The organism is Roseateles sp. P5_E8 (assembly GCF_054177665.1).
In genome coordinates this window covers 1-55,608 of record NZ_JBGCUM010000035.1, presented here as the reverse complement: position 1 = coordinate 55,608, position 55,608 = coordinate 1, and the positions used below count along the sequence as shown (strand labels likewise).

At 68.7% G+C, this 55,608-nt stretch carries 43 protein-coding genes; 24 read left to right on the top strand and 19 right to left on the bottom strand.

Annotated elements, in window-relative coordinates:
• From ACXRVZ_RS18860 to ACXRVZ_RS18800, 13 genes are all read left to right on the top strand, one after another.
• A partial coding sequence (locus ACXRVZ_RS18860) for a HAMP domain-containing protein (protein WP_458232683.1) occupies window positions 1-5,223 on the top strand: 5,223 nt, incomplete at its 5' end.
• The gene (locus ACXRVZ_RS18855; RefSeq protein ID WP_457420765.1) at window positions 5,223-7,667 is read left to right on the top strand and encodes a response regulator; all 2,445 of its coding nucleotides are present in this window, start codon (window positions 5,223-5,225) and stop codon (window positions 7,665-7,667) included. The genes ACXRVZ_RS18860 and ACXRVZ_RS18855, both read left to right, overlap by 1 nt.
• Window positions 7,668-8,020: 353 nt before the next feature.
• Complete coding sequence (dgoD, locus tag ACXRVZ_RS18850) at window positions 8,021-9,169, top strand: galactonate dehydratase (RefSeq protein WP_457420763.1); 1,149 nt, start codon at window positions 8,021-8,023, stop codon at window positions 9,167-9,169.
• Window positions 9,169-10,077, top strand: a complete 909-nt coding sequence (locus ACXRVZ_RS18845; RefSeq protein WP_457420761.1) for a 2-dehydro-3-deoxygalactonokinase — start codon at window positions 9,169-9,171, stop codon at window positions 10,075-10,077. Before dgoD ends, ACXRVZ_RS18845 begins: the two co-directional genes overlap by 1 nt.
• Before the next feature lie 2 nt (window positions 10,078-10,079).
• Complete coding sequence (locus tag ACXRVZ_RS18840; protein ID WP_457420759.1) at window positions 10,080-10,697, top strand: 2-dehydro-3-deoxy-6-phosphogalactonate aldolase; 618 nt, start codon at window positions 10,080-10,082, stop codon at window positions 10,695-10,697.
• Between the two features lie 34 nt (window positions 10,698-10,731).
• Window positions 10,732-13,134, top strand: a complete 2,403-nt coding sequence (locus ACXRVZ_RS18835; RefSeq protein WP_457420757.1) for a beta-galactosidase — start codon at window positions 10,732-10,734, stop codon at window positions 13,132-13,134.
• A gap of 76 nt (window positions 13,135-13,210) precedes the next feature.
• Entirely contained in the window at window positions 13,211-14,107 is an 897-nt protein-coding gene (locus tag ACXRVZ_RS18830; RefSeq protein ID WP_457420755.1) for an SMP-30/gluconolactonase/LRE family protein, read from the top strand.
• 15 nt (window positions 14,108-14,122) lie between these two features.
• Complete coding sequence (locus ACXRVZ_RS18825) at window positions 14,123-15,100, top strand: arabinose ABC transporter substrate-binding protein (RefSeq protein WP_457420753.1); 978 nt, start codon at window positions 14,123-14,125, stop codon at window positions 15,098-15,100.
• Window positions 15,101-16,612, top strand: coding sequence for an L-arabinose ABC transporter ATP-binding protein AraG (gene araG / locus ACXRVZ_RS18820; RefSeq protein WP_457420751.1), 1,512 nt, complete (start codon window positions 15,101-15,103; stop codon window positions 16,610-16,612).
• A gap of 2 nt (window positions 16,613-16,614) precedes the next feature.
• Window positions 16,615-17,607 carry an L-arabinose ABC transporter permease AraH gene (gene araH, locus ACXRVZ_RS18815; RefSeq protein WP_457420749.1) on the top strand — a complete coding sequence of 331 codons (993 nt, stop codon included), beginning with the start codon at window positions 16,615-16,617 and terminating at the stop codon, window positions 17,605-17,607.
• Entirely contained in the window at window positions 17,600-18,760 is a 1,161-nt protein-coding gene (locus ACXRVZ_RS18810; RefSeq protein WP_457420747.1) for a glycoside hydrolase family 53 protein, read from the top strand. The genes araH and ACXRVZ_RS18810 overlap by 8 nt, the downstream gene beginning before the upstream one ends.
• Window positions 18,757-19,530: an SDR family oxidoreductase gene (locus ACXRVZ_RS18805; protein WP_457420745.1), complete on the top strand. Its 774-nt coding sequence runs from the start codon at window positions 18,757-18,759 to the stop codon at window positions 19,528-19,530. The genes ACXRVZ_RS18810 and ACXRVZ_RS18805 overlap by 4 nt, the downstream gene beginning before the upstream one ends.
• Window positions 19,527-20,492 carry a LysR family transcriptional regulator gene (locus ACXRVZ_RS18800; protein ID WP_457420743.1) on the top strand — a complete coding sequence of 322 codons (966 nt, stop codon included), beginning with the start codon at window positions 19,527-19,529 and terminating at the stop codon, window positions 20,490-20,492. Before ACXRVZ_RS18805 ends, ACXRVZ_RS18800 begins: the two co-directional genes overlap by 4 nt.
• 115 nt (window positions 20,493-20,607) lie before the next feature.
• Here ACXRVZ_RS18800 and ACXRVZ_RS18795 read toward each other — a convergent pair whose 3' ends face one another.
• From ACXRVZ_RS18795 to ACXRVZ_RS18755, 9 genes are all read right to left on the bottom strand, one after another.
• Window positions 20,608-22,551 carry an ATP-binding protein gene (locus ACXRVZ_RS18795; RefSeq protein ID WP_457420741.1) on the bottom strand — a complete coding sequence of 648 codons (1,944 nt, stop codon included), beginning with the start codon at window positions 22,549-22,551 and terminating at the stop codon, window positions 20,608-20,610.
• Window positions 22,552-22,555: 4 nt separating this feature from the next.
• Window positions 22,556-23,119, bottom strand: coding sequence for a YfiR family protein (locus ACXRVZ_RS18790; protein WP_457420739.1), 564 nt, complete (start codon window positions 23,117-23,119; stop codon window positions 22,556-22,558).
• A complete protein-coding gene (locus tag ACXRVZ_RS18785; RefSeq protein ID WP_457420737.1) occupies window positions 23,119-25,056 on the bottom strand; it encodes a TonB-dependent receptor plug domain-containing protein in 1,938 nt (645 codons plus the stop codon). Before ACXRVZ_RS18785 ends, ACXRVZ_RS18790 begins: the two co-directional genes overlap by 1 nt.
• A 65-nt stretch (window positions 25,057-25,121) precedes the next feature.
• Window positions 25,122-26,192 carry a MurR/RpiR family transcriptional regulator gene (locus tag ACXRVZ_RS18780; protein WP_458232682.1) on the bottom strand — a complete coding sequence of 357 codons (1,071 nt, stop codon included), beginning with the start codon at window positions 26,190-26,192 and terminating at the stop codon, window positions 25,122-25,124.
• Window positions 26,189-27,382 carry a sugar MFS transporter gene (locus ACXRVZ_RS18775; protein ID WP_457420733.1) on the bottom strand — a complete coding sequence of 398 codons (1,194 nt, stop codon included), beginning with the start codon at window positions 27,380-27,382 and terminating at the stop codon, window positions 26,189-26,191. Before ACXRVZ_RS18775 ends, ACXRVZ_RS18780 begins: the two co-directional genes overlap by 4 nt.
• A 4-nt stretch (window positions 27,383-27,386) precedes the next feature.
• Window positions 27,387-29,426, bottom strand: a complete 2,040-nt coding sequence (locus ACXRVZ_RS18770) for a glycoside hydrolase family 97 protein (RefSeq protein WP_457420731.1) — start codon at window positions 29,424-29,426, stop codon at window positions 27,387-27,389.
• The gene (locus ACXRVZ_RS18765) at window positions 29,420-30,934 is read right to left on the bottom strand and encodes a tryptophan halogenase family protein (RefSeq protein WP_457420729.1); all 1,515 of its coding nucleotides are present in this window, start codon (window positions 30,932-30,934) and stop codon (window positions 29,420-29,422) included. Before ACXRVZ_RS18765 ends, ACXRVZ_RS18770 begins: the two co-directional genes overlap by 7 nt.
• 282 nt (window positions 30,935-31,216) lie before the next feature.
• A complete protein-coding gene (locus tag ACXRVZ_RS18760) occupies window positions 31,217-32,590 on the bottom strand; it encodes an alpha-amylase family glycosyl hydrolase (RefSeq protein ID WP_457420727.1) in 1,374 nt (457 codons plus the stop codon).
• 79 nt (window positions 32,591-32,669) lie between these two features.
• Entirely contained in the window at window positions 32,670-35,513 is a 2,844-nt protein-coding gene (locus ACXRVZ_RS18755; protein ID WP_457420725.1) for a TonB-dependent receptor, read from the bottom strand.
• A gap of 304 nt (window positions 35,514-35,817) precedes the next feature.
• On the opposite strand from ACXRVZ_RS18755, the gene ACXRVZ_RS18750 reads away from it, so the two are divergent.
• Together ACXRVZ_RS18750 and ACXRVZ_RS18745 are read left to right on the top strand one after the other, a co-directional pair.
• Complete coding sequence (locus tag ACXRVZ_RS18750) at window positions 35,818-36,483, top strand: response regulator transcription factor (protein WP_457420723.1); 666 nt, start codon at window positions 35,818-35,820, stop codon at window positions 36,481-36,483.
• On the top strand, window positions 36,473-37,840 hold the full coding sequence (locus ACXRVZ_RS18745) for an ATP-binding protein (RefSeq protein ID WP_457420721.1): 1,368 nt from the start codon (window positions 36,473-36,475) through the stop codon (window positions 37,838-37,840). Before ACXRVZ_RS18750 ends, ACXRVZ_RS18745 begins: the two co-directional genes overlap by 11 nt.
• Here the strand turns inward: ACXRVZ_RS18745 and ACXRVZ_RS18740 are convergent.
• Window positions 37,821-39,044 (bottom strand): MFS transporter, encoded by a 1,224-nt coding sequence (locus ACXRVZ_RS18740; RefSeq protein ID WP_457420719.1) that lies wholly within the window; start codon window positions 39,042-39,044, stop codon window positions 37,821-37,823. The two genes, ACXRVZ_RS18745 and ACXRVZ_RS18740, sit on opposite strands and share 20 nt — an antisense overlap.
• Before the next feature lie 199 nt (window positions 39,045-39,243).
• Between ACXRVZ_RS18740 and ACXRVZ_RS18735 the strand changes: the two genes are divergently transcribed.
• A complete protein-coding gene (locus tag ACXRVZ_RS18735) occupies window positions 39,244-39,669 on the top strand; it encodes a hypothetical protein (protein WP_457420717.1) in 426 nt (141 codons plus the stop codon).
• Window positions 39,670-39,727: 58 nt separating this feature from the next.
• Here ACXRVZ_RS18735 and ACXRVZ_RS18730 read toward each other — a convergent pair whose 3' ends face one another.
• On the bottom strand, window positions 39,728-41,671 hold the full coding sequence (locus ACXRVZ_RS18730) for an AsmA family protein (protein ID WP_457420715.1): 1,944 nt from the start codon (window positions 41,669-41,671) through the stop codon (window positions 39,728-39,730).
• Window positions 41,672-41,877: 206 nt separating this feature from the next.
• On the opposite strand from ACXRVZ_RS18730, the gene ACXRVZ_RS18725 reads away from it, so the two are divergent.
• From ACXRVZ_RS18725 to ACXRVZ_RS18705, 5 genes are all read left to right on the top strand, one after another.
• The gene (locus ACXRVZ_RS18725; RefSeq protein ID WP_457420713.1) at window positions 41,878-42,330 is read left to right on the top strand and encodes a BON domain-containing protein; all 453 of its coding nucleotides are present in this window, start codon (window positions 41,878-41,880) and stop codon (window positions 42,328-42,330) included.
• A gap of 134 nt (window positions 42,331-42,464) precedes the next feature.
• Window positions 42,465-43,502 (top strand): branched-chain amino acid ABC transporter permease, encoded by a 1,038-nt coding sequence (locus ACXRVZ_RS18720; protein ID WP_457420711.1) that lies wholly within the window; start codon window positions 42,465-42,467, stop codon window positions 43,500-43,502.
• Between the two features lie 4 nt (window positions 43,503-43,506).
• Entirely contained in the window at window positions 43,507-45,282 is a 1,776-nt protein-coding gene (locus ACXRVZ_RS18715) for a branched-chain amino acid ABC transporter ATP-binding protein/permease (protein WP_457420709.1), read from the top strand.
• The gene (locus ACXRVZ_RS18710; protein ID WP_457420707.1) at window positions 45,279-46,010 is read left to right on the top strand and encodes an ABC transporter ATP-binding protein; all 732 of its coding nucleotides are present in this window, start codon (window positions 45,279-45,281) and stop codon (window positions 46,008-46,010) included. The genes ACXRVZ_RS18715 and ACXRVZ_RS18710 overlap by 4 nt, the downstream gene beginning before the upstream one ends.
• 4 nt (window positions 46,011-46,014) lie before the next feature.
• Window positions 46,015-46,527, top strand: a complete 513-nt coding sequence (locus ACXRVZ_RS18705) for an O-acetyl-ADP-ribose deacetylase (RefSeq protein ID WP_457420705.1) — start codon at window positions 46,015-46,017, stop codon at window positions 46,525-46,527.
• Window positions 46,528-46,540: 13 nt separating this feature from the next.
• Here the strand turns inward: ACXRVZ_RS18705 and ACXRVZ_RS18700 are convergent, their stop codons facing one another.
• The 4 genes from ACXRVZ_RS18700 to ACXRVZ_RS18685 form a co-directional block, all read right to left on the bottom strand.
• Window positions 46,541-47,323, bottom strand: coding sequence for a 3-hydroxybutyrate dehydrogenase (locus tag ACXRVZ_RS18700; protein WP_457420703.1), 783 nt, complete (start codon window positions 47,321-47,323; stop codon window positions 46,541-46,543).
• Window positions 47,324-47,357: 34 nt separating this feature from the next.
• Complete coding sequence (locus tag ACXRVZ_RS18695) at window positions 47,358-48,095, bottom strand: acetoacetate decarboxylase (RefSeq protein WP_457420701.1); 738 nt, start codon at window positions 48,093-48,095, stop codon at window positions 47,358-47,360.
• Entirely contained in the window at window positions 48,092-49,291 is a 1,200-nt protein-coding gene (locus ACXRVZ_RS18690; RefSeq protein WP_457420699.1) for a DUF3734 domain-containing protein, read from the bottom strand. Before ACXRVZ_RS18690 ends, ACXRVZ_RS18695 begins: the two co-directional genes overlap by 4 nt.
• Before the next feature lie 84 nt (window positions 49,292-49,375).
• Window positions 49,376-49,984 carry a DUF938 domain-containing protein gene (locus tag ACXRVZ_RS18685; protein ID WP_457420697.1) on the bottom strand — a complete coding sequence of 203 codons (609 nt, stop codon included), beginning with the start codon at window positions 49,982-49,984 and terminating at the stop codon, window positions 49,376-49,378.
• Window positions 49,985-50,107: 123 nt separating this feature from the next.
• Between ACXRVZ_RS18685 and ACXRVZ_RS18680 the strand changes: the two genes are divergently transcribed.
• Window positions 50,108-50,734 carry a glutathione S-transferase family protein gene (locus ACXRVZ_RS18680; RefSeq protein ID WP_457420695.1) on the top strand — a complete coding sequence of 209 codons (627 nt, stop codon included), beginning with the start codon at window positions 50,108-50,110 and terminating at the stop codon, window positions 50,732-50,734.
• 10 nt (window positions 50,735-50,744) lie between these two features.
• Complete coding sequence (locus ACXRVZ_RS18675; protein ID WP_457420693.1) at window positions 50,745-51,653, top strand: pyridoxamine 5'-phosphate oxidase family protein; 909 nt, start codon at window positions 50,745-50,747, stop codon at window positions 51,651-51,653.
• Here the strand turns inward: ACXRVZ_RS18675 and ACXRVZ_RS18670 are convergent.
• Genes ACXRVZ_RS18670 through ACXRVZ_RS18660 form a run of 3 tightly spaced genes read right to left on the bottom strand, consistent with a single transcriptional unit; the run spans window position 51,650 to window position 54,087 of the window.
• Window positions 51,650-52,552 carry a LysR family transcriptional regulator gene (locus ACXRVZ_RS18670; RefSeq protein WP_457420691.1) on the bottom strand — a complete coding sequence of 301 codons (903 nt, stop codon included), beginning with the start codon at window positions 52,550-52,552 and terminating at the stop codon, window positions 51,650-51,652. The genes ACXRVZ_RS18675 and ACXRVZ_RS18670 overlap by 4 nt on opposite strands.
• Window positions 52,553-52,601: 49 nt before the next feature.
• Window positions 52,602-53,471 (bottom strand): pirin family protein, encoded by an 870-nt coding sequence (locus ACXRVZ_RS18665; protein ID WP_457420689.1) that lies wholly within the window; start codon window positions 53,469-53,471, stop codon window positions 52,602-52,604.
• Window positions 53,472-53,481: 10 nt separating this feature from the next.
• Window positions 53,482-54,087, bottom strand: a complete 606-nt coding sequence (locus ACXRVZ_RS18660) for an FMN-dependent NADH-azoreductase (protein WP_457420687.1) — start codon at window positions 54,085-54,087, stop codon at window positions 53,482-53,484.
• Window positions 54,088-54,205: 118 nt separating this feature from the next.
• On the opposite strand from ACXRVZ_RS18660, the gene ACXRVZ_RS18655 reads away from it, so the two are divergent.
• A complete protein-coding gene (locus tag ACXRVZ_RS18655) occupies window positions 54,206-55,120 on the top strand; it encodes a LysR family transcriptional regulator (protein ID WP_457420685.1) in 915 nt (304 codons plus the stop codon).
• 14 nt (window positions 55,121-55,134) lie between these two features.
• Here ACXRVZ_RS18655 and ACXRVZ_RS18650 read toward each other — a convergent pair.
• The coding region (locus tag ACXRVZ_RS18650) for an energy transducer TonB (protein ID WP_458232681.1) at window positions 55,135-55,608 on the bottom strand (474 nt) is incomplete at its 5' end.

Below are 55,608 nucleotides of genomic sequence, written 5' to 3'. Positions count from 1 at the left end.
AGCCGCGTGGCGCGCGAGGTGGGCACGGACGGCAAGCTCGGCGGCCAGGCCCAGGTGCCGGGCGTGGCCGGCACGTGGAAGGACTTGACCGACAACGTCAACTTCATGGCCTCCAACCTGACCGGCCAGGTGCGCAACATTGCCGAGGTGACCACTGCGGTGGCCAACGGCGACCTGTCCAAGAAGATCACCGTCGACGTGCGCGGCGAGATCTCGGAGCTGAAGAACACCATCAACACGATGGTCGACCAGCTGAGCGGCTTCGCGTCCGAAGTGACGCGCGTGGCCCGCGAGGTGGGCACGGACGGCAAGCTCGGCGGCCAGGCGCAGGGCCGCGGCGTGGCCGGCATCTGGAAGGACCTGACCGACTCCGTCAACGCGATGGCGACCAACCTGACGGCCCAGGTGCGCAACATCGCCGAAGTGACGACGGCCGTGGCCAACGGCGACCTGTCCAAGAAGATCACCGTGGACGTGCGCGGCGAAATCCTGGAGCTGAAGAACACCATCAACACGATGGTCGACCAGCTCAACGGCTTTGCCGGCGAGGTGAGCCGCGTGGCGCGCGAGGTGGGCACGGACGGCAAGCTCGGCGGCCAGGCCCAGGTGCCCGGCGTGGCCGGCACGTGGAAGGATTTGACCGACAACGTCAACTCGATGGCGTCCAACCTCACGGGCCAGGTGCGCAACATCGCCGACGTGGCCACGGCCGTGGCCAATGGCGACCTGTCCAAGAAGATCACGGTCGACGTGAAGGGCGAGATCCTGGAGCTAAAGAACACGCTCAACACGATGGTGGACCAGCTCAACGGCTTCGCGTCCGAGGTGAGCCGCGTCGCCCGCGAGGTGGGCACGGAAGGCAAGCTGGGCGGCCAGGCGGCCGTGCCGGGCGTGGCCGGCGTGTGGAAGGACCTGACCGACAACGTCAACTTCATGGCGTCCAACCTGACGGGCCAGGTGCGCAACATCGCTGACGTGGCGACGGCCATCGCGCGGGGCGACCTCTCAAGCAAGATCACCGTCGAGGTGAAGGGCGAGATCCTGGCGTTGAAGAATACGCTGAACACCATGGTCGACCAGCTCAACGGCTTCGCTTCCGAGGTGACGCGCGTGGCCCGCGAGGTGGGCACGGACGGCAAGCTCGGCGGCCAGGCCGTTGTGCCCGGCGTGGCCGGTACGTGGAAGGACCTGACCGACAACGTCAACTCCATGGCGTCCAACCTGACCGGCCAGGTCCGCAACATCGCCGACGTGGCGACGGCCATCGCCCGCGGCGACCTCAGCCGCAAGATCACCGTGGACGTGCAGGGCGAGATCCTGGAGCTCAAGCAGACCATGAACACCATGGTCGAGCAGCTCGGCGCGTTCGCGTCGGAAGTGAGCCGCGTGGCGCGCGAGGTGGGCACCGAGGGCAAGCTCGGCGGCCAGGCCCAGGTGCCAGGTGTTGCCGGCACGTGGAAGGACCTGACCGACAACGTCAACTCGATGGCGTCCAACCTGACCAACCAAGTGCGCAACATTGCCGAGGTGACCATCGCGGTGGCCAACGGCGACCTGTCCAAGAAGATCACCGTGGACGTGCGCGGCGAGATTCTTCAGCTGAAGGAAACCATCAACACGATGGTGGAGCAGCTGCGCTCGTTCGCGTCTGAAGTGACGCGCGTGGCTCGTGAGGTGGGCACGGAAGGGCGCCTGGGCGTGCAGGCCGTGGTGCCTGGCGTGGGCGGTACGTGGAAGGACCTGACCGACTCGGTCAACACCATGGGCGCCAACCTGACGGCCCAGGTGCGCAACATCGCCGAGGTGACGACCGCCGTCGCGCGTGGTGACTTGAACCGCAAGATCACGGTGGACGTGAAGGGCGAGATCCTGGAGCTGAAGGACACCATCAACACCATGGTCGACCAACTCAACGCTTTCGCCGGCGAAGTCACGCGCGTGGCCCGTGAGGTGGGCACCGAGGGCAAGCTGGGCGGCCAGGCCAAGGTGGCCGGCGTGGGCGGCACCTGGAAGGACCTGACCGACAACGTCAACTTCATGGCCTCGAACCTGACCGAGCAGGTGCGCGGCATCGTCAAGGTCGTGACGGCCGTGGCCAACGGCAACCTGACGCAGCGCCTCACCGTGCAGGCCAAGGGCGAGGTGGCGGCGCTGGCCGACACCATCAACAACATGACCGACACGCTGGCCACTTTTGCCGAGCAGGTGACCAACGTGGCCCGCGAGGTGGGCGTGGACGGCCGCCTGGGCGGCCAGGCGCATGTGCCTGGCGCGGCCGGCACCTGGAAGGACCTGACCGGCAACGTCAACCTGCTGGCGGCCAACCTGACGACCCAGGTGCGCGCCATCGCCGAGGTGGCCACCGCCGTGACCCAGGGCGACCTGACGCGCGCCATCCAGGTGGACGCCAAGGGCGAGGTGTCCGAGCTCAAGGACAACATCAACACGATGATCTCCAACCTGCGCGAGACGACCGAGCGCAACCGCGAGCAGGACTGGCTGAAGACCAACCTCGCCAGGTTCACCGGCATGCTGCAGGGCCAGCGCGAGCTGCAGACCGTCAGCCAGATGCTGCTGACCGAGCTGGCGCCGCTGGTGCAGGCCCACCAGGGCACCATCTATCACCTGGCCGGCGCTCAAGGGCTCGAGCAGCCGCAGCTGCGCCTGCTGGCAAGCTACGCACAGTCGGGCAGCGTCGAGCTGATGCCCGCCATCAAGCTGGGCGAAGGCCTCGTCGGCCAATGCGCGCTGGAAAAGCGCAGCGTGCTGCTGGCGGACATCGCCTCCGACTTCGTCGCCATCTCCTCCAGCCTGGGCCGTGCGGCGCGCGTCAGCGTCATCGTGTTGCCGGTGCTGTTCGAGGGCGAGACCAAGGCCGTCATTGAGCTGGCCACGCTGCAGTCCTTCAGCAGTGGCTCGCTGGCCTTCCTGGAGCTGCTGACGCAGAGCATCGGCGCGGTGTTCAACACCATCGAGGCGACGATGCGCACCGAGTCGCTGCTGTCGCAGTCGCAGCAGCTGACGGTGGAGCTGCAGTCCCGCCAGAGCGAGCTGCAGGAAACCAACGAGCAGCTCGGCACCAAGGCACGCCTGCTGGCCGAGCAGAACGAGGAGGTCGAGCGCAAGAACGCTGAGGTGGAGCAGGCCCGCCACGCGCTGGAAGACCAGGCCGCCGAGCTGGCGCTGACGTCCAAGTACAAGAGCGAGTTCCTGGCCAACATGAGCCACGAGTTGCGCACGCCGCTGAACTCCATCCTCATCCTCAGCCAGCAGCTCGCCGTCAACAACGACGGCAACCTCAGCACCAAGCAGACCGAGTTCGCGCGCAACATCAACTCGTCGGGCTCGGACCTGCTGCACCTGATCAACGACATCCTGGACCTGTCCAAGATCGAGTCCGGCACGGTCACCGTCGAGATCGAGGACATCCCCTTCGCGTCTCTGCGCGACAGCATCGACCGCAACTTCAGCCAGGTCGCCGAGGCCAAGAACCTGCCGCTGCGCCTGCTGTTCGCCGATGACCTGCCGCGCAGCATGGAGAGCGACGCCAAGCGCCTGCAGCAGATCCTGAAGAACCTGCTGTCCAACGCCGTGAAGTTCACGGCACATGGCCATGTGGAGCTGCGCGTCAGCATTGCCCGCGAGGGCTGGAGCGTCGACCACCCGCTGCTGTCGACCGCGCCCCAGGTGCTGGCCTTCGCGGTGGAGGACACCGGCATCGGCGTCGCGCCCGACAAGCAGCGCCTCATCTTCGAGGCCTTCCAGCAGGCCGACGCCGGCACCTCGCGCAAGTACGGCGGCACGGGCCTGGGCCTGGCCATCAGCCGCGAGCTGGCGACGCTGCTGGGCGGTGAGATCAAGCTCGTCAGCCGCCACGGCGAGGGCAGCACCTTCACGCTGTTCCTGCCGCTGCAGTTCATGGGCGCCGACAGCGCCCGCGCGCCGCGCCCGCAGGTCACCCCCGACACGACGCTGCACATGCGCGCCACCGTGCCGCTGGTGCGCGAGACCCAGGTGCCCGACGACCGCGACAGCATCGTCGACGGCGACTCGGTGCTGCTCATCATCGAGGACGACCCGCACTACGCCCGCATCGTGCTGGGCCTGGCGCGTGACCGCGGCTTCAAGGGCCTCGTCGCGCTCAAGGGCGGCGCGGGCCTGGAGCTGGCGCGGCGCTTCCGGCCGACGGCCATTTCGCTGGACATCTTCCTGCCCGACATGCTGGGCTGGACGGTGCTCAATCAGCTCAAGCTCGACCCGTCGACCCGCCACATCCCGGTGCAGATCTTCAGCGTCGCCGAAGAGGACCGCAACCACGGCCTCGCCCACGGGGCGTTCTCCTACCTCGTCAAGTCGTCCACCAGCGAAGGCATGGAGGCGGCGCTGGACCGCATCCGCGACTTCACCGTGCCGCGCACGCGCCGCCTGCTGGTGGTGGAAGACAACGAGATCGAACGCAGCGCCATCATCGAGCTGCTGGGCCACCAGGACATCGAGCTCGTCGCCGTTGGCACCGGCGCCGAGGCGTTGCAACTGCTGCAGGAGCAGCGCTTCGACTGCATGGTGCTGGACCTGCGCCTGCCCGACGTCAGCGGCTTCGGCCTGCTGCAGCAACTGCACGCCGACCCGGCGCTGGCCACCGTGCCGGTCGTCGTCTTCACCGGCAAGGACCTGTCCGACGCCGAGCGCAAGCAGCTGCGCACGCTGGCCAAGAGCGTCGTGCTGAAGGACGTGCAGAGCCCCGAGCGGCTGCTGGACGAGACGGCGCTGTTCCTGCACCGCGTGGTGACGGAACTGCCGCAGGACAAGCAGGACGTGCTGCAGAAGCTGCACGGCGCCGCCGAGATGCTGCGCGGCCGCCGCGTGCTGGTCGTCGACGACGATGCGCGCAACATCTTTGCGCTGACGACGCTGCTGGAGAACCAGGACATGCAGGTCATGACCGCCACCAGCGGCCGCACCGCCATCGACATCGTGCAGCAGACGCCCGACCTCGACCTCGTGCTGATGGACATCATGATGCCCGACATGGATGGCTACGAAACCATGCGCGAGATCCGCTCCAACCCCGACTTCCGCAACCTGCCCATGCTCGCCCTGACCGCCAAGGCCATGAAGGGCGACCGCGAGAAATGCCTGGAGGCCGGCGCCAGTGACTACATCTCCAAACCCGTCAACACCGCGCAACTGCTGTCGCTGATGCGCGTGTGGTTGCATCGTTGATGACCGTGTCTACCGATCCGTTCACGCCGGCCGGCGGCGAGCTGCCGCCGACGAACATCCTGATCGTCGACGACGAGCCGGCCAACCTGCTCGTGCTGGAGAGCGTGCTCGACGACCCGGGCTACCGCGTCATCCGCGCGCAGTCGGCCGACCAGGCACTGCGCGCGCTGATGGCCTACGAGTTCGCCGTCATGGTGCTGGACATCCAGCTGCCCGACATGAACGGCATCGAGCTGGCGCAGATGATCAAGGAGCGCAAGAAGACGGCGCACCTGCCCATCATCTTCCTGACGGCCTATTTCGATCAGGACCAGCACCGCCTGCAGGGCTATGGCACCGGCGCGGTGGACTACCTCAGCAAGCCGGTGAACCCGGCCATCCTGCGCTCCAAGGTGGCGGTGTTCGCGGAACTGCACCGCAAGACGCTGGAGGTCCAGCGCGCCAACATCGCGCTGCTGGCCGAGGTGGAAGAGCGCCGCCGCGCCGAGGAGCGCCTGCGCGAGCTCAACGAGACGCTGGAGCGCCGCGTGCGCGAACGCTCCGAGGCGCTGCTGCTGGCCGACCGCAAGCTGCAGGCCATGATGAGCAGCATCACCGACGGCCTGCTCCTCATCGAGCACGACGGCTGCATCGGCTACGCCAACGAGCAGGGTGCGCTGCTGCTGGGGCGGCACGCGGAGGAGCTGATCGGGCAGCGCTTCGAGGGCGTCGTCGGCGATGGTTTCCTCGACACCGAGTTCGGCCGTGCGACGACCGGGCGCCAGGCCGTGTCCTTCGAGGCGCTTATCGGCGGGGGCGCGGAGCGCTGGCTGCAGTTCCACTGCTACCCGTCCGACGACGGCCTGTCGGTCTACTTCCACGACATCACCGACCGCCGCGAGCTGCAACTGCGCCGCGAGCGGCTGCTCGCCGCCGAGCAGGCGGCGCGCAGTGCCTCCGAGCACGCCGCGCATGCCAAGGAGCAGTTCATTGCCGCCGTCAGCCATGAGCTGCGCACGCCGCTGGCGGCAATCGTCGGCTGGGCCAATGTGCTGAGCCAGCCCGGCGTCGAGGCGACCACGTTGCAGCGCGGTGTGCAGGCCATTGCGCGCAACGCGCAGGCGCAGTCCTTCCTGGTGTCCGACCTGCTGGAGATGAGCCGCATCATTGCCGGCAAGCTGCGCCTGGACCTGCAGCTGGTCGACCTCAACGAGATCGTCAACGGCGCCGCAGAGACGGCCCGGCCCACCGCGCAGTCGCGCCGGCACGCCGTCGTGCTGGAGACTGCCGCCAAGCCCGCCGAGGTGCTGGGCGACGCAAGCCGGCTCATGCAGATCGTCATGAACCTCGTCACCAACGCGATGAAGTTCACGCCGGCCGGCGGCACCGTCACGCTCGCCACCGCGGTGCATGAGGCGACGGTCGAGGTCAGCGTCAGCGACACCGGCCAGGGCATCGCCCAGGAGTTCATGCCGCGCCTGTTCGACCGCTTCAGCCAGGCCGACGACAGCGCCGCGCGCGTGCATGGCGGCCTGGGGCTGGGCCTGTCCATCGTCAAGAACCTGACCGAACTGCATGGTGGCGAGGTGCTGGCGCGCAGCGAAGGCCCGGGCCAGGGCGCCGCCTTCGTCGTGCGCTTCCCGCGCGCCAGCCACTCGGCCATGCCTCGCGACAACCTTTCCAGCCATGAGCCGGCCGCAGACGACGGCAGCGGCGGCGACGCCTCGGTCGTCGGGCTGCGCGTCTTGTTGGTGGATGACCATGCCGACGTGCTGGAGGCGCACGCGCGCCTGCTGTCGGAGCAGGGCGCCGTCGTCACGACCGCGCAGTCCGCGCAGGCGGCGCTGGCGCTGCTGGCCGTGCACCGCTTCGATGTGCTGCTGAGCGACCTGGGCATGCCCGAGCTGGACGGCTACGGCCTGATCCGCCGCGTCCGCCAGGACCTTGGCCTGGACGCCGACACGCTGCCGGCCCTGGCCGTCACCGCCTTCGTCCGCATGGAGGACCGCGACGCCGCCCTTGACGCCGGCTACCAGCGCTGCATGCAGAAGCCCGTGTCGCCTGTCGAGTTCGTGCGCACGGTGGCGAAGCTCGGGCGGCGCGCGGACCGGCCGCTGCGCGCCCTCTTCGTGGAGGACAACGACGACCTGCGCGAGCAGATCACCTGGATGCTGGAGGAGGAGGGGCTGAAGGTGCAGTCCTTCGCGGGCGCCGAGGAGGCGCTGGCCTGCTATGTGCCGGAGGACGTCGACCTCGTCATCACCGACGTGAGCCTGTGCGGCATGTCGGGCGTCGAGTTTGCGCGCGCCATCCTGAAGCGCGCGCCGGATGCCTGGCTGGTGTTTTCATCGGGCTACCCGATGGGCAACGACCTGAGCGATTTCGGCCCGCATGTGCGCGCCCTGCTCAAGCCGTTTGATTTTGCTGACGTCCGTCGCCTGATCGACGAGATACGTCCGGACTAGGTGTCGGCGCCGTGGCGCCGGAAAACCTGCTTAAGCGCCGATGGCGTTGGCGGCAGCGCGGCGGCTCATGAAGTCAGCGAACTGGGCCACGACGGCGACGACCGAGAAGGCCAGAGTGATGATGATCAGTTCCATCTTTTTCCCTTTGTTGATTGTTGATACAGGTCCAGTATAAGGGTTTTCACCAGTTATACACGGGTTAACCCTGTAGCTGGAAGGGGTGACATGGCACTGTCATGGTGAGCTGGGCCGCTGTTCTATATCAACTGGATATAGCGCAAGCGAAAGAAACAATATTTCAGAACTAGATGCCCCTCCTAAGCTCGTGGCGTTCCTGAACGAGCCATGAGCCCATGCGAATCACGAAGCTGACGACCTACCGAGTGCCTCCGCGGTGGATGTTCCTGAAGATTGAGACCGACGAGGGCGTCGTCGGTTGGGGCGAGCCGGTCATCGAAGGGCGCGCGCGCACCGTCGAGGCTGCCGTGCACGAGCTGTCGGAGTACCTCGTCGGCCAGGACCCGTCCCGCATCAACGACCTCTGGCAGGTCATGTACCGCGCCGGCTTCTACCGCGGCGGGCCCATCCTGATGAGCGCCATCGCCGGCATCGACCAGGCGCTGTGGGACATCAAGGGCAAGGTCATGGGCCAGCCGGTCTACGAGCTGCTGGGCGGCCTGGTGCGCGACAAGATGAAGGTCTATTCCTGGGTCGGCGGTGACCGCCCGGCCGACGTCATCCGCGACATCAAGCGCCTGCGCGAAGGCGGCTTCGACACCTTCAAGATGAATGGCACCGAAGAGCTGGCCATCGTCGACAGCGCCCGCAAGGTGGACGAAGCCGTGGCCCGCATCGCCGAGATCCGCGAGGCCTTCGGCCACGACATCGAGTTCGGCATCGACTTCCATGGCCGCGTGGCCGCACCGATGGCCAAGCCGCTGTTGCGCGCGCTGGAGCCCTACCGCCCGCTGTTCGTCGAGGAGCCTGTGCTGGCCGAGCAGGCCGAGCAGTACCCGCGCCTGGCCGAATACACCAGCATTCCGCTGGCGGCCGGCGAGCGCATGTTCTCGCGCTTCGACTTCAAGCGCGTCTTCCAGGCCGGTGGCATCTCCATCGTGCAGCCCGACCTGTCGCATGCCGGTGGCATCACCGAGTGCTTCAAGATCGCGTCCATGGCCGAGGCCTACGACGTCGCCTTCGCGCCGCACTGCCCGCTGGGCCCGGTGGCGCTGGCGTCCTGCCTGGCAGTGGACTTCGTCTCCCACAACGCCGTGCTGCAGGAGCAGAGCATGGGCATCCACTACAACAAGGGCGCCGAGCTGCTGGATTTCGTGACGAACAAGGACGACTTCCGCATCGAGAACGGCTTCATCAACCCGCTGCGCAAGCCGGGCCTGGGCGTCGAGATCGACGAGGAGCGCGTCATCGAGGCCAGCAAGACCGCGTCCGACTGGCGCAACCCGGTCTGGCGCCACGCCGACGGCTCTGTGGCCGAGTGGTGATGGCGCAAGCACGCCTGATCGCGCTGGACTGGGGCAGTACGCGGCTGCGTGCCTTCCTGCTCGGGGACGGCGGCGAGGTGCTGGAGACGCGCCAGTCCAACGACGGCGCGGCCACGTTGAGCGGTGCCGACGCCTACGCCGGCGCGCTGTCCGCTCTGGTGGGCGACTGGCGCGCCGATCACCCGGGCGTCGAGCTGCTGGCCTGCGGCATGGTCGGCAGCCAGTACGGCTGGCGCGAGGCGGCCTATGTGCGTTGCCCGGCGGACGCCGCCGCGCTGGCCAGCCAGGTGCTGCAGCTTGATGAAAGCCTGAGCATCATCCCGGGCCTGGTCGACGACGCGGCCCAGCCCGACGTCATGCGTGGCGAGGAGACGCAGATCGTCGGCGCGCTGGCGCTGCACCCGGAGCTGGCCGACGAGGCCTGCCTGGTGCTGCCGGGCACGCATTCCAAATGGGCGCGCGTCGGCGGCGGCAAGGTCACGGGTTTCGCAACCCACATGACCGGTGAGCTGTTTGCGCTGCTGCGCCAGCATTCCGTGCTGTCCCGGCTGATGCCGGCGGATGGCAGCTCGCCGGCCTCGCCCGAGGCCTTCCTGAAAGGCGTGGACGCCGCGCGGGAAGAGGGCGGTCTCGCCCACCAGCTGTTCGCCGTGCGCACGCTGGGCCTGTTCAAGCAGCTGGGTGCCGAGCAGCTGCCCGACTACCTCTCCGGCCTGCTGATCGGCCACGAGATCGCCAGCGAGTTGCGTGCGGTTACGCCGGGGCGCATAGCTCTTGTCGGCGATCCGGCCCTGTGCGCACGTTATGCCCAGGCGCTGACCCGCTTCGGTCATGCAGCGCCGCTGCAGCTCGACAACACCGCGCCTGCCGGCCTGTGGCAGCTGGCGCAAACGATGAATCTCACTTGAACATGCTCGACGCAGCCCTGAAACACCTCCCCCTCGTCGCCATCCTGCGCGCCGTCAAGCCCGAGGAGGTCGAAGCGATTGCCGACGCCCTCTATGCCGAAGGCTTTCGCGTCATCGAGGTGCCGCTGAACTCGCCGAACGCGCTGGACTCCATCGCCCGCCTCGCGCGCCGCATGCCGGCGGACGCCGTCGTCGGCGCCGGCACGGTGCTGAGCGTGCAGGCCGTGGCCGACGTCGAGGCGGCGGGCGGCAAGGTCATCGTCATGCCGCATGCCGACGTGGAAGTCATCCGTGCGGCCAAGGCGCGTGGTCTGTTCTGTGTGCCCGGTGCGGCCACGCCGACGGAGGCCTTCGCGGCCGTCAACGCCGGGGCCGACGCGGTCAAGCTCTTCCCGGCCGAGCTGGTGACGCCCTCCATCGTCAAGGCCATGCGCGCCGTGCTGCCCAAGGAGCTGCGCTTGCTGCCGGTCGGTGGCATCACGCCCGACAACATGACGCCTTACGTCAAGGCCGGCGCCGCCGGCTTTGGTCTGGGCTCGGCGCTGTACAGCCCGGGCCTGTCGGCGGCGGAAGTCACGCAGCGCGCACGAGCCTTCGTGCAAGCCTGGCGCGCGCTCTGATTCGATAAAAAAACAAAACACCCCGGAGACAAGCATGAACCGCATCCGCTCGCTGACCGCGGCGCTGCTGGTGGGAGCGCTCGCCCCCACGGCAGGCGCCGACACCCTCAAGCTCGACGCCCGCGCCGCCGTCGCCGCGCCGCTGACCGGGCACCTGAAGTTGGGCACGGCAACCTCGCCCAAGGGTGAGACGCTGGCGGCCAACAGCCAATACCTGCTGAAGGACGGCAAGCCCTGGCTGCCGGTCATGGGCGAGTACCACTACACCCGTGCGCCGGCTTCGCAATGGGCCGATCAGCTGCGCCTGATGAAGGCCGCCGGCATCGACATCGTCGCCAGCTACGTGTTCTGGAACCACCACGAGGAGCAGCAGGGTCGCTTCGACTGGAAGGGCAACCACGACCTGCGCCGCTTCGTGCAACTGGCCCAGGCGGCCGGGCTGAAGGTGGTGGTTCGGCTGGGCCCCTGGGCGCACGGCGAGGCACGCTACGGCGGCATCCCGGACTGGGTCGTCGACAAGATGCCTGTGCGCAGCAACGACGCCGAGTACATGGGCCATGTCGAGAGGCTCTATGCCGAGATCGGCGCGCAGATCAAGGGTCTGCTGTGGAAGGACGGCGGCGCCGTCGTTGGCGTGCAGCTGGAGAACGAATACAACATCCGCGGCCCCGGTCGTGGTGAGGAACACATCAGCGCCTTGAAGGTGCTGGCGCTGAAGGCCGGCATGGATGTGCCGCTCTACACCGTCACCGGCTGGGACGGCACGGTCTACCCGTCCGGCGAGGTCACGCCGGTCTTCGGCGGCTATCCCGACGAGCCCTGGGCCGCCAGCGCCAAGGAGCTGCCACCCAAGGAAACACACGCCTTCCGCTTCAACACCCGCGTCAGCGGCGACCTGGGCGCGCAGACCAAGTCACACGCACCCGGCACCGCCGAGACCGACAAGGACAAGGTGCCCTTCCTCGGCGCCGAATACGGCCCGGGCCTGCCGGCCATGTACCGCCGCCGCACGCTGGTCTCGCCCGACGACATCGCCGCCATGCTGCCGGTGCAGATCGGCTCGGGCGTGAACCTGTTCGGCTATTACATGTTCCACGGCGGCCGCAACCCGGTCGGTGTGGGCGGCACCGGCCTGGAGGAAAGCACCCTGAGCGGCGGCTACAACGACACGCCGCGCATCAGCTACGACTTCCAGGCGCCGCTGGGCCCGGACGGCCAGCAGCGACCGGTGCTCGCCAAGCTGCGCCCCTTCCACTATTTCCTGCGCGACTACGGTGCCCAGCTTGCGACGATGACCGTGCGCCAGCCCGAACGCTCGCCCGCCAACCCGGACGATCTGCAGACGCCGCGCTGGTCCGTGCGCAGCAATGGCGACAGCGGCTTCCTGTTCTTCAACAACCATGTGCGCCAGTACGCCATGCCCGCCCAGGTCGGTGTGCGCTTCGAGGTGCAGCTGCCGGGCGGCACGGTGACGCTGCCGAGCGCCCCGGTCGACATCCCCAACGGCGCCTATTTCATCTGGCCCATCAACCTGGACCTCGACGGCGTGAAGCTGCGCCATGCGACGGCCCAGCTGGTCACGCGGGTCGATGCGGGCGCGCAGGGCATCGTCCACGTCTTCGCGACGACGGCCGGCATTCCTGCCGAGTTCGCGTTGCCGGATGGCATCAAGACGCTCAAGCCCGACGCCAGCCTGCAACGCATCGGCACCACGGATGGCACTAACAAGGGCCGCGCCGTCAGCGTGCTGTTGCTGGCCCCCGAGCAGGTCGAACGCTTGAGCGTGCTGGACATTGCCGGCCAGCGCCGCCTCGTCTTCAGCGAGCAGCAGGCCTGGGTGGCCGACGGCAAGCTGCAGCTGCGCGGCGTCGGCCCGCAGCCGCTGCGCGCCGCCGTCTTCCCGGCCCTGCCCAAGCCGAGCGCGGCTGGCCTGCAGGTCAAGCAGGACGGCCTGCTGCAGCGCCTGGAGCTGGCGGGCGATTCCGCCCAGCCGACGCTGCACATCGCCGCCACCCGCAAGGCCGGCAATGCGCCGCGCATCATGAAGGGCGGCAATGCCAACGCGGCCGTGCAGCCCATCCCCGAGGCCTTCGCCACGGCCGCGACCTGGTCGCTGAAGCTGCCCGCCGAGCTGGCGCCCAAGGCCGAGGACGTGCTGCTGGAGCTGGACTTCGTCGGCGACATCGGCCGCGTCTTCGCCGGCACCAAGATGCTGGACGACTGGTACTACAACGGCCAGCGCTGGGAGATCGGCCTGCGCCAGTTCGCGCTGAAGCCGGGCGCCGAGCTGCAGCTCAGCGTGCTGCCGCTGCGCGCCGATGCGCCGATCTACATCGACGCTGCCCACCGCCCCGCCTTCGCCGCGGGCCAGACCCAGGTGGCCGAGCTGCGCGGTGCCCGGCTGCTGACGGTGCGACGTGTGGCCATCGCACCTTAGGTATTCCTAATCCGGATAGTTAAGCCCGGACATTCGATTGGTAGGGAATGGAACGCCTCCGTAACCTGAGCTTCTGATGAAACTGACCGGTGACCTGGAACTGACCCTGCCGCAAGGCACCACCCTCGGCGAGGGTCTGCTGTGGCATGCCGGACGCTGGTGGTGGACGGACATCGAGGCGGCCACCTTGTTCGCCTGGCGCCCGGGTGTGGGCGGGCCGCAGTTCTGCCGCCTTCCCGACCGCCTGGGCAGCTTTGCCCACTGCCGCTCCGGCCGCGTGCTGCTGGGCCTGGCCAAGCGCGTGGCCGTCGCGTCGCTGGGCGAGCAGCTGGAGCTGAACCAGCTGCAGACACTGGCCCCGGTGGACGCCGCCGAGCCCCGCACCCGCATCAACGACGGCCGCACCGACCGGCGTGGCTTCTTCGTGTTCGGCACGATGAACGAGGCTCGCGAGAAGCGCGCCATCGCCAGCTTCTACCAGTTCTCGCTGCCCCACGGCCTGCGCCGCCTGGCGCTGCCGGCGGTGGCGATTGCCAACAGCATCTGCTTCAGCGTCGACGGCCGCACGATGTACTTCTGCGACACGCTGAGCCAGCGCATCCAGCAGTGCGACTACGACGCCGAGACCGCCCAGGTCGACAACGTCCGCCAGTTCACGCAGATGGACCGCGCCGACGCCTGGCCCGACGGCTCGGTCATCGACACCGAAGGCTGCCTGTGGAATGCGCAGTGGGGTGCCGGCCGTGTGGCACGCTACGACCCCGAGGGCCAGCTGATGGGCGTCCTGAACGCCCCGGCCGCCCACACCACCTGCCCCGCCATCGGCGGTGAGGGCGGCGACCAATTGATGCTCACCACCGCCCGCGCCGAGCTGGGCCGCGACGCGCTCGCCGCGCAGCCGCTGTCCGGCAGCCTGTTCGGGCTGCACTTGCCCAAGGCGCTGGGCGTGCCTGAAACCTTGTTTGAAGATTGATTAGGAGACAAGACCATGAAGATCCAACGACGCGCTCTCACGCTGGCCCTGATGGCCGCGCCTTTTGCGGTGCAGGCCGCCGACCCGGTCAAGATCGGCTTCCTCGTCAAGCAGGCCGAGGAACCCTGGTTCCAGGACGAATGGAAGTTCGCCGAACAGGCCGCCAAGGACAAGGGCTTCACCCTCGTCAAGATCGGCATCCCCAACGGCGAGAAGATGATGGCTGCCATCGACAACCTGGCTGCCCAGAAGGCGGTCGGCTTCGTCATCTGCGCCCCTGACGTGAAGCTGGGCGCGGCCGTGAACCGCGCCGCCAAGCGCCACAAGCTCAAGGTCATGTCCGTGGACGACCAGCTCGTTGATGGCGCCGGCAAGCCCATCGCCGACATCCCGCACATGGGCATCTCGGGCTACGAGATCGGCAAGCAGGTCGGCCAGGCGCTGATCGCCGAGATCAAGGCGCGTGGCTGGAAGCTGGACGAAGTCGGCGCGCTGCGCGTGGCCTTCGACCAGCTGCCCACGGCGCGCGACCGCACCATGGGCGCCATCGATGCGCTGAAGGCCGGCGGCCTGCCCGCAGGCAATGTCGTCGACGCGCCGCAGGCCAAGACCGACACCGAGAGCGCCTTCAACGCCGCCAACATCGCCTTCACGAAGAACGCCAAGTTCAAGCGCTGGGTGGCCGTGGGCCTGAACGACGAAGCCGCACTCGGCGCCGTGCGCGCCGGTGAAGGCCGCGGCATCAAGCAGGACGCCATGCTGGCCATCGGCATCGGCGGCAGCCAGACGGCACTCAACGAGTTCACCAAGCCCACGCCGACGGGCTTCTTCGGGACGGTGCTGATCAGCCCCAAGCGCCACGGCTACGAGACGGCCGTGTTCGTCTATGAATGGGCCACCCAGGGCAAGGCGCCGCCGCCCGTCACCCTGACCGCTGGCACCCTGATGACCCGTCAAAACCAGGCCGAGCTCAGAAAGCAAATGGGTCTGTAAATGGCTGTCTTGCAGTTCGACAACATCAGCAAGGTCTTCCCCGGCGTCAAGGCGCTGAACGGGGTGAGCTTCGAGGCGCATGCCGGCCAGGTCATGGGCCTGCTCGGCGAGAACGGCGCGGGCAAGAGCACGCTGCTGAAGATCCTGGGTGGCCAGTACAAGCCCGACGGCGGCCGCCTGCTGCTGGAGGGCCAGGAGCGCCACTTCACGTCCGCTGGTGACGCCATCGCCGCCGGCGTGGCCATCATTCACCAGGAGCTGCAATACGTGGCCGAGCTGACGGTGGCCGAGAACGTGTTGCTGGGCCGCCTGCCGACGCGCTTTGGCCTGGTTGACCACAAGGCCGCGCGCCGGCTGGTGGCCGAGCAACTGGCGGCGATCGGTGTCGAGCTGGACCCCGCCGCGCGCCTGTCGGACCTGTCCATCGCCCAGCGCCAGATGGTGGAGATCTGCAAGGCCGTCATGCAGGATGCCAAGGTCATTGCCTTCGACGAGCCCACCAGCAGCCTGTCGCACCGCGAGACCGAGATCCTGTTCCGGCTGGTGAAGCGCCTGCGCGCCGAGGGCCGCACGCTGATCTACATCTCGCACCGGCTGGAAGAGCTTTACGAGCTGTGCGACGCCTGCACCATCTTCCGCGACGGTCGCAAGATCGTCACGCACGACGTGATGGCCGACGTGCCGCGCGAGCGCCTCATCTCCGACATGGTCGGCCGCGAGCTGCAAGACATCTACGACTACCGCACGCGCCAGCACGGCCCCATGCGCCTAGAGGCGCGCGGCCTGCACAGCGCCCGCCTGCCCCAGCCGCTGAGCTTTGCGATGCGCGGCGGCGAGGTGCTGGGCTTCTTCGGCCTGGTGGGCGCCGGCCGCAGCGAGCTGATGCGCCTGCTCTACGGCGCCGACCCGCGCCGGGGCGGCGAGGTGCTGTTGGACGGCCAGAAGGTCTCCACCGCCGGCCCATCCGCGGCCATCGCGGCCGGCATCGTGCTGTGCCCCGAGGACCGCAAGGAGCAGGGCATCCTGGCCCACTCCTCGGTGGCCGAGAACATCAACATCAGCTGCCGCCGCCATGGCCTGCTCGGTGGTGTCTTCCTGCGCCACGGCCAGGAGGCGCAGCGCGCCGATGACTTCATCAAGAAGCTGCGCATCAAGACGCCCAGCCGCGAGCAGGAAATCCGCCTGCTGTCGGGTGGCAACCAGCAGAAGGTCATCCTGGCGCGCTGGCTGGCCGAGCCCGGGCTGAAGGTGCTCATCCTCGACGAGCCGACGCGCGGCATCGACGTGGGCGCCAAGAACGAGATCTACAAGATCATCCACGACGTGGCCGCCTCGGGCTGCTGCGTCATCGTCATCTCCAGCGAGCTGCCCGAGGTGCTGGGCATCACCGACCGCCTCATCGTCATGCGCGACGGCCGCATCAGCGGCGAACTGGACCGCGCCAACGCCAGCGAGACTGCCGCGCTCGCCCTGGCACTTCCTGATGGAGCGCCCGCCGCGCCCCTGCACTGATCATGAACACGACCACCCAAACGACCTCCGCGTCGCCCAGCCCCGCCATGAACTCCACCGCCCGCGCCCTGCTCAAGGAACACAGCATGACGCTGGGCTATGCCCTGCTTTTCGTCGTGCTGGCCTTCACCGTGGAGAACTTCTTCTCCACGGCCAACATCACCGGCCTGCTGCTGTCGGTCGCGCAGATCGGCATGGTGGCCTGCACCATGATGTTCTGCCTGGCCTCGCGTGACTTCGACTTGAGCGTCGGCTCAACAATCGCCTTCGCCGGCGTGCTGGGCGCCATGGTGCTGGAGCGCACCGGCAGCGTCGGCCTGGCCGTCGGCAGCGGCCTGCTGGCCGGCGCACTGATCGGCGCGGGCAACGGCGTGCTGATCGCCTACCTGCGCGTCAACGCACTGATCGCCACGCTGGCCACCATGCTGATGGTGCGCGGCCTGGCCTTCATCGCCTCGCAAGGCCAGGCGGTGGGCATCGCCGACGAAGGCTTCATCAGCTTTGGCGACACCGTCGTGTTCGGCCTGTCGCTGCCGATCTGGACGACGACGATCTGCTTCGTCGTCTTCGGCGTGCTGCTCAACCACACGGTGTTCGGCCGCAACTCGCTGGCCATTGGCGGCAACCCGGAGGCTGCGCGCCTGGCAGGCGTCAAGGTCGAGCGCCTGCGCGTGTGGATCTTCCTGCTACAGGGCGTGGTTGCTGCGCTCGCCGGCCTGATCCTGTCGGCGCGCATCACCAGCGGCCAGCCCAACGCCGCCACCGGCTTCGAGCTGGACGTCATCTCCGCCTGCGTGCTGGGCGGCGTGTCGCTGTCGGGCGGCAAGGCGCGCATCTTCGGCGTCGTCATCGGCGTGCTCATCATGGGCACGGTCGAGAACGTCATGAACTTGCTCAATGTCGATGCGTTCTATCAGTACCTGGTGCGCGGCCTGATCCTGCTGGCCGCTGTTTTGCTGGACCAACTGAAGACCCGGGGCGAGCGCCGTGCTTGATCGGCGCACACTGCTGGCATCGTCGCTAGCAGTGGCGCTGCCGGCCCAGGCCGCCACGCCCTTTCTGGCGGGCGGCGACATCTCGGCACTGACCTGGATGGAGCGCGCCGGTGCCGTCTACAAGGACCGCGACGGCAAGCCGGGCGACTGCCTGGTCATCCTGAAGCGCTACGGCCACAACATCGCGCGCATCCGCCTCTACGACAAGACGGGACCGGGCACCGGCAACGACGGCTGGTACTGGCCCGCGGGCTCGATGGACCTGCCCGATGTGCTGTCCCTCGCACGCCGCGCCAAGGCGCAGGGCATGCAGATCCAGTTCAGCTTTCATTACAGCGACTTCTGGACCAACTCCAAGACCCAGGAGCCACCCACCGCCTGGCGCGCCGAACTGAAGACGCTGCCCGACGACACGGCCCGCTTCGAGCGCCTGCTGGCCCTCGTCGAGACCCGCACGCGGGAAGTGATGAAGGCCCTGGTGGACCAGGGCACGGCGCCCGAGTTCGTGTCCTTGGGCAATGAGATCGAGCACGGCATGCTCTACCCGTATGGCCGCACCAGCGACTGGCCGCGCCTGGGCGCGCTGCTCAAGGCCGGCCACGCGGCCGTGAAGGCGGTCAGCCCGGCGTCGCGCGTCGTGCTGCACCTGGACGACGGCGGCAACGAGGCCAAGTACCGCGACTGGTTCGACAACGCCCGCGCGCAAGGCGTCACCTGGGACGTCATCGGCCCGTCCTACTACCCGTTCTGGACCAAGAAGAACGTCAGCCAGCTCGCCACGTTCTGCGAGGCCGTGTCCAAGCGCTACGACAGCGACATCCTCGTCATGGAAGCCGGCTTCAACTTCTCGCCCACGCGTCACGACGGCTGGCCCGGCCAGCTCGAACACAACGGCCCTTACCCGGCCAGCATGAGCAGCCCCGAAGGCCAGCGCGACTTCATGGCCGAGCTGCTCGGCACGATGAAAGCCACGCCCCGCGTGCTGGGCGTCCTGTACTGGGACCCGATCATGATTGCCAACCCCAAGGTCGGCTGGGCGCTGAAGGAAGGCACCGGCCAGCCCGGGCCCAACGTCGTTTCCAACACCACGCTGTTCGACTTCAAGGGCCAGGCCTTGCCGGTGCTCGACGTCTGGAAGAAGTACACGCAATGAGTTCCAGGCTTCGTCTCGAAGGCAAGGTCGCGCTGGTGACCGGCTCCAGCCATGGCATAGGCAAGGCCATCGCCCGGCTCTTCGTCGCCGAGGGCGCCCAGGTCATCCTCAACGGCCTGACCGACGATGCCGCCAGCGTTGCGCTCATCAAGGAGCTGGGTGAAGACAACGCGATCTACATCGCCACCGACATCGCCGACGAGGCCGCCGTGCAGACCATGGCCGATCGAGGCGCTGAGCGCTTCGGGCCCATCAACGTGCTCATCAACAACGCCGGCATGAACGTCTTTGCCGAGCCACTGGAGATGACCACCGCCCAGTGGCAGCGCTGCTTCGCCGTCGACCTCGACGGCGCCCTGCATTGCAGCCGCGCCGTGCTGCCCGGCATGCTGGCGGGCGGTGGCGGCAGCATCGTCAACATCGCCTCGGTGCACGGCCACCGCATCATTCCCAACACCTTCCCCTATCCCGTCGCCAAGCACGCGCTGATCGGCCTGAGCAAGGCGCTGGGCATCCAGTACGCCGCGCAGAACGTGCGGGTCAATTCGATCTCGCCCGGCCTCATCCTGTCCGAGCGCATCGTCGAATGGCTGGCCAGCCTGACCCCGCAACAGCGCCAGCAGCAGATCGACCTGCTGCCGCCCAAGCGCATCGGCGAGCCCATCGAGGTTGCCTACACTGCCCTTTTCCTCGCCAGCGACGAAGCCCGCTTCATCAACGCCACCGACATCCTCATCGATGGCGGCCGCGCGCAGCTGTATCACGAATGACTGACCCGCGCTCGGATCGTTTCGTCCGCTCCCACCTCAAGACCCGCCAGCTCGTGCTGCTGGTGGAGCTGGGGCGGCACGGCTCCATCCTGCATGCCGCCCAGGGCGCCAACCTGACGCAGCCGGCCGCCTCCAAGCTGCTGGCCGATCTGGAACACGCGCTGGGGGTGAAGCTGTTCGAGCGCCTGCCGCGCGGTGTGGCGCCCACCTGGTACGGCGAGGTCATGATCCGCCGCGCTGGCGCGGCGCTGGCCGAGCTGGACGCCGGCCACCAGGAGGTCATGGAGCTGCTGTCGGGCCTGTCGGGCCGCGTGTCCGTGGGCTCGGTGCTGACGCCGTCGACCACGCTGCTGCCCGCCGCCGTCGTCGCCCTCAAGGCACGCCAGCCGCGCCTGCATGTGGCCATCACGGTGGACACCAGCCGGCCGATGATCCAGCACCTGCAGAGCGGCGAGCTGGACCTCGTCATCGGCCGCGTGCTGGACAGCGAGTCCGCCGCCCAGCTCAGCTTCGAGCCGCTGACCGACGAGCCCCATGTCCTCATCGTCCGCGCCGGCCATCCGCTGGCCGGCCGCACTGACCTCAGCCTGCAGGAGCTGGCCCGCCAGAGCTGGATCCTGCCGCCCGGCGGCAGCATCCTGCGCGACCGGCTCACCTCGCTCTTCCTGACCGCCGGGCTGGACCAGCCGCAGCAGGCCGTGGAGACGCTGTCCCTGCCCGTCGTGACCAGCCTGCTGGTGCAGTCAGACATGGTCGTGGCCTTGCCCGAGGAACTGGTGCGGCCCTACCTGGACGCCGGCCTGCTGACCGTGCTGCCCATCGACCTCGGCCTGCGCATGGACGCCTACGGCATCGTCACGCGGCGCGGCCACCAGCTGTCGCCCGGCGCCGACCTGATGTTGACTTGCCTACGCGAAGCGGCAGCAAGGCGTGAGGCCCCTCGCCCAAGCTCGCCGGGCTGAACGCCGGCGAGCCCGGTCGGTCCCCCGAGGGGACGGCGATGCTTGCGGCATTGAGCCGCGCGCACATCGCCAGACGGGCCGGCTTGGGAGCGGCCCGGCGCTCGGCCCAAACTGATCAACGCCTCGCTTTGGCGGCCTTCAGCGCGTCATCCAGCGCCGCCATCAGCTTCGCCGGTTCCAGCGGCTTGGTGAGGTAGCGGAAGTAGCCCGCCGCCAGGCTGGACGCGGCGGCGTCGGGCATGGCGTTGGCGGTCAGTGCAATGACGGGGATGTGGGCCGTGCGCGGGTCCAGCTTCAACAGCGACTGGGCCTCGCGGCCGCTCATCGTCGGCATGTTGTTGTCCATCAGGATGACGTCGGGCCGTTCGGCAAAGGCCATCTCCAGCCCGGCACGGCCGTCGGTGGCGGACAGCAGGCGCAGGTCGTGGCGGCCCCTCAGCAGCTCCTCGACGAGCTTGCGGCTGGCCGGGTTGTCTTCCACATAGAGCACGGTCACCGGCGGCTCGCCTTCGCGCGGGCCGGGCACGGGCGGCAGGGCGCCCCAGTCAGTCTCGGCGTGGGGCAGGGCCGGCAACTCGCTGGTGCGCAAATCCACCCAGAACACGCTGCCCTCGCCGGGTGTGCTGTGGGCGCCGATCTGGCCGCCCATCAGCTCGACGAGACGCTGCGTGACGACCAGGCCTATGCCCGTGCCTTGTTCGGGCCCGGCTTCCTGGCCCAGGCGATTGAAGGGCTGGAACAAGGCCTTAACCTGCTCCGGCTCCAGGCCACGGCCGGTGTCGCGCACTTCGATGCGCACCTGCTGCGGCTGGGGTGAGCTGCAGCTCACCTGCACCGACCCGCCCGGCCGGTTGTACTTGATCGCATTGCTGACCAGGTTGAGCAGCACCTGCTTGAGCCGCATGCGGTCGGCCAGCGCCACGCAGCCGCCGCTGGGTGTGAACTGCGTGCTGATGCCGCGCTGCGCGGCCATGGGCTCGATCATCTGGCGGCAGCCGGCCAGCACGTCGTCCAGCAGCACCGGCTCCAGCGACAGCTCGACATGCCCCGCCTCGATGCGCGCGAGGTTGAGGATCTCGTTGATCAGCGTCAGCAGATGCTTGCCGGCACCGACGATGTGCTCGACGAATTCGCGCCGCCGCTCCGGCTTGGCCTCGCCCACCTCGCCGCCCAGCAACTGGCCGAAGCCGATGATGGCGTTCAGCGGCGTGCGCAGCTCGTGGCTCATGCTGGACAGGAACTCCGACTTGGCCCGGTTGGCCTTCTCGGCGGCGGCCGTGGCCAGGCGCAGCTCTTCGTTGGACGACTCCAGCTGCGCAGTGCGGTCGCGCACGCGCGCCTCCAGCTCCTCGTTCAGGCGCATCACCTCCTGCGTGCGCCGCTCGATCTCGCCCAGCATGCCGTTGAACGAGTCGGCCAGCGTGCCGACCTCGTCCTGCGTCGCCTTGGGTGCGCGGCGCGAATAGTCCTGGCGCTGCATGACGTCCCGGGCCACGTCGCTGATGGCCAGGATGGGCTGGACGACGGCGCGCTGCAGCCGCAGCGACAGCAGCATCGCCACGCCCAGTGCCACCACCGCCACGGCGGCGGCGATGCCGAGATAGCTCAGCACGCGGTCGTAGAGCGCGTATTCGGCGCGCAGCAGCACGCTGCCGATCAGGCGCCCGTCCTGCGTGATGGCCTGCACCACGACGAGGTCGCCGCCGCTGCGGCGCACGCCCACCGCCTCGGCCCGCGGCGGCAACTCGGCGTTGCTGGTCGTGCCGGCATAGGACGCGAAGCGATCGCCGTCCGCACCGTAGAGCGCCGCCGCCTTGATCTTGGGCTGCAGGCGCAGCAGTGCCAGGTTCTCGCTGGCAACCTTGTGGTCGTCGAACTCCAGCGCCGGCGCCGTGGAGCGGCCCAGCAGTTCGGCCTGCGTCTGCAGGTCGCTCACCCAGCCCTCGTGATAGGCGCGCAGGTCGTAGGCCACCATGGCGCCCAGCGCCACGAACAGCGCCACCAGCGACGTCAACATCGTGACGCCGAGCATCCTGCGTTGCAGAGAGAGCCTGAACATCTATCTATCTACCCTCAACCCGACGCGCGACGCCCAGAAGGCGCGCGCTGATCTTGAGCCCGTTCTGGGTGGCCGGCGCTAACAGCACATCGAAGCGTACCTTGTCGTCGACCACCACGAAGTTGATCATGCCTGCCGCGCCGCCGGGGTCAAGTTCGGTAACGGTCAGCACCGGCCGGCCGTGCGTGGCGGCCATCATCTCGCCCGCCTGAGCAGACATGACGCGCGACACGAACACGACGTGCAGCCCCTCCGTCGCCTCGCCGCGCGCCAGCCGCTTCACCTCCACCGGATGGCCGGCCACCGAGGCGGCCACAGCGGTGCGGCGGAACTCCTCCATCACCGCAGCGCTGGCGAGCACGCCGATGCGAAACGGCTCGCCCGCCGCGCCCAGAGTCTGGGCCGGCCAGTCGACGTAGTTGCCGAACTTGCAGACGAAGGCGGCCTTGACCTGGTATTCGGCATTGCCATCGTCGTCTCCGGCCCGGGCCATGCCCGTGGCGGCCAGCGCGGCAAGCAGCAGGCTGCGCCGGGCGAGCAGGGACGAAGAGAGGTGGGGGGCCGCCATCAGAACCAGCGCATGCGCAGCTGCAGGCCGACGTTGCGGCCCACTTCCGTGCGCGTCTCGACCGGGCCGAACTCGCCATGGCCGCTGCCGAGCAGGTTCTGCGCGGTCAGCGCGACCTCGATGTCAGGGCCCAGCCGCCCACCCAGGCGCAGGTCCAGCGTCGTGTAGCCCGGCACGGCGGGCGTGCTGAGGGCGCCGACGTGGCGCAGCGTGAGGTCGAACTCGGCGTCTCGCGGCAGGTTGAAGGCCGCGCGCAGCCGCCACAGCTGCCGCGGCATAGCGCCGTCCGCTGCGGCCACCGAGTCGCCGGTGTCGCGGCTGCCGGGCTTGAGCGCCAGGTGAGGGCGCAGCAGCGTCAGCCCGCCCTGCAGCCGCATGGTGGGAATGACCTGCAGCATGCCCCAGGTCTCGATGCCGCTGACATGCCCGCGCATGCCGTTGCCGAAGAAGACCTGCGTGTCGCTCGGCGCCAGCTCCTGGGTGCGCAGATGGTCGTAGCGGCCGTGGAAGGCGGTGGCTGCCATGCGCAGCAGGGGCAGCGGTTGGCCCCGGTAGCCCAGCTCAAGCACCGTGGCCGTCTCGGCGCGGAAACCCGCGTTGCCGTAGAGGATGAAGGGGGGCTGGGCGGGGATGTAGGCGTCGTTGTCCAGCCGCGACGGCGCCCGCACGGTGCGTGCGGCTGACGCCCACCACAGATGAGCGGGCGAGGCCCGCCAGGCCAGACGCACATTGGGCAGCAACTCGGTGCCCGTGTAGTCGTTGCGTTCGGCGCGGGCGCCCAGCGTCAGGCGCAGCGCCTCGGTGAGTGCGATCTCGTCCTGGGCGAACAGGCTGGTCCAGGACTGGCTCAGCCGCTCGGGCAGGAAGGCGAATTCCGGCGCGCTGTGGCCCACCTCGTCGCGTGAGCGGCGGTGGTTGGCGCCGAAGACGACGGTGTGCGCCGCCGCCGGCCGCAGCGTGTACTGCACTTCGAGGTCGGCGATGAGCAGGCGCTCGTCGAAGGTGGGCGGCGTGACGCGGGTGGTGCGGTCCAGATAGCCCTGCACGCTGAGTTCACCGCCGCCAACAGGCTTGTCCCAGCGCGCCAGCAGATTGGCCCCCGACAGGCGGATGGTGTCCAGCGCGAAGTCCACGCCGATGACGTTGATGCTGCCGGGCAGGGGCTGGCCGTGCCGGCCCTGGTAGGCATTGCCCTGCAGCGTGAAGCGGTCGTTGGCCCGGCCCCAGTCGGCGCGAAAGCCCCCTTGCAGCAGGTGGCCGGCGTCATCGACAACGCTGCCAGCGGCCGTCTCGGTGCGGCCCTGGCTGCTGTGCTTGAGGTACACGCGCATGTCGCCGCCGGCCGCGGCGAAGCCCTGGCGCAGCAGCGCGCTGCGCTCCTGGCCGCTGACGGAGGCCGACACCAGCGTGCCGCGCGTGCCCGCCGCGCTGCGCGTGATGATGTTGATGACGCCGTTGACCGCGTTCACGCCCCACAGCGTGCTGCCCGGGCCGCTGCTGACCTCGATGCGCTCGACGTCCTCCAGCGCCACGTCCTGCGCGTCCCAGAACACGCCGGCGAACAGCGGCGTGTAGACCGAGCGGCCGTCGATGAGCACCAGCAGCTTGTTGGCCGAGTCGGCGTTGAAGCCGCGCGCGCTGATGGCATAGCCGCCGCGGTAGACCTCGGCCACGTGCAGGTTGGGCGCCAGGCGCAACACCTCGGGCAGGCGCGTGAAGCCGCTGCGGCGGATGTCGTCGGCCGTGATGACGTAGAGCGAGGCGGCGGCGTCGGACAGGCGCTGCTCGCGCTTGGCCACCGACGTGATCGTCAGGCCGCCCAGTTCCTCAAGGCTGAGGCTGACGAGGGCGTCCTGCGCCCGCGCGCCGGCCGTCGCCAGCAGGGCCGACAGCGTGGCGGCCGCCAGGCGGCAGTGCCAGCTCGGTGACAGACCCATGCAAGCTCCCAGCACCATCCGTGGACGCTCGACGATAGCGCAGCGGCGCGCGGCGGAGCGTTAGATCAGGCACGAAAAGCGGGGTTTGCTAACGCTTGTTTGCGCCGGCCGCTGGTGGCTGGCGGAGAAGGGCCGGGCGCCGGTGCCAGCTCCGCCAGCAGCAGCTGCAGCATCAGCATGGCCAGCAGCGTGGGCGCGGCGGGGGACTCGGCGCCGGTGACCAGTTGCAGCGCCGCAACGCCGGGCTGGTGGGCTTCGGTGATGAGGATGCCGGCGCCCGGTGCGGCCGTGCCCAGGGCCAGGCAGACGGCTGCGCTGGGCCGCTCGCCGGCCTGCACGGGGCGAGCCGGCAGGCCCAGGCGCCACAGCGTGAGCAGGGCCAGGTCCAGCAGCGGCGCGCGGGCGGCGTCGGCCAGCACGTCGATCTGGCGAGCGCCGGTGAGCAGCTGGGCAGCGGCGGCGAGGCGGGAGCGGTCGACGTGGCAGAGTGCGTTCAGACTGCGCGTCAGCAGTGGGTGGCCGGTGGGCGCTTCGCTGCCTGCGTTCGGACTGACGAGGCTCTCCGCCAGCGCGCGCTTGAGCGTCTTCACGCCGTCGAAACCCAATGCGCGGCAAAAGCGGATGACCTGGGGCTGGCTGACGTCGGCGGCCTCGGCCAGGCGCGCCGTAGCCGTGTCCAGCGCGGCGCCAGGGTTGGCGAGCACCACGTCGGCCACGCGGCGCTCGCTGCGCGTGAGCCGGTCGTAGGCGGCGCGGATCTGCGCGCAGACGGCGCCGGTGGCGGGGGTGTGCAGAGAGAGGTGCAGCGCGTGGGCGGCGCCGGTCCAACTGGAGGGGTCCTGCGGCGCCAGGCGCAGCGCACGCGCCAGCGACACCGAGCACAGTGTGGTCAGGCCCAGCCGGCGGCGCAGTTCGTCGGTGGCCATCTCGGCATCGGTGACCAGCACGGCATGGTGCACCGTGCGGTGCAGACCGGCGAGGGCGTCGGCCAGCGCCGGTGCGAGCTGCGCGCCGTCCACGGCGGGCTCATCGCGCAGATGGGCGCGGCGCCCGTCGGCGTGCAGCAGCAGGGTGYGCAGCCGCCCCTCCTGCCAGCAGGCCAGCAGCCGGGGCCAGGGCGCCGCGTCGGTGGTCACTTGAAGAGGCCCAGGTGGCGCCAGCCGTAGAGGGCGATGCCGGCGTAGCAGAGCGCCGGCACGGCGAAGGACGCCTGCAGGCCAATGACGTCGGCTGCGTAGCCCTGCAGCAGCGGCAGCAAGGCGCCGCCGACGATGGCCATGCACAGCAGGCCGGAGCCCTGCGCCGTCTGCGCACCCAGGCGATGCAGCGCCATGCTGAAGATGGTGGGGAACATGATGGAGTTGCACAGGCCCACGGCCAGCAGCGCCCACATCGCGACCGGGCCGTGCGTGGTGACGCCGACAGCGATCAGCGCCACAGCCAGCGCGGCATGCACGGCCAGCAGCCGGCCCGGCGCCATGAAGCGCATCAGGCCCACGCCGATGAAGCGGCCGACCATGGCGCCGCCCCAGTAGAGGCTGAGGTAGGGCGCAGCTTGCGCGGCGGTCAGGCCGGCGGCTTCCTGGATGAAGTTGATGAGCAGGCTGCCGATGCTGACCTCGGCGCCGACGTAGAGAAAGATCGCGACGACGCCCCACAGCAGATGCGGGTGGGCGCGGGCGACGGCCAGGCTGGACCCAGCAGTAGGCGTCGCCTCATCGGCAATGCGCGGCAGGCGGGCCAGCGCGAAGAGGCCGGCGAGCACCAGCAGCGCCGCACCCAGCGCGAGGTAGGGGCCTTGCACGCTGCCACTCGCACCCTCGGGCAGGATCAGCACGCCCAGAGCGGGCGCCACTGCCGTGCCCAGCGAGTTGAAGGCCTGCGTCAGCGTCAGCCGGCTGGAGGCGGTGCGCGGGTCACCCAGCGCCGTCACATAGGGGTTGGCCGCGACCTGCAACACCGTGATGCCGGCCGCCAGCACGAAGAAGGCGAACAGAAAGAGGGCATAGCCGGCGCTGACGGCGGGCAGGAAGAGCAGGCAGCCCACGGCCGCGACGACGAGGCCGAAGACGGCGCCGCGCTGATAGCCCAGGCGCTGGATGAGGCGCCCGGCCGGCAGCGATACGAGGAAGTAGGCGCCGAAGAAGCAGAACTGCACCAGCATGGCCTGCAGATAGCTCAGCGTGTAGAGCGCCTTCAGGTGCGGGATCAGCACGTCGTTGAGAGCAGTCAATAGCCCCCACATGAAGAACAGCAGTGTGACGATGGCGAGCGGGGCGCGGCTGTCCGCAGCTTGAGCGGGCAGGGCGGTGGAGGCAGTGGTCATGTCGTTAGGGCAGGGACGTGAAGCGGATGGCCTGGCCGCCGCCGGGGGCGAGGTTCAGCGGCAGCGTGTCGGAGGACTGCACGGTCTTCTGCTCGGTGACGAGGTCGAAGCGGCGCTGGGCATCGCGGTAGTCCGCGTGGTCGCCGTCGCGGTAGATCTCCGCGCGATAGCGGCGGCCGGGCGTGAGGAAGGCCAGCGGCAGCGTCAGCCGGCGCGCGTCGCCGTTGGTGATGGCGCCGACGTACCAGTCCTCGCTGCGCCGGTCCTTGCGAGCAATCGTCGCCACCTCACCCAGCTCGCCGTGGATGACCTTGGTCGTCTCCCAGTCGGTCGGCACGTCCTTGATGAACTGGAAGGCCTTGGGCCAGCGCTCGTAGTGCTCGATGAGGTCGGGCACCATGACCACCGGCGAATACAGCGCCACGTAGAGCGCCAGCTGCTTGGCCTGCGTGGAGTTCAGCTTGCGGTCGCCGGCGCCGTTCAAGCTCAGCACGCCGGGCGTGTAGTCCATAGGCCCGCTGAGCATGCGCGTGAAGACGAGGCCGACCTCGTGTCCGACCGGGTTGATCGGGTCGCCCCAGGCATTGAACTCCTGACCGCGTGCGCCTTCGCGCGAGACCCAGTTCGGGTAGGTGCGCCGCAGGCCGGTGTCCTTGACGGGCTCATGCGTGTCGATGGCGATCCTGTGTTTCGCGGCCTCCTGCACCGCCTTCAGGTAGTGGCGCACGCCTTCCTGCGATTCGGTGAAGCCGAAGTGGGTGCCGTTGCCATTGGCGTTGGCGAACTGCGCCGTGCCGATGTCGGTCACGTAGCCGGACTTGACGACATCCACGCCGTGCCCGGCGTAGAGCGCATACGCCGCGTCCATCTGCGCCTCGTAGCGTGCGACGTTGCCGCCGGTCTCATGGTGGCCCACCAGCTTCACGCCCTTCGCCTTGGCGTAAGCCGTGACGGCTTCGAGGTCGAAGTCGGGCATGGCCTTGGTGTGATCCATCGCCGACTGGCTGCCAACCCAGTTGCCGTCCCAGCCGATGTTCCAGCCTTCCACGAGCACGCCGCGAAAGCCATTCGCCGCCGCGAAGTCGATATGGCGCTTGGTGTTGGCCGTCGTCGCGCCGTGCTTGGCGCCGCTGGCCCAGCTGGACTTGTCCAGGTGCATTTCCCACCAGACGCCGACGAACTTGCCCGGCTGCACCCAGCTCACGTCGCCCAGCTTGTTGGGCTCGTTGAGGTTGAGTTCGAGGTTGGACTCGTAGAGCGCGCCGGCCGAGTCCGCCACGCGCAGCGTGCGCCAGGGCGTCGCAAAGGCGCCCTGCTTGAAGACCGTGGCGCCCTGCGTGCTCGGCGCAAGCTGCGCGCGCAGCTTCTGGCCGCTGACCTTGCGCACCCACATCGCTGCGTAGTCCACCAGCGCGGCCTCGTGCATCGCCAGGTGCACGCCGCTCTTGGTGCGCATCGTCAGCGGCGTGTTGGCCAGGCCCACCTCGGCCAGCGGCGTGCGCTGCGTGACGTACTCCAGCACCAGGGCCTCGCCGGCCGGGATCCACCAGGCCGTGGCGGGCTCGGCGATGTCGAACTCGGTCAGCTCGTCGCTGATGCGGGCGACGGGCAGTTGGGCCTGCTGCGGCAGCTCGTAGCGAAAGCCGAAGCCGTCGTCGAAGACGCGAAAGCGCAGGCCCATCGCGCGGCCGCCCTGGCCGGGCTGGGACAGCTCCACCATCAGCTCGCGGTAGTGGCTGCGCACGCGACGGCTCTCGCCCCAGGGCTGCTCCCAGGTCTCGTCGTGGTCAGTCGTCTGCTGGCCGACCAGCTTGAAGCCGCCGTCCAGCTGATGGGCATTGGTCAGCAGCAGGCCCAGGCGGGAGGCGTTGATGAGCGGCTTGCCCGCACGGTCCACGCGGTAGGCGATGCGGCCTTCGCCGGTGAGCTGCAGCGTGACGACGAGCTGCTTGTTGGGCGAGGTGACGGTGGCCAGCGTTTCGTCGGCTTGGGCGGTCGTGCAGAGGACGAGGGAAAGGAGGGCGAAGAGCCGGCGAGTCAGCATGTCTGGAGTTCCTGTGAAGCGCAGTTCGCCGCGATGAAGTCGGCATGACTCGGCATCTGCGCGACGCAGCGCTGGATGACGGCCTGGGTGTCGCCGAGATAGTCGCTGATCTCGTTCTCGGACAGGGCCTCGGCCAAGGGATGGTGGCCGGCAGGTTTGAGGCCCTGGCCATGCAGCACCTGCAGCCAGCCGACCTCGGAGAACAGCTCGTCGCCATGGCGCACGATGCGACCGCTGGCGCGCCAGAGATCGAGCTTGTCCTGCAGCGTCTGCGGCACGGTCATCGTGCGGACGTGGTCCCAGAAGGCGCTGTCGCTGCGCGTGGTGGCGTGATAGTGCAGGATCAGGAAGTCGCGGATGCGCTCGGTCTCGAAGTCGCTCTGGCGGTTGAACTCGGCGATGTCGGCCGGGTTGAAGCCACGGTCGGGGAAGAACTGAATGAGTCGCGCGATGGCCGACTGCACGAGGTGGATGGAGGTCGACTCCAGCGGCTCCATGAAGCCCGACGACAAGCCAATGGCGACGACGTTGCGGTTCCAGACCTTGCGCCGGCGGCCGCTCTCAAAGCGCAGCACGCGCGGCTCGGCCAGCGCTTCGCTGTCGAGGTTGCGCATCAGCAGTGCCGCAGCCTCGTCGTCGCCCATGGCCTGACTTGAATAGACATGGCCGTTGCCGGTGCGGTGCTGCAGGCCGATGCGCCATTGCCAACCGGCCGGCCGTGCGGTGGCGCGGGTGAAGGGCGGCAGCTCATCGGCGAGCGCGCTGGGCACGACGACGGCGCGGTCGCAGGGCAGCCAGTGGTTCCAGTGCTCGTAGCCGGTCTTCAGCGTCTGCTCGATGAGCAGGCCGCGAAAGCCCGAGCAGTCGATGAAGAGATCGCCTTCGATGGTCGCGCCGCTGGCCAGGCGCACGACGCTGACGTGGCCGTTCTCGTGCAGCTGCGCGTCCAGCACGCGGCCCTCAAGGCGTTGCACGCCGAGCTTCTCTGCGTAGCGGCGCAGGTAGCGCGCGTACAGGCCAGCGTCGATGTGGAAGGAGTGAACGATCTCGGCCAGCGGCGAGCGCCCGAGGCTGGTGTCGGCGCGCATGAAGCGGTGTGCGCGGGCGGCGGCGCCGTTGATGGAATAGGCCCACAGGTCCGGCGCCCGGCCGGCCTGGTGCATGCGCAGCCAGTAGTGGTGGAAGGGCAGGATGCTGGAGCGGTGACCGATCTGGCCGAAGGCATGCAGGTAGCGGTCGTCAATCGCGCCCCAATCGCAGAACTCGATACCGAGCTTGAACGTGGCCTGCGTCTCGCGCATGAACTCGTTCTCGTCGATACCCAGCAACTGGTTGAAGTTGCGGATCATCGGGATGGTCGACTCGCCGACGCCGACGGTGCCGATCTCCTCGGACTCGACCAGCTTGATCGTCACGCGGCCATTCGTGACCTTGGCGAGCGCGGCGGCCGTCATCCAGCCGGCGGTGCCGCCGCCGACGATGACGACGGTGTTCAGGTTGTCTTGCACGTCATTTCCTAGTTGCGCCTGGGATGGGCCGCGGGCTGCGGGCAGGGGCGTCCACTCCATGTCCCCCGGGCGCTACGCGCCCTCCTCCTTTACTTGCGTGGCCACCCCTACCCACATCCCGCGGCAGGCCACAGTTCGTTATCGCCCCGAAGCAGGGTGGTGGGGTGCCCCCGAGGCGCAAGTAAAGGAGGAGACCGCGCAGCGGGCGGGGGACATGGAGCCTCGGGGGTACCCCGCCGCCCTGCGCCTTGCGCGAAAACCTTCGCATTTGCAGACGCCTGCTCATTGCACGAAGACGCGCCAGCCCCAGGCCGGCAGGCTTAGCGAGGTGCCATCGTCCAGCTTCACGTCAGCACCGCCGTTGAAGTCGGCGTAGCGGCCGGCATGGCGCGGGCCAGTCAGCTTCACATCCACCGCTTTGGCGGAGAAGTTGAAGACCGCGACGACCTTGTCCTGCTCGTTGCCGCGCACAAAGCTGAAGACCTGCTTGGGCGCGCTGTTGGCGATGGGCTCCATCACCGCGCCATCCGCGCCGTTCCATAGCGCCTTGTTGCGCTTCTTCAGCGCTATGAGGCGGCGGTAGAGGTCGGCCTCGGGGGCGTCCTTCCATTGGATCGGGTCACGCTCGAAGAAGGCCAGGCGCTTCCTGTTGCCGGCCTCCTGGCCGTTGTAGATCAGCGGCATGCCTTCGCTGATGAAGCTGAGCACCGTCACCGCGTCCGCCGCGCCGCCAAAGATCTCGTGCTCGGTGCCTTCCCAGGCGTTCTTGTCGTGGTTGGTGGCGTAGAGCAGGCGGTAGGCCTCGCGTGGGTAGAACTTACGGTTCCACGCGTAGTAGGGGTAGAGCGAGGTCGCGTCGGCGCGGCCTTCGGCGATGAGTTTCAATGCGTCCCACCACGACCAGGCGTAGGTCGCGTCGAAGGCTTTGGCGTGCAGGTCGCGGCTCTCCCATTCGGCGAGCAGGAAGACGGGCTTGATGGCGCGCAGCTCCTTGGCGGCCTGCTCCCAGAAGTCCAGCGGGCTCAAGCCGGCGGCGTCGACGCGGTAGCCGTCCACGCCAGCCTCGCGTACCCAGTAAACCAGCGCTTGCGTCATGTAGCGGCGCAACGCGGGCTTGCTGTAGTCGAGGTCGATGATGTCGTCCCAGTCGTACCAGGGCGTGGGGCGGAAGCCCCCTTGCTCGTCGCGGTCGTACCAGTCGGGGTGGCTCTTCACCAGCACGTTGTCCCAGGCGGTGTGGTTGCCGACCCAATCGAGGATGACCTTCAGCCCCAGCGAATGCGCCGTGTCGACGAAGCGCTTCAGGTCGGCCAGCGTGCCGAGCTCGGGGTTCACGGCGAGGTAGTCGCTCACCGCATAGGGGCTGCCGAGGGCGCCCTTGCGGTTGACCTGGCCAATGGGGTGGATGGGCATCAGCCAGAGAATGTCGACGCCCAGGTTCTTGAGTCGCGGCAGCTGGGCCTCGGCGGCGCGCAGCGTGCCCTCGGGCGTGAACTGGCGCGTGTTGATCTGGTACAGCGTCGCGTTGCGCGCCCAGCTCGGGTGCTGGACGTGGACGTAGGGCTTGGGCTCGTAGGCGGCCGGTGGCGCAGCAAAGGCCGACGCGGCACAGCAAAGCAGCGCGGCGGCAAGCGCGCGGAAGAAGGAGGGGATCACGGCGGTCGGCTCTTGTCGGCAACTGTTCGGGAGAGGCCGCGCCCGGCCGGCGATCCGGTCGGGCGCGGTTCGGGGCTGATCAATATTTGTAGTTCAAGCCCAGTCGATACGTCTTCCCGTAGACCACCTCGTTGGTGATGATGTTGCGGTCGGTCGTGTACTCCCTGAACGGCGTGTTGTTCAGGTTGTGACCTTGCAGCAGCACTGACAGGCCCTTGAGCCAGCCGCTCTGCAACTCATAGCCCACCTGCGCGTCGACGATGGTTTCACCCTTGATGAAGGTGAACTGCGAGTCGCTGCGGTAGTCCAGGATCTGGCCGATGAAGTCCGAGCGCTTGTGCGCCGCCCAGGCCGCCTGGAAGCCGGCACGCTCGTAGTACAGGCGCAGCGTCGAGACCTTCTTGGACAGGCCCGGCAGGCCGATCTCGGTGACGGCGCCTGCGAACACCGGCGAGTTCTGCGGCGACACGAAGCCGCTGGTGGGCAGCCGCACCGAGCTGGACGTGTGCGAGTGGTTCAGCTGCGCGCCGAAGCCGTCCAGCCAGTTCAGGAACATGCGCCCCGGCAGGTTGATGGACACCTCGAAGCCCTTCAGGTTCCCGCCCTCGCCGTTGATTGGCTGAGTCAGGGGCCCGACGCTCGAGCCCGCAGACGGGCCCGTCGTAGGCAGCGGCGTAGACCCGTCGATGTAGGGCTTGAAGTCGAACGGGCGCGGCACGTTCAGCACGTAGTTGTCCAGCTTCTTCAGGAAGCCCGCCACGCTGATGTAGCCGTACTTGTCGAAGTACTTCTCGTAGGAGATGTCCAGCGCCTTGGCCGCATAGGGCTTGAGCTGCGGGTTGCCGGCAAAGCCGCTCAACGAGGGCTTCAAGTCACTGGCGGCGGGCTGTTGCACGTCCAGGCTGGCGCGCATGTTGTCGAGGTTGGCGCGCGCGATCTGCTTGCCCAGGCCCAGGCGCAGCAACTGCTGGTTGCCGAGTTCGAAGGTCAGGTTCAGTGCCGGCAGGAAGTGGTTGTAGCTCGTGCCCTCGCTGCGCACGGTGTAGGGGCATGTTGCCTCCGTGATGCCTGTGCAGGTGGCCTGGTTCACCTGGTTGCCGGTGGCGTTCTGGGCGGTGTGCACCAGCTGCGCGCCGAAGTTGCCGCTGTAGGGAATGCCCATCAGCTCGCCGCCCAGGTCGGCCAGCGCATAGGCCGTGGTGACCTTCTCACCCACCGTCCAGTTGCGCGCCAGCACGTTGCGGTCCACCCAGCGGGCCATCTCGTAGATGTTGCCGAGCGATCCCGTCGGGTCCCAGGCCGCGACCTCGATGCCCGAGGCGCCGGCCAGGGCCGTCTCGGCGCCGGGGATCTTGGCGCCGGCATAGCCGTCGACACCGCCCTTGATGGCCAGGCGGCCTTCCTGGCCGGCGCGGACCTTGTCGCGCTTGGACAGGTTCACGCCGAAACGGCTGCCGGTGACGGGGCCCCATTCGATGTCGTGATGGGCCGTCAGGCGCAGGCTGGTCAGCGTGTCCTCGATGGTGGGCAGCGCGGCATAGCCGGCCTGCGGCGTGGCAGGGCCACCGCCCCAGCCGTTCACGTCGGTCAGCAGGATGGCATTGCGGTCCGTGAAGCTGATGCTGGGCTTGTACTTCACGTCGCCGAAGTTGCTGCCGTTGAAGCCCGTGTAGCTCATGGACGCCAGCTGTGCTGCCGGCGTGTTGCCGAGCTGGCCCGCCGTCGTCTCGAAGTTGCTGATGTTCTTCACGCCGTGCGAGCGCGAGGCATCGGCCTCCCAGCGCCAGTCGCCGGTGCGCAGTTCGCCGTTCCAGCCCACGGACATCAGACGGTCCTTGTTGGAGAACATGTGGTTGCGCACCACGCCCTTGTAGTTGCTGAAGGTGCCGCTGGTGGCGATGCCGTTGCTGATGGTCGCGTTGGTCAGCGCGCCGTTGGGGTCGTAGATGCCGGCGCCGAAGGCGACGGCGCCTTCCAGGCCGGTTTGCTTGGTCTTCTCGGTGCCAGCACCGTAGAAGACGTCGAGCGTCGTCTTGAACTCGCTGTTGGGCTTGTACTGCAGCGTCAGCGTGGCGCCGTCGCGGGTGCTCTGGCGGTGCTGCGTCTCGTACTTGAAGCCGTTGGGTACCGTCACCTGCTGGCCGTTGTAGTCGACCTGGCCGGTGCCGCCGCCCCAGCTGTCAAAGCGCAGCTCGCCGCCGTTGTCCTCACGCAGGCTGGACAGGGCCACCGCCACACCGAGCGTGCGGTTGGCGAACTGGTCGACATAGACCAGGCTGGTGCGGTGGCCGGAGCCGACATCCGTGCCCGAGCCCACGCCGATGCGCTCCTTGCGCGCGTTGACGGCCAGCGTGCGCTTGCCGTGGTCCAGCGGGCGGATGGTGCGCATGTCGATCGTCGACGCCAGGCCCTGGCCAACGAGGCCGGCATCGGGCGTCTTGTAGATCAGCAGGCTGCTCAGCAGCTCGGCCGGGAAGAGGTCGAACTCGGGGCTGCGGGCGTCGCTGGTGGAGGCCTGCTCGCGGCCGTTCAGCAGCGCACCATTGAAGGACGGTGCCAGGCCGCGCACGCTGACGCCGGCGGCCTTGCCGTTCACCTTGCTGCGCTGCGTGGCCACACCGGCCACGCGGCCGATGGACTCGGCCACTGTCACGTCGGGCAGCTTGCCGATGTCTTCGGCGGACACGGATTCGACGATGGATGATGAATTGCGCTTGGTGGCGATGGAGTCTTCGATGCTCTTGCGGATGCCGGTGACGACGACCGTGTCCAGCGACTGCGGCGTGGCTGGCGGCGTGGCCTCCTGGGCATGCACGGCCTGGGCGCCGAGCAGCAGCAGGGCGCAGGCGCGGGCGACGGGAAGGGTATTGAGTGCTCGGGCGCGCGCCTGGCGCGGCGCTCGTGCGGCGGTGGAATGGGCCATGTGATCTTGCCTCTCGAATGTTTGTAGTGATCGGTCCGGGGTTCTTGCCACGGCAGCCGGCTTGCAAGCCCGGTTGGGTGGTGAACGGCCGCGATGCTCCGGTCTGCCGGGAGGCCGCGCAATCCGGAGCGTGAGCCGCTGAAGCTGGCCTATAGACAAGAATCGAACGGCGCTGAAGAAATCCTGAAGAAAGGCGTTTGGCCTTTATCCATCGGCACTCTGAGCCGGCAAGGCGATGACAAGGCTGTCAATCCGCTCGTTTGCACGGGCCCGTTGCGCGGGCCTCGCCCCTAGACTTCCGGCCGTGAAGATCTATCTGATTGAGGACGACCTGAACATCGGCCAGGCCTTGCTGACCGTGTTCAAGGACGAGGGCCACGAGGTCGTCTGGGTACGCCTGGCCGTGGATGCCGTCGAACGGCTTCAGGCCGAGGACTTCGACGCCGTGCTGCTGGACCTGGGCCTGCCCGACGGCGATGGCAACGAGTTGCTCAAGCGCCTGCGCGCGGCGGGCCTGACGGTGCCCGTGCTCATCATCACGGCGCGCGACGGCCTGCAGGAGCGGCTCAAGGGCTTCGACAACGGCGCCGACGACTACCTCATCAAGCCCTTCGACATCCCCGAGCTGCTGGTGCGCCTGCGTGCCATCCTGCGCCGCAGCGGCGCGCATGGCGAGGCTGAGGCGCTGTGGAACTTCGGCAACTTGGCGCTGGAGGAAAAGCGCATGCGCGTCACGCTGGACGGTGCGGCCATCACCTTGTCCAAGACCGAATACGCGCTGCTGCTGACGCTGATGAAGCAGAGCGACCGCGTGCTGACGCGCGCCGAGCTGGAGAAGCGCGTGCTGCCCTTCAGCGACGGCGCGACGCTGGACGTGCACATCTCCAACCTGCGCAAGAAGATCGGTGACGGCCACATCCGCACGGTGCGCGGTGTGGGCTACATGATGCAGAGCGACCGTGCAGCTTGAGCCGCAGCAGTCGTCGCTGTTCCGGCGCCTGATGCTGGGCTTCAGCGCCGTCATCCTGCTGGTGGCGCTGGGTGGTTTTCTCTACGTCGTGCTGGAGGCCAAGATCACGCAGCGCTCGCGCACGGCCAGCGAGAACGTGGCCCATGCGCGAGAGCTGCTGATGCACCTGGCCGAGATTGCCGACAAACCTGAGCGCGTGCGCCAGGCCGCGCAGGCGCTGGAGGATGTGCGCGCCGAGATGTTCCGCCAGCTCGACTATCACTCGCATGTGCGCGTGCGGGTCTGGCAGCGCGGCGATCTGCTCTACAACTCCCTGCCCGCGCTGCCCGACGCGCTGCCCATGCCCGACAGTCCCGAGGCGCGCGACGCCAACGCCTGGGTGCAGGCCGTGGAGAAGGACGAAGCCACCGGGCTCGTCGTCGAACGCAGCCATGAGGTGGATGACCGCTGGATGCAGAGCTTCTCGGGCGTCAGCTTTCTTCTGCGCTCCAGCATCTTCAGCCTGCCGCTGCTGCTGTTGCCGGCCTGGCTCATTGTCGGCATCGGCCTGAAGCCGCTGCGCTCCATCGCCGCCGTCATCGAGAACCGCTCGGACCAGGACCTCACGCCGCTGCCCGTCTCCACCTACCGCGAGCTGTCGCCGCTGGTCACGTCCATCAACCATTTGATGGCGCGGCTGCGGCGGCGCATCGAGCATGAGCATGAGTTCCTGTCAGACGCCGCGCATGAGCTGAAGACGCCGTTGGCCGCCATACAGATCAACGCCCATCTGCTGCAGACCCGCGGTGACGACGCTCGCCATGCTGAGGCCAGCGCCCGCCTGCGCGACGGCGTGGCCCGCGCCAACCACCTCGTGCAACAGCTGCTGACGCTGGAGCGCGCGCGCTCCGACGCAGGCGACGACGAGGCCCTGCCGCTGCTGTCCCTGGAGACCCTGGTGCGCGACCGCCTGGCCGCCGCCGCACCGCTGGCCGTGCAGCGCGGCATCGAGATCGACTTCCACGCCGAGGCGCTGTGCGAGCGGCCGCTGCACCAGGAGACGGTCTGGGCGCTGGTGGACAACCTGATCGGCAACGCCATCAAGTACTCGCCGGAGAACGGCCGCATCTCGGTGCTGCTCAAATCGCGGGGCGATGGCGGCTGTTCACTGAGCTTCAGCGACCAGGGCCCCGGCATCGCCGAGGACATGCGCCAGCGCGTCTTCGAGCGCTTCTACCGCATCCCGGGCCAGGCCCAGAGCGGCAGCGGCCTGGGCCTGGCCATTGCCGAACGGGCCGCGGCGCGCAATGGCGCCGGCATCCGGCTGGACGCCGGGCCCGACGGCCGCGGCCTGCTCGTCACCGTGGATTTCGCCTGAGAAACCACAGCAGCACGCAGACGATCAACGTCGTGGCTATCAGCACATTGCCCACCACGGGGAAGTGCTCCAGCTTGCCGTCTGCGCCCATCGTCACGATGTGGCCGGACACCAGCGCCGCGAAACCGCCGGCCAGTTGCTGCAGCGCCGCGTTGATGGCCGTGAAGGCACCGCGCTGCTCGGGTGCCGGGATGCCCGTGACGATGACCTGCCACGGCACCATGCGCGAGAAGATGCCCGCGAACATGACGACGTTGATGACGATCAGCGTCGCCAGCGACGACGGCCCCAGCCGCGTGTAGATCGCCACCATGACGATGGTGATGGCGCTGCCCGTGTAGAACACCGGCAGCGGGCCGAGGCGGTCACTCAGGCGGCCCACCAGCGGCGCGACGAACATCGTGCTGATGCCGGTGACGAGGTAGACGACGGGCAGGTGCTGCAGGTCGATGCCGACGTTGTGCACCGAGAAGGCGCTGGCGAACGGCATGATCATGAAGCCACCCGTCGTCAACAGCGCCGTGATGGCGAAGGCATGCAGGTGCCGTCCCTTGGCCACCGTGTGCCACAGGTGGCCGAAGGCGCTGCGGTCGTTCTGCAGCTTCAGGTGGCCGGTGACGGGCTTCATGCGCCAGGCGATCAGCCCGCCGCCGACGATGCCGAAGGCCACCAGCGCCAGGAAGGGCGCATGCCAGTCCCAGCGCGTGGCAAGGTACAGGCCGAAGGGCAGGCCCAGCACCTGGCTGGCCGCAAAGCCGCCCTGCAGCAGGCCCATGACGCGGCCGCGCAGCGCCGGCTCGAACAGGTCCGCCGCGATGGCCATGACGATGGAGCCGATGACGCCGCCGAACAGGCCGGTGACGATGCGCGCCAGCAGCAGCGACTCGAAGCTCGTCGCCAGCCCGCACCACAGCGTGCCGAGCAGGAAGCCGCTGTAGAAGAACAGCAGCAGCTTCTTGCGGTCGAAGCGGTCGGCGAAGCCGGCGGTCAGCAAGCCGGCCGCACCGGCGCTGAAGGCATAGGCCGAGACGACCAGGCCGAACTGCCCGGTCGTCATGCGCATTGCCGGCATGATCAGCGCGCCCAGCGGCGACATGATCATGAAGTCCAGGATGACGGCGAACTGCAGCAGCGTCAGCAGCGCAGTGGCGAAGCGCTGGTAGGGGGTGAATGCGGCGGCATTGGCGGGTTTTGCGTCAGGCATCACGCCAGTGTCTGCGAGCCGCCGCACCAACGTGGCAGCAGGGCGTAAAGCGACGTAAAGCCCTGGGGTTTCGTCCTACGCCGCGTCGCGTCAGCAACTCACAGGCGCGAGCGTGCAACGCGGCCACAGTGGACACATCCCTCTCCTCGAAAGAAGCACCATGCCAGCAACGGATTGCCCACCCCGGCCGGCCGTGGATATGTCGACCACAGCCGAGATCCTGATCTGCGTCATCGGCACGGCTGAGGCGCTACAGCGCCACCAGGACGACCTAGCGGTGCTGGCGCGCAGCGACATCAGCCAGATGAGCTGGTGCCTGGACGACGACTTCGGCGAGCCCCCTGCGGCGGCCGACTGGGCCGACGGCCTCATCGTGCTGAACTCCGACGTCTGGGCCGCGCCCACCGGTTGCGCCCGCCTGCAGGCGTTGCTGAAGATGGCCTGGCGCTGCGGCCGCACGGTGGCGCTGTGCGGCGACGCGGTGAATTCGCTCAGCGCTCTGGGTTTTCCTGCCGATGTGCCGGCCGAAGCCGAAGGGCTGTTTCTCTGCCCACAAGGCCCTTGCCGGGCGACGCTCAGTGAGTTCGTCGACGCCGTGCACGACCAACCTCATCGCCGGCGCTGACATCACTGGCCGACGCTGAAAAGCCGCCCTTGAGGCGGCTTTTCCTTTGCTGAGGGAATCAACCGCGCTGGTCGCCCTTGGCCGCCGGCTTGGCGGCAGGCTTGCTTGCCTGCTGTGCTGGCGCATCGCGCGCCTTGAGGCTGCAATCTACCGGCGGCAGGTCTTCACCGGGGTCGATGAAGGCCAGCAGCGCGGCCGGCGGGGCCAGCGAACCCAGGGCCAGGGCCGCGAGCGCGCGGCCGCCCAAGCGCTTACCTTCCAGCGCCACGCGTGGGTCGGCCAGCGTGCCCTGCACGCGCAGCGGCGCTCGCAGCGTCAGCGGCGAGAAATCCTTGGGGCTGGCGACGAGGCGCAGGTCCAGCGTTTCGTTGGCGAAGCTGATGCTGCCGTCCAGGTCGATGCGGCTGTCCTTGTTGTCCATGATGGCCGTGCGCGGCCTCAGTACGCCGGCGGCGAATTGGCCATCCAGGCGGGCGCAGTTCAGCGGCAGGTTCTTGTCGCCGGTCAGCAGCAGGCCCAGGCCCTGGGCCACGTCCAGGCCCACGGCCTCGGTCAGCAGATGGGAAACGCTGCCGTTTTCCAGCCGCACATGCACCGGGCCGTTCAGGCTGCCCAGCAGCGCGGCCATGCTGTGGCCGCGGCCCTGCACGTCGATCTGGGCCTTGAGCCGGCCGGTTACGGGGGCGGCGGTCAGCAGCTTCACGTCGGGCTTGAGCCAGCGCTCGATGGCCATGCCGTTCACGTCCAGGCTGGCCTGCCACTGCGGCGGCACGAGCCGGGTGTCCACCTTGGCCGAGCCGGTGAGCTTGCCGCCGGCCACGCCGGCATCCAGCTTGCTCAGGGTCAGCACGCCGCCTTCCAGCAGCAGGTTGCCGTTGACGGGCGCCAGCGGTTCGAGTTTGGCGGTGCCCAGGTCAAGCGAGTTCAGCGCCACGGCCACCTTCGCGTCCATCATGTGCAGGGCCGGCAGGTCCAGCGGTCGGTCGGGCAGCACGCGGCCGGGGCGACTCGGCGCGTCATCGGCGCCGACGGCGGGGCCCAGGTCGGCCAGGCGCAGCGGGCCGCCGCGCAGCGTGCCGGTGAGCACGGGGCGGCGCGGCCGTGTGTCGAAGGCGTAGTCGCCGCCCAGGCGGCTCTTGCCGATGCGGGCGTTCACCGCGCCAAGCTGCCACACGCCGGAGGCATGCTTGAGCCGGCCGGTCAGGTCGAAGGGCGGCGTGCTGGGCAGCGTCATGCCGAACGGCCGGCCGGCGGCGGCCAGCGAGTTGCCGCGCACCTGCAGCTGGCCATCCAGCGAGCGCGCGTCCAGCAGCGACGCGGCGGTGCCGTCGAACACCAGGCGTTCACTGCCCTGGCTCAGCGCCACGCGCAGCTTCACCGGTGGCGTGCCGGCATCGGGCGGCGACAGCAGGGCCAGGCCGGCGCTGGCCTGGGCATTCAGCACCAGTTGCTGGCCGCGCAGCTTGCCCTTCACGTCGGCCTTCCAGAGGCCATCGGCCTCGGTCGCGAAGCGGGCGTCGCCTTCCAGCTGCAGCGGCGCGTCGTCGATGTGGGCCGTGCCGTTCAGGATGACGAGCTGCTCGATCTGCGGCAGGGGCGCGGGCTCTTCCTTGCGGTCGGCGCCGGCTTGCAGCGGCCATGTGGTGTGGCCATCGGCGTCCCGCTGCCAGGTCAGCGCCAGCGATTGCGCCTGCACCAGGCGCAGCCGCAGCGGCTCGCCGTGGCGCCAGGCCCAGATGTCGCCCCAGCGCCAGGCCAGCACCACGTCGTGCGCGTCGGCCAGCGTGTCGCCCGCGGTGCTGACGACACGCAGCTGCGGCGCCTGCAGTTGCGGCTGCCAGAGCAGGTGCAGTCGGGTGTCGGGGTCCACCTTCAAGCCGTAGGGGGTGCGTTGGGCCAGCCGTGGCGCGAGGCCGGGCCAGCCGGCGTGATCTAGCGCGAGCACCGTGACCACGCCGGCCACTGCGAGCACGCCAGCGATGACGAGGCCTGTCTTTTTCATGTCTTTGATAGTCACCAGTCATAACGGCCGTGTGGGTGGGACGGTGGCGGCGGCGGCTGTAGGACTAGTCCAGCGATACGGTGCTGTCGGCCTGATCTGACAGGCGATCGGCACCTGGGCTGAAGTTCAAGCGCCCCCACGGTGTTCAAACTGAATTTGCCGGCCCTCACGGCCTGATCCCCCAACAGCCCCGAAAGGACGACCCCATGAAGCTCAACCACACCCACACCCGCTTGCCCCTGCTGGCCGCCCTGGCCCTGGCCGCCGCGCTGACCGCCTGCGGCAAGCACAACGACGACGAACGCACCGCCGGCCAGAAGCTGGACGGCGCGATCTCCGAAGCCAAGCAGTCTGCCCAGGAGACGAAGCAGGACGCCAAGCAGGCCATGAACGACGCCGAGAACTCGGCTGCACGCGCCGCCGACAAGACCGCCCAGGTCACTGGCGACATGGCCATCACGGCCAAGGTCAATGCCGCCCTGGTGGCCGACGACAAGCTCAAGGCTACTCAGATCAATGTCGACACCCTGGCCGGCCAGGTCACGCTGACTGGTCAGGCACCCGACGCCAAGTCACGCGAACGCGCCACGACGCTGGCCTCCGCCGTGGACGGCGTGAAGAACGTCAACAACCAGTTGGTGGTTGGCAAGAACAGCTGACCCCGGCCTCGCCGAACCAGCATGGGGCGCCCCACGGGGCGCCCTTTCTTTGGGTGATCTCTGGGTGATTTCCCGACCGTACGGTCGGAATATCGCCGATACCATGGTGGCGTCCTTCATCCCGTGCTGCCGCCATGGACTTCACGATTGCCGCCATCCTTGGCCTGGACGGCCTGACCAACGGCGCCATCTACGCCCTGGTCGCGCTGGCCCTGGTGCTCGTCTTCTCGGTCACCCGCGTCATCTTCATTCCGCAGGGCGAGTTCGTCGCCTTCGGCGCGCTGACGCTGGCGTCGCTGCAGATGGGCAAGGTGCCGGGCACCGTCTGGCTGCTGCTGATGATGGCCGTGGCCGCCGCCGTGCTCGACGCGGTGCAGGCCTTGCGCGAGCGCCGTGCGGCGTCGCGCATCTCGCTGTCGCTGCTGCGCACGCTGGCCCTGCCCGTCGCGCTGGCGCTGCTAACGCCCATGCTCCTGCGCTGGCCGTCGCCGCTGTGGCTGCAGGTGTTGGCGACGCTGGCCATCGTCACCGCGATGGGCCCGCTGCTCTACCGCCTGGCCTACCGGGCGTTGTCGGCGGCGAGCGTGCTGACGCTGCTCATCGTCTCCGTCGGCGTGCACTTCGCGTTGACCGGCGTGGGCCTGGTCTTCTTCGGCGCCGAGGGCTACCGCACGCCGGCCTTCTGGGAGGCGCGCTTCGACGTCGGCCCGCTGAGCTTCTCGGGCCAGACGCTGATCATCTTCGGCGCGTCCCTCGTGCTGCTGCTGGCGATGTTCTTCTTCTTCGAGCGCACGCTGGCGGGCAAGGCGCTGAAGGCCACCTCGGTCAACCGCACGGGCGCCCGGCTGATGGGCATCTCGGGTGACGCGGCCGGCAGCATGAGCTTCACGATGGCGGCCTTCATCGGCGCGCTGTCGGGCCTGCTGATCTCGCCGTCGACAACGATCTACTACGACACCGGTTTCCTGATCGGCCTCAAGGGCTTCGTCGCGGCGGTGTTCGGCGGGCTGGCTAGTTTCCCGATGGCGCTGGCAGGTGCTGTCGGCGTGGGGCTGATCGAGAGCTTCGGCTCCTTCTGGGCCAGCGCCTTCAAGGAGGTCATCGTCTTCACGGTGATCCTGCCCATCCTCCTCTGGCGGTCCTTTGTGGACCCGCACCACGAGGAGCATTGACGCGATGAACCGCACGCACTTGTCGGTTGCCGCCGCCCTCCTGCTGCTCGTCCTGCCCTTCGCGCCCGTGCCGGACTTCTGGATCACGCAGCTCAACTACATCGGCCTGTTCTCCCTCGTCGTGCTCGGCCTGGTGCTGCTCACCGGCGTGGGCGGGCTCACGTCGTTCGGGCAGGCGGCGTTTGCCGGCATCGGCGCCTACGCCACGGCCTACCTGTCGACAACGATGGGCCTGTCGCCCTGGCTGGGCCTGGTCGCCGGGCTGGCCATCACGCTCGTGCTGGCCCTCGTCATCGGCGCGCTGACGCTGCGCATGTCCGGCCACTACCTGCCGCTGGCCACCATCTGCTGGTGCCTGGCGCTGTTCTACCTCGTCGGCAACTTGGAGGCGCTGGGCAAATACGACGGGCTGCTGGGCCTGCCGCCGCTATCCATCGGCGACTTCAGCTTCCAGAGCGAGCGCCGCATCTACCTGCTGATCTGGCTGGCCGCGCTGCTCGCCGCCTTGGGCGTCACGCGGCTGCTGGACTCGCGGCCGGGCCGCATCATGCGCGCGCTGAACGTCCACCGCGGCGGCGGCGCCACCATGCCCGAGGCCATGGGCGCGTCGACCTTTCGCTACAAGCTCGTCATGTTCGTCATCGCGGCGCTGCTGGCCTCGGTGTCGGGCTGGCTCTACGCCCACATGCAGCGCAGCGTGAACCCCTCGCCCTTCGGCATCAAGTTCGGCATCGAGTACCTCTTCATGGCCGTGCTGGGCGGCATCGGCACGGTGGGCGGCGCCTTCACCGGCGCGGCTCTCGTCAAGTTGGCGGAGGACCAGCTCAAGGTCTGGCTGCCGCTGGTGTTCGGCGGCTCGGGCAACTACGAAATCATTGTGTTTGGCGTCGTGCTGGTGCTGGTGCTGCGCTTTGCGTCGGACGGGCTGTGGCCGCTGATCGCGCGCTGGTTGCCAGCGAAGCGGCCGCGTGCGGTGGACGAGGGCGCGCCCCCGCTGAGTTCCCGCAAGCACCCCGAGCGCGGTGCGCCGCTGCTGGACGTGCGTGCCATCCGCAAGCAGTTCGGCGGGCTGGTGGCCGTCAACGACATCAGCTTCGCCATCCGCGCCGGCGACATCGTCGGCCTCATCGGTCCGAATGGCGCGGGCAAGAGCACGACCTTCAACCTCGTCTCCGGGGTGCTGCCGCTGACCAGCGGCGAGGTCGAACTGCTGGGCCAGCGCGTCGACGGCCGCAGCAGCCGCGAGATCGCCCGCGGCGGCCTGTCGCGCACCTTCCAGCACGTCAAGCTGGTACCCGACATGACGGTGCTGGAGAACGTCGCGTTAGGCACCTACCTGCGCACGAAGAGTGGCACCTTGCGCGCGATGCTCGGCCTGAACGCGGCCGAGGAGGGCCAAGCCCGCGCCGAGGCCATGCGCCAGCTGCGCCGCATCGGCCTGGAGACCCAAGCGCATGAGCTGGCCGGCAACCTGGCGCTGGGGCCTCAGCGCCTCGTCGAGATCGCCCGGGCCCTGGCCAGCGACCCGTCGCTGCTGCTGCTGGACGAACCCGCCGCCGGCCTGCGCCACAAGGAGAAGGAGGCGCTCGCCGAGGTGCTGCGGCAGCTGAAGGCCGAGGGCCTGTCGCTGCTGCTCGTCGAGCACGACATGGACTTCGTCATGAAGCTCACCGACCGCATCGTCGTCATGGAGTTCGGCCGCTGGCTGATGGAAGGCACGCCCGCCGAGGTGCAGGCCAGCCCGGCCGTGCGTGCGGCCTACCTGGGAGCGGAGGAATGAGCGCGTTGCTCGAGGTCACGGACCTGCATGCCGGCTATGGCCGCGCCGAGGTGCTGCATGGCTTGAGCTTCAGCGCCGCCGAGAAGAGCGTCGTCACCGTCATCGGCCCCAACGGCGCCGGCAAGTCCACGCTGCTCGGCGCGCTGATGGGCCTGATCCCGTCGCGCAGTTCGGCATTGCGCTTTGCCGGTGAAGACATCGCCCGGCTGACGCTCGAAGAGCGCGTCATGGCCGGCCTGGCCCTGGTGCCCGAGAAGCGCGAGTTGTTCGGCACCATGACGGTGGAAGACAACCTGCTGCTCGGCGGCTGGCGCCCCCGCAAACTCGGCGACAAGCGCTGGCGCGACGGGCTGGAGAGCGTCTACACGCGCTTCCCGCGCCTGAAGGAACGCCGTGCCCAACAAGCCGGCACGCTATCCGGCGGTGAACGCCAGATGCTGGCCTTGGGTCGCGCGCTGATGGGCCAGCCCAAGCTGTTGATGCTGGACGAACCCAGCCTGGGCCTTGCGCCGCTGATCGTGCGCGAGATCTTCGCCATCGTTGACGACCTGCGCGCCAGCGGCGTCAGCATCCTGCTCGTCGAACAGAACGCCCGCGCCGCGCTGCGCGTGGCGGACCATGGCTACGTGCTGGAGACGGGGGAGTTCGGGTTGAGCGGGGCGGCGGATCAGCTGGCGGCGGATCCGAGGGTCATTGAGACTTACCTTGGTGCGGGCCGCAAGGACTGAACGGATGACTGTCATCCTCAAGGCCGAGCGAGCCGACATCACCAAACTGGCCGTCGATGTCATCGTCAATGCCGCCAATTCCTCGTTGCTTGGCGGCGGCGGCGTGGATGGTGCGATTCACCGTGCAGCAGGCCCCGACCTTCTTCATGAATGCCGGCTCCTTGGCGGCTGCAAGACCGGCGAAGCCAAGCTCACGCGAGGCTACCGTCTGCCCGCCCGCCATATCGTTCATACGGTCGGGCCGGTGTGGCGCGGCGGCGGGCACGGCGAGGCCGAAGCGTTGACGTCGTGCTATCGGAGGAGCTTGAAGTTGGCAGCTGCGCAGGGTGCGGCCACCGTGGCCTTCCCGAGCATCAGCACCGGCATCTTCGGCTACCCGATCGAGCAGGCGGCGCGCGTGGCCATCGAGGCCGTGCGCATGGAAGCCGCATCACACGGCAGCCTCCGGGAAGTCATCTTCTGCTGCTTTTCGGCAGAAGATTTGCAGGTCTACGAACGGGTGCTCACCTCGGCTTGAGGCGCGCGGGCGCCTACTGCATGAACCAGCCATGGCTCACGACCAGCGACTGGCCGGTGAGCGCGTTGGAGTTGAAGCCGGCAAACAGCAACGCCACTTCCGCCACGTCCTGCACGGTCGTGAATTCGCCGTCGACAGTTTCCTTGAGCATGACCTTCTTGATCACGTCGTCTTCGCTGATGCCCAGGGCCTGGGCCTGCTCGGGAATCTGCTTTTCCACCAGCGGTGTGCGGACGAAACCGGGGCAGATCACGTTGGCGCGGATGCCATGCTTGCCGCCTTCCTTCGCCACGGTCTTGCACAGCCCGATGAGCCCGTGCTTGGCCGTCACGTAGGCCGACTTCAACACCGACGCCTCCTTCGAGTGCACCGAGCCCATGTAGATGATGCTGCCGCCCCGGCCTGACTTCTGCATCAGCGGCACGCAGGCTTTGGTGGTCAGGAAGGCGCCGTCGAGGTGGATGGCCAGCATCTTCTTCCAGTCGGCGAACGGGAATTCTTCGATGGGATGCACGATCTGGATGCCGGCATTGCTGACCAGCACGTCCACGCCGCCCCAGGCGGCGGCGACCTCGGCGACCGCTGCGTTGACCTGCTCTTCGTTGGTCACGTCCATCGCCACGGCCATCGCGCTGCCGCCCGCGGCCTTGATCTCGTCGGCGGCGGCTTGCGCGGCGTCCTTGTTCAGGTCCGCGATCACCACCTTGCCGCCTTCGCGTGCGAAGGTGATGGCAATCTCCTTGCCGATGCCGCTCGCGGCGCCGGTAACGATGCAAACCTTGTTGTCGAGTTTCATGGGAGTCACGCTTTCAAGTGGGGGGAGTTGGTGCTCAGGCCAGATAGTCGTGGATGACCGTACCCAGGCCGAGCGTCATGTCGCTCAGGATGTGCGTGCCGGAGATCACCTCCAGCACTGGCAGTTGCGCAACCGGGGCCAGAGCGTGGTGCGCCAGTTCCAGCGCGGCCGGGCCGGTCCAGGCGCCTTTGATCGTCACGTCTTCCAGGTAGTAGCGCACCAGCTCGCAGATGCGCGCGCTGCCGTCCACGTGGGGAATGATCTTCAACAGGTAGTTCGGGGCCAGCATGCCGGCGCGCACGGCGGCGGCGTCGAGCGTGCGGTGCTTGTAGCCCATCGTGGCCGTGGCCACTCGCACCGAACCGTAGTTCAGCGTGCCGATCAGCGTGTCGGTCTCGGCAGTCAGCGTCGGTGCGGCGAGCTTTTTCGGGAAGCCCCACAGCTCTCGCCCGCCGGCAATCGGCGCCTCATCGTTGAGGTACATCGAATGAACGTAGCCGCCGGCGACGCCTTCGAACGTCACGGGGATGACCTGGCCGGATTCCGTGTAGTCGCCGAAGCCCGTCGAGTCGGGCATGCGGATGAATTCGTACTTGACGATGGGCTCGGTGACCTGCAGCGGCTCGGGCACCACGGCACGCAGCGCGTCCAGGTCGGTGCGGTAGGTCACGATCAGGAACTCGCGGTTCACGAACCGGTACGGCCCCGGTGGGAATGCCGGGCTGGTGAGCGGCATGGCGAAGGCGTTGCGTTTGACGTCGGCGATGTTCATGCGGACTTGCCATCATTGGGTTGAACGTCGGCCACGGAAGGCCGGTCGGCGGACAGGTCAAAAACGCGCACGCCCGAGGCGGCACGCTGCCGACCCGTCCAGCGCGGGTCGTGCAGGGTGTGGGCCATGTCGGCCTTGCCGCTGTCCCAGTGCTCCTGCATGGACAGCCGCGAGAACTCGTAGTCCTTCGCCTGCGTCTCGTAGTGCTTGCTGCGGTAGATGAGGTGCACCACATCGACGCCGGCCTCGCAGCGCAGGCGCGACAGGGCCAGGGCGTCCGGGTCGTCGCGCAGCGCGGGGGGCAGCTTGGCGAGCAGGCGCTGCGCGGCTTGCGCGATAACCTGGCGATCCAGCTCGTTGGTGGTGTTCAGGCGCGTGCGGCTGGAGAAGCGGATGTCCTTCTCGCGCGCCGTCACTTCGGGCAGCGTGGCGGGCAAGCTGCCCGTCGCCGGGAAGAGATCGACCTGGAACACAGTGCGGTAATGCTTGCCCGGCTGGTCGAGCACGTACTGCAGCGGCGTGTTCGACACCAGCCCGCCGTCCCAGTAATGCTCCCCGTCGATCTCTACCGGCGCAAAGCCCGGCGGCAAGGCACCGCTGGCCATCACATGGCGCACGTCCAGGGGCTTTTTGGCGGAGTCGAAATACTCGAAGTTGCCTGTGCGCACATTGACCGCACCGACCGACAAGCGCACCTTGCCCGAGTTGATGAGATCGAAGTCCACCAGCCGCTCCAGCGTTTCGCGCAACGGTGCGGTGTCGTAATAGCTGATGGCCTCGGGCGTGCCGCGCGGCTGGAGCGGGGCGGGCGGGAAGCGCGGCGTGAAGAAACCCGGCACACCGAACAGCATGGAGCGGGCGGCGCTGGCCTCGTTGAGCGATTCGCGCGCCGGCAGGCTGTGCAACAGCGACGCCCAGCCGCCGAGCACCGGCTGCTGCGGCGACGAGCTGACCAACTCCCAGAATTCACGCAGCCGCTGCACACGCCGGTTCGCCGGGTTGCCGACGATCAGCGCTGCGTTGATGGCGCCGATGGAGATGCCGGCCAGCCAGGTCGGCTCCCGGTACACGCTGGACAGGGCCTGGAGAACGCCGGCCTGGTAAGCCCCCAGGGCACCTCCGCCTTGCAGCACCAGGATGCACTCTTCACCCGTGTGGTGCCGTGGGTGGGATGTGGGATCGCGTGGGCTCGTCATGGAAAACCAGCATACGCGCCAGGTGTGCAGAACCTGGGTTAACAAACATTGCCGTTGGCAAAGTCCGCAGCACGGCGGCGGGGTTCACCGAGCGGCTGCGCTCCACGCCAGCAGCTGGTTGTTGGCCGGCAGTCTCATTCGCTCGCGCAGGTGCAAGCCTGCCGCCGCGGCGTGCGCCGCGACATCGGCCAGGCGGCGAATGCCCCAGTCCGGATGGCGTGCCTTCAAATCCGCGTCAAAGGCCAGGTTGCTTGGTGCCGTCGGCTCGCCATCCACGATGTACGGCCCGTAGGTGATCAGCAACCCCTGCGGTCCCAGATGCCGAGCCGCCCCGTGCATCAACCCCGCCGTGCATGCCCACGGCGCGATGTGGATCATGTTGGCGCAGTAGATCGCGTCGACTTCTGCCGGCACGCCGGGCCATTCGTCGGCGAGCACGTCCAGCGTGATTGGCGGCCGAATGCGGTCCACCCCTTCGCACCACGCGGCAATCGACGGCAGCGCGCCCGCGTCGAAGTCGCTCGGCTGCCAGTGCCAGCCCGGCAGCCCGGCGCTGAAGTAGGCCGCATGCTGGCCGGTGCCGCTGGCGATCTCCAGCATCACGCCCGCAGGCGGCAGCAGGCGCTGCAACTCGGCGAGGATGGGCGGCGCATTGCGTTCGGCGGCGGGGCTGTGGCGGCGTTCATTAAGCATGGCGCGCGGATTGTGCGGTGCGCCACTCCGCTCAGCGGCGGAAAGAATGACTTGCGGCGCACGCTGTTTCGCGAAGGCGCCGCGCTCGGCACAGTGAGGCTCGTCGTTTCAAAGGAGGCCTCCATGACCCTCAAGCTCTACCGCCACGCCCTGTCCGGCCACGCCCACCGCGCCGAGCTGGCGCTGTCCCTGCTCCGCCTGCCGCATGAGCTGGTGGACGTGGACCTCGCGACCCGGGCGCACAAGACGCCCGAGTTCCTCGCCCGCCATCCCTTCGGCCAGTTGCCGCTGCTGGAGGACGACGGCCACTTCGTCTGGGACAGCACGGCCATCCTGGTCTATCTGGCCACGAAGTACGACGCCAGCGGCCGCTGGCTGCCGCAGGACGCCGCCGGGCGCGCGGCCGTGCAGGCCTGGCTGTCGGTCGCGTCCGGGCTGATCGCCTTCGGGCCGGCGGCGGCCCGGCTGGTTACCGTGTTCGGTGCGCCCTTCAACGCCGACGAGGTGATCGCCCGCGCCCATGCGCTGTTCAAGGTCATGGAGGGCGAGTTGTCCCGCCGACCCTTCCTGGTGGGTGACCATGCCACGCTGGCCGACATCGCCGGCTACAGCTACGTCGTCAACGCGCCCGAGGGCAATGTGGACCTGGCGCCCTACCCGGCGCTGCGTGCCTGGCTGGCGCGCATTGAGGCGCTGCCGGGCTTCGTGCCGTTCCAGGCGACGCCAGCGGGCCTGCGCGCCGCTGCCTGAAGGGGCATTCATGGACACGCCCTTCCACGCCGGCGAGGTCGCCGTGCAGACCCGTCTGGGCGTTGCCGAGCGCATGCACGAGATCGGCGGCCGCGTCGTGCGCGACCACATGCCCGAGCAGCACCAGCGCTTCTACGAGCAGTTGCCGCTGATGCTGGCCGGCAGCGTCGACCCCGCCGGCCGGCCCTGGGCCACGGTGCTGGTGGGCCGGCCGGGCTTTGTGCAGGCGCCGGATGCCTGGCATCTGACCTTCGACACCGCGCCCATCCCGGGCGACCCGGCTGCAGCTGGCATGACGGTGGGTGCGCCACTGGGCCTGCTGGGCATAGAGCTGCACACGCGGCGGCGCAACCGCGTCAACGGCGAGTTGCTGGTGGCCGGGCCTGAGGGCCTGCGATTGCGCGTGCAGCAGGCGGTGGGCAACTGCCCGCAGTACATCCAGGGCCGCGAGTTCGAATGGGTCCGTGACGCGGCGGACACCAGGCCGCGCGCCATCGAACGCGTGTCGCAACTCGACGGCGACGCCGCCTGGCTGATCGCCGCCGCCGACACCTTGTTCGTCGCCACGCATGCCGCTGCGGTCGGGGCGGACGTCTCGCACCGCGGCGGTCCCGCCGGATTTGTCGTGCAAGAGGACGACCGAACGCTGCTGGTGCCCGACTACTCCGGAAACCGCATGTTCATGACGCTGGGCAACCTGCAGCTGGATGGCCGCGCCGGCCTGCTCTTTATCGACTTCGAACGAGGCGACCTGCTGACGCTGACGGGCCGCGCCGAGATCGTCTGGGATGGACCGGAACTGGCCACGCTGGAAGGCGCCGAGCGCGCCTGGCGCTTTCATCTCGACGAGGGCTGGTGGCTGCGCGACGCACTGCCGCTGCGCTGGCGATTCCGCGACTGGGCGCCGCAGAATCGCTAGCTGCGCAACGCCGGATTGGCGCGCAGCGTGGCCACCGCCAGGTCGACGAAGGCGCGCACCTTCTGCGTCATGTGCCGGCCCTCGTGGTGGACGACATGCACGGGCAACGGCGGCGTCTCGAAGTCTTCCAGCAGCGGCAGCAGCGCGCCGCTGGCCAGTGCGTCGGCGACCTGGTAGCTCAGCAGCCGCGCGATCCCCAGCCCCGCCAGCGCAAAGGAGCGGGCTGCGTCGTTGGTCGTCGTGCGCAACCTTGGCCGGATGCGCTGCACCAGCGGCCGGCCGCCTTCGGCAAAGCGCCATTCGGGATAGGGCAGCACCTGCGTGGGGTGGATCAACACATGTCCGGACAGCTCATCCGGGCGCAGCGGCCGGCCGTGCGCGGCCACATAGCCCGGCGAGGCGACGAGCATGCGCCGCACGCGGCCGACGGGAACGGCGCGCAGCGTGGAGTCCGGCAGCTCGCCGATGCGTACCGCCACGTCCATGCCCTCTTCGACGAGGTTGACCATGCGGTCGACAAAGACGCATTGCGCATCGACGTCCGGGTAGCGCTGCAGGTAGTCCGCGACGATGGGCGTCACATGCAGGTTGCCGAACAGCACCGGCGCCGTCACGCTGAGCAGGCCCTTGATCTGGCTGCGGCTATCGCTGGTGGCGCTCTCGGCGTCACCCACATCGGCCAGGATGCGCCGGCAGTCCTCGGCATAGCGTGCGCCGGCTTCGGTCACGCGGACGGTGCGCGTCGTGCGCGTCAGCAGCCGCACGCCCAGGCGCGTCTCCAGCTCGGCCACGGCGCGGGTGACGACGGGCGCCGACAGGTCCAGCCGCCGCGCCGCCGCGGCAAAGCCGCCGTGGTCCACCACGGCGACGAAGACCTCCATCGCTTGGAGGCGGTCCATCAGGAAATAAGAGTCGGTCCGCGCATGGCGGGCCGATTCTCACCTGCGGCTACGCCAGTCGCCCGGCCTGGAAGTCCCGCACCGCCTGCACCAGTTCGGCCTCGGTGTTCATGACGAAGGGGCCGTACTGCGCAATGGGCTCGCCCAGCGGCTTGCCGGCGACGAGGATGGCGCGGGTGGCCTTGTCCCCCGCCTGCAGGCGCACACCGTCGCTGCCCGGCGTGTTGGCCAGGATGGCCATGCGGCCTTCGGGTTGCAGGCAGCCGCTGTCGAACTTCAGCGCGCCTTCGTAGACGTAGACGAAGGCGTTGTGCTCGGCCGGCAGCACCTGCTCGAAGCGGGCGCCGGGCGCGAGGTGCAGGTCCAGGTAGAGCGGCGCGGTGACGTCGCGCTGTACGGCGCCCTTCACGCCGTGGCTCTCGCCGGCGATGACGCGCACCGTCACGCCGTCGCGCTCAAACTGCGGCACGTCGGGGCCTTGCACGTCCAGGTACCAGGGGTCGCGCAGCTTGTCCTTGGCGGGCAGGTTCAGCCACAGCTGGAAGCCGGCCATGCGGCCTTCGCGCTGCTCGGGGAACTCGCTGTGGATGACGCCGCGGCCGGCGGTCATCCATTGCACGCCGCCGTCGGCGACCAGGCCTTCGTTGCCGGCCGAGTCGCGGTGGCGGATGCGGCCCTGCAGCATGTAGGTGATGGTCTCGAAGCCGCGGTGCGGGTGGTCGGGAAAGCCGGCGACGTAGTCATCCGGGTTCTCCGAGCCAAAGGCATCCAGCATCAGGAAGGGGTCCAGCCGGCGCTGCAGGTTGTTCGTCAGCACGCGGTTGAGCTTGACGCCGGCACCGTCGCTGGTCGGCTGACCGGCGACAAGGCGCTCGACCTCGCGAGGCTGGTTCAACAGGGATGTGGCGACGGTGCTCATGGCGGATTCCTCAGGCTGCGAGAAGTTGAGTGATTTGCGAGCGGGCGGCGGCGAGGCCTTGTTCGGCCGCGAAGGCCATGCCTTCAGCGTAGACAAACTCGACATCGGTCATGCCCAGGAAGGCCAGCACGGTGCGCAGATAGGGCGTCATCTGGTCGCTGGGCTGGTCGCGGTGGATGCCGCCGCGGCTGGTGACGATGAACACCTTCTTGCCGGTCAGCAGGCCGACGGGGCCCTTCTCGCTGTACTTGAAGGTGACGCCGGCACGGGCCACCGCATCGATCCAGTTCTTGAACTGGGCCGTGACGTTGAAGTTGTACATGGGCACGCCGATGACGACCGTGTCGGCGGCCTGCAGCTCGGCGATCAGCGCATCGTCCAGCGCGACGCGGGCGGCCTGCTCGGGGCTGCGCTTGTCGGCGGGGGTGAAGAGGGCGCCCAGCGCCACTTCGTCGAGCACGGGCTGGGGCGTCAGCGTCAGGTCACGCACGGTGACGGTAGCGGCCGGGCTGGCGATGCGCAGGCCGGTGGTCAGTTCGTTGGCCAGGCGGGTCGACACCGAGCCGTCGTTGTCGGTGGCACGGCGGGCGCTGGCGTTGATTTGCAGGATGTTCATTCGGTGCTCCTGGAGGGGCGTGTTGCGATGGAATGAACTCTAGGACTCGCCAATCAAGGCCGGAAGGCGGCGAATTGCATAAGATTGTTCCGTTGATGGATCAATGGAGGCCGGGAAGATGGAATCTGACGCCGACGACCTGCTGCTGTTTGCCCGCGTCATGGAGGCCGGCAGCTTCAGCCGCGCCGCCGAGCGCGTGCACTGGCCCAAGAGCACCGTGTCACGGCGCATCGCGGCGTTGGAGGCGCGGCTGGGCGAGAAGCTGCTGCTGCGCACGACGCGCAAGCTGTCGCTGACCGACTTCGGCGCCGGCGTGCTGGAGCATGCGCGTGCCGTGGCCGCCGAGGTGGACGGCGCACTGGCCCTGGCCCTGCACCGCCAGAGCAAGCCCAGCGGCCGGCTGCGCGTGAGCATGCCGGCGGACTTTGCCGAGCGCGTGGCCGCCGGCATGCTGGCCGAGTTCGCGCTCAACTACCCCGAGGTGCAGCTGGAACTGGACCTGACGCCGCGCCGGGTCGATCTTGTCGGCGAGGGCTTCGACCTCGCCATCCGCATGGGCAAGATGGACGAGGACAGCCAGCTCACCGCACGCAAGCTGGCCACGACGCACTGGGGGCTGTACGCCTCGCCCGGTTATCTGGCGCGCGTCGGCGAGCCGTTGCTGCCGCAGGCGCTGGACAACATGCACGGCCTGATGCTGCTGACCCGTACCGGCGAGCCCGTGCCCTGGTGGCTGCAGCGCGAGGGCAGCGAGCCAGTGCTGGCCCGGCCGGCGCAGCGCACGCTGGCCAATTCGCCCAGCCTGCTGGCGCAGCTGGCGCTCGGCGGCGTGGGCATTGCCGGCGTGGACCGGCTGCTGGTGCGCCACTCGGTGGAGTTGGGGACGCTGCAGCGCCTGCTGCCGGACTGGCAGCTGCCTGGCTCCAGCTGCTGGGCGGTGTTCCCGGAGCGGCGGCTGATGCCGCTGCGCACGCGGGTGTTCCTGGAGGCGATGTCAGCCCTGCTGGAGAGCTGCCCGGCGCCGGGCGCCTGAGGCGACGAAGGCGCTCACTCGTCCACGTTGTTGAACGCGAACTCGATGGCCACCTCGCGCGGGGCCGGGATGGGCTCGAAACGCCATTGCTTGACGGCGTCGACCGCCGCGATGCCCAGGCGGTTGTGGCTGGCCGCCAGTGCCTCGGCCTTGCTGATGGAACCATCGCGCGCCACGGTGAACTTCACGCGGGCAAACCCGTCGCGGAAGGTCTGCTGCTGCAGCTGCCGCGGGATGGCCGGGTTGACGCGCGATAGCAGCTTGAGCGGCACCTCGGCCTCTTCGGCCGGCGGGGGCGGTGGCTCCACGGCGCGCGCGGCGGCGGCCATGGGCGCTGCCGGCGCAGGTGTTGGCGAGGCCATGGCCAGCAGCACGGGGGGAGCGCGTTCGGGCTCGGGGTCGGGCAGCGCAGCCGTAGTGATCGGGGCGGGGGCAGGGGCGAAGGCCTGGGCCGGGGCGGGCGCCGGCCTGGGCGCGGCGGCAACGGG

Bases quoted from the DNA above. Each gene is read 5' to 3' on its own strand.
- ACXRVZ_RS18855 (WP_457420765.1), top strand. From the start codon at position 5,223: ATGACCGTGTCTACCGATCCGTTCACGCCGGCCGGCGGCGAGCTGCCG.
- dgoD (WP_457420763.1), top strand. From the start codon at position 8,021: ATGCGAATCACGAAGCTGACGACCTACCGAGTGCCTCCGCGGTGGATG.
- ACXRVZ_RS18845 (WP_457420761.1), top strand. From the start codon at position 9,169: ATGGCGCAAGCACGCCTGATCGCGCTGGACTGGGGCAGTACGCGGCTG.
- ACXRVZ_RS18840 (WP_457420759.1), top strand. From the start codon at position 10,080: ATGCTCGACGCAGCCCTGAAACACCTCCCCCTCGTCGCCATCCTGCGC.
- ACXRVZ_RS18835 (WP_457420757.1), top strand. From the start codon at position 10,732: ATGAACCGCATCCGCTCGCTGACCGCGGCGCTGCTGGTGGGAGCGCTC.
- ACXRVZ_RS18830 (WP_457420755.1), top strand. From the start codon at position 13,211: ATGAAACTGACCGGTGACCTGGAACTGACCCTGCCGCAAGGCACCACC.
- ACXRVZ_RS18825 (WP_457420753.1), top strand. From the start codon at position 14,123: ATGAAGATCCAACGACGCGCTCTCACGCTGGCCCTGATGGCCGCGCCT.
- araG (WP_457420751.1), top strand. From the start codon at position 15,101: ATGGCTGTCTTGCAGTTCGACAACATCAGCAAGGTCTTCCCCGGCGTC.
- araH (WP_457420749.1), top strand. From the start codon at position 16,615: ATGAACACGACCACCCAAACGACCTCCGCGTCGCCCAGCCCCGCCATG.
- ACXRVZ_RS18805 (WP_457420745.1), top strand. From the start codon at position 18,757: ATGAGTTCCAGGCTTCGTCTCGAAGGCAAGGTCGCGCTGGTGACCGGC.
- ACXRVZ_RS18800 (WP_457420743.1), top strand. From the start codon at position 19,527: ATGACTGACCCGCGCTCGGATCGTTTCGTCCGCTCCCACCTCAAGACC.
- ACXRVZ_RS18795 (WP_457420741.1), bottom strand. From the start codon at position 22,551: ATGTTCAGGCTCTCTCTGCAACGCAGGATGCTCGGCGTCACGATGTTG.
- ACXRVZ_RS18790 (WP_457420739.1), bottom strand. From the start codon at position 23,119: ATGGCGGCCCCCCACCTCTCTTCGTCCCTGCTCGCCCGGCGCAGCCTG.
- ACXRVZ_RS18785 (WP_457420737.1), bottom strand. From the start codon at position 25,056: ATGGGTCTGTCACCGAGCTGGCACTGCCGCCTGGCGGCCGCCACGCTG.
- ACXRVZ_RS18775 (WP_457420733.1), bottom strand. From the start codon at position 27,382: ATGACCACTGCCTCCACCGCCCTGCCCGCTCAAGCTGCGGACAGCCGC.
- ACXRVZ_RS18770 (WP_457420731.1), bottom strand. From the start codon at position 29,426: ATGCTGACTCGCCGGCTCTTCGCCCTCCTTTCCCTCGTCCTCTGCACG.
- ACXRVZ_RS18755 (WP_457420725.1), bottom strand. From the start codon at position 35,513: ATGGCCCATTCCACCGCCGCACGAGCGCCGCGCCAGGCGCGCGCCCGA.
- ACXRVZ_RS18740 (WP_457420719.1), bottom strand. From the start codon at position 39,044: ATGCCTGACGCAAAACCCGCCAATGCCGCCGCATTCACCCCCTACCAG.
- ACXRVZ_RS18735 (WP_457420717.1), top strand. From the start codon at position 39,244: ATGTCGACCACAGCCGAGATCCTGATCTGCGTCATCGGCACGGCTGAG.
- ACXRVZ_RS18730 (WP_457420715.1), bottom strand. From the start codon at position 41,671: ATGAAAAAGACAGGCCTCGTCATCGCTGGCGTGCTCGCAGTGGCCGGC.
- ACXRVZ_RS18725 (WP_457420713.1), top strand. From the start codon at position 41,878: ATGAAGCTCAACCACACCCACACCCGCTTGCCCCTGCTGGCCGCCCTG.
- ACXRVZ_RS18720 (WP_457420711.1), top strand. From the start codon at position 42,465: ATGGACTTCACGATTGCCGCCATCCTTGGCCTGGACGGCCTGACCAAC.
- ACXRVZ_RS18715 (WP_457420709.1), top strand. From the start codon at position 43,507: ATGAACCGCACGCACTTGTCGGTTGCCGCCGCCCTCCTGCTGCTCGTC.
- ACXRVZ_RS18710 (WP_457420707.1), top strand. From the start codon at position 45,279: ATGAGCGCGTTGCTCGAGGTCACGGACCTGCATGCCGGCTATGGCCGC.
- ACXRVZ_RS18705 (WP_457420705.1), top strand. From the start codon at position 46,015: ATGACTGTCATCCTCAAGGCCGAGCGAGCCGACATCACCAAACTGGCC.
- ACXRVZ_RS18700 (WP_457420703.1), bottom strand. From the start codon at position 47,323: ATGAAACTCGACAACAAGGTTTGCATCGTTACCGGCGCCGCGAGCGGC.
- ACXRVZ_RS18695 (WP_457420701.1), bottom strand. From the start codon at position 48,095: ATGAACATCGCCGACGTCAAACGCAACGCCTTCGCCATGCCGCTCACC.
- ACXRVZ_RS18690 (WP_457420699.1), bottom strand. From the start codon at position 49,291: ATGACGAGCCCACGCGATCCCACATCCCACCCACGGCACCACACGGGT.
- ACXRVZ_RS18685 (WP_457420697.1), bottom strand. From the start codon at position 49,984: ATGCTTAATGAACGCCGCCACAGCCCCGCCGCCGAACGCAATGCGCCG.
- ACXRVZ_RS18680 (WP_457420695.1), top strand. From the start codon at position 50,108: ATGACCCTCAAGCTCTACCGCCACGCCCTGTCCGGCCACGCCCACCGC.
- ACXRVZ_RS18675 (WP_457420693.1), top strand. From the start codon at position 50,745: ATGGACACGCCCTTCCACGCCGGCGAGGTCGCCGTGCAGACCCGTCTG.
- ACXRVZ_RS18670 (WP_457420691.1), bottom strand. From the start codon at position 52,552: ATGGACCGCCTCCAAGCGATGGAGGTCTTCGTCGCCGTGGTGGACCAC.
- ACXRVZ_RS18665 (WP_457420689.1), bottom strand. From the start codon at position 53,471: ATGAGCACCGTCGCCACATCCCTGTTGAACCAGCCTCGCGAGGTCGAG.
- ACXRVZ_RS18660 (WP_457420687.1), bottom strand. From the start codon at position 54,087: ATGAACATCCTGCAAATCAACGCCAGCGCCCGCCGTGCCACCGACAAC.
- ACXRVZ_RS18655 (WP_457420685.1), top strand. From the start codon at position 54,206: ATGGAATCTGACGCCGACGACCTGCTGCTGTTTGCCCGCGTCATGGAG.